Annotated in this window: 43 protein-coding genes (2 of these 43 only partly in view); 21 read left to right on the top strand and 22 right to left on the bottom strand. The window is 70.9% G+C overall.

All coding sequences use genetic code 11. The annotated features are described in order from the left end of the window. Positions 1–102, bottom strand: the beginning of a protein-coding gene (locus ACFC1K_RS04645; protein WP_056371887.1) for a hypothetical protein. The gene continues 204 nt to the left of window position 1, outside the view; only the first 102 of its 306 coding nucleotides appear in the window; it begins with the start codon at positions 100–102; the stop codon falls past the left edge of the window. A 65-nt stretch (positions 103–167) separates the two neighbouring features. Next, the gene (locus tag ACFC1K_RS04650) at positions 168–479 is read right to left on the bottom strand and encodes an ATP-dependent DNA ligase (protein WP_375870640.1); all 312 of its coding nucleotides are present in this window, start codon (positions 477–479) and stop codon (positions 168–170) included. Positions 480–614: 135 nt separating this feature from the next. On the opposite strand from ACFC1K_RS04650, the gene ACFC1K_RS04655 reads away from it, so the two are divergent. Next, positions 615–1,400: an EAL domain-containing protein gene (locus tag ACFC1K_RS04655; protein ID WP_375870641.1), complete on the top strand. Its 786-nt coding sequence runs from the start codon at positions 615–617 to the stop codon at positions 1,398–1,400. A 25-nt stretch (positions 1,401–1,425) separates the two neighbouring features. On the opposite strand, the gene ACFC1K_RS04660 is transcribed toward ACFC1K_RS04655, so the two are convergent. Beyond that, positions 1,426–1,683 (bottom strand): hypothetical protein, encoded by a 258-nt coding sequence (locus ACFC1K_RS04660; protein WP_056371882.1) that lies wholly within the window; start codon positions 1,681–1,683, stop codon positions 1,426–1,428. A gap of 41 nt (positions 1,684–1,724) precedes the next feature. Between ACFC1K_RS04660 and ACFC1K_RS04665 the strand changes: the two genes are divergently transcribed. Continuing rightward, positions 1,725–2,027 (top strand): hypothetical protein, encoded by a 303-nt coding sequence (locus ACFC1K_RS04665; protein WP_056371880.1) that lies wholly within the window; start codon positions 1,725–1,727, stop codon positions 2,025–2,027. Here ACFC1K_RS04665 and ACFC1K_RS04670 read toward each other — a convergent pair. Continuing rightward, positions 2,019–3,971 (bottom strand): diguanylate cyclase domain-containing protein, encoded by a 1,953-nt coding sequence (locus ACFC1K_RS04670; RefSeq protein WP_375870642.1) that lies wholly within the window; start codon positions 3,969–3,971, stop codon positions 2,019–2,021. The genes ACFC1K_RS04665 and ACFC1K_RS04670 overlap by 9 nt on opposite strands. Before the next feature lie 224 nt (positions 3,972–4,195). Here ACFC1K_RS04670 and ACFC1K_RS04675 point away from each other — a divergent pair, with 224 nt between their 5' ends. After that, complete coding sequence (locus ACFC1K_RS04675) at positions 4,196–4,744, top strand: hypothetical protein (RefSeq protein ID WP_375870643.1); 549 nt, start codon at positions 4,196–4,198, stop codon at positions 4,742–4,744. Positions 4,745–4,793: 49 nt separating this feature from the next. Here ACFC1K_RS04675 and ACFC1K_RS04680 read toward each other — a convergent pair whose 3' ends face one another. Continuing rightward, positions 4,794–5,702 (bottom strand): LysR family transcriptional regulator, encoded by a 909-nt coding sequence (locus tag ACFC1K_RS04680; RefSeq protein WP_375870644.1) that lies wholly within the window; start codon positions 5,700–5,702, stop codon positions 4,794–4,796. Positions 5,703–5,866: 164 nt separating this feature from the next. Between ACFC1K_RS04680 and ACFC1K_RS04685 the strand changes: the two genes are divergently transcribed. After that, on the top strand, positions 5,867–9,619 hold the full coding sequence (locus ACFC1K_RS04685; RefSeq protein WP_375870645.1) for a bifunctional proline dehydrogenase/L-glutamate gamma-semialdehyde dehydrogenase: 3,753 nt from the start codon (positions 5,867–5,869) through the stop codon (positions 9,617–9,619). A gap of 288 nt (positions 9,620–9,907) precedes the next feature. On the opposite strand, the gene ACFC1K_RS04690 is transcribed toward ACFC1K_RS04685, so the two are convergent. After that, complete coding sequence (locus ACFC1K_RS04690) at positions 9,908–10,576, bottom strand: DUF4386 domain-containing protein (protein WP_375870646.1); 669 nt, start codon at positions 10,574–10,576, stop codon at positions 9,908–9,910. Positions 10,577–10,675: 99 nt separating this feature from the next. Here ACFC1K_RS04690 and ACFC1K_RS04695 point away from each other — a divergent pair, with 99 nt between their 5' ends. The 5 genes from ACFC1K_RS04695 (at position 10,676) to rocD (ending at position 14,767) form a co-directional block, all read left to right on the top strand. After that, a complete protein-coding gene (locus ACFC1K_RS04695) occupies positions 10,676–11,110 on the top strand; it encodes a hypothetical protein (protein ID WP_375870647.1) in 435 nt (144 codons plus the stop codon). Further along, complete coding sequence (locus ACFC1K_RS04700) at positions 11,110–11,325, top strand: helix-turn-helix transcriptional regulator (protein WP_375870648.1); 216 nt, start codon at positions 11,110–11,112, stop codon at positions 11,323–11,325. Before ACFC1K_RS04695 ends, ACFC1K_RS04700 begins: the two co-directional genes overlap by 1 nt. Before the next feature lies 1 nt (position 11,326). Beyond that, a complete protein-coding gene (locus ACFC1K_RS04705) occupies positions 11,327–12,370 on the top strand; it encodes an NAD(P)-dependent alcohol dehydrogenase (protein WP_375870649.1) in 1,044 nt (347 codons plus the stop codon). Between the two features lie 262 nt (positions 12,371–12,632). Beyond that, a complete protein-coding gene (ddaH, locus tag ACFC1K_RS04710) occupies positions 12,633–13,517 on the top strand; it encodes a dimethylargininase (protein ID WP_375870650.1) in 885 nt (294 codons plus the stop codon). A 23-nt stretch (positions 13,518–13,540) separates the two neighbouring features. Then, on the top strand, positions 13,541–14,767 hold the full coding sequence (gene rocD, locus ACFC1K_RS04715) for an ornithine--oxo-acid transaminase (protein ID WP_375870651.1): 1,227 nt from the start codon (positions 13,541–13,543) through the stop codon (positions 14,765–14,767). Between the two features lie 29 nt (positions 14,768–14,796). On the opposite strand, the gene ACFC1K_RS04720 is transcribed toward rocD, so the two are convergent. Beyond that, entirely contained in the window at positions 14,797–16,476 is a 1,680-nt protein-coding gene (locus ACFC1K_RS04720; protein ID WP_375870652.1) for a molybdopterin-dependent oxidoreductase, read from the bottom strand. An 89-nt stretch (positions 16,477–16,565) separates the two neighbouring features. Here ACFC1K_RS04720 and ACFC1K_RS04725 point away from each other — a divergent pair, with 89 nt between their 5' ends. From ACFC1K_RS04725 to ACFC1K_RS04735, 3 genes are read left to right on the top strand one after another with little or no spacing between them, the layout of a single operon-like run. Next, positions 16,566–18,296, top strand: a complete 1,731-nt coding sequence (locus tag ACFC1K_RS04725; RefSeq protein WP_375870653.1) for a circularly permuted type 2 ATP-grasp protein — start codon at positions 16,566–16,568, stop codon at positions 18,294–18,296. Then, positions 18,290–19,222: an alpha-E domain-containing protein gene (locus ACFC1K_RS04730; RefSeq protein ID WP_310286061.1), complete on the top strand. Its 933-nt coding sequence runs from the start codon at positions 18,290–18,292 to the stop codon at positions 19,220–19,222. The genes ACFC1K_RS04725 and ACFC1K_RS04730 overlap by 7 nt, the downstream gene beginning before the upstream one ends. After that, complete coding sequence (locus tag ACFC1K_RS04735; RefSeq protein WP_375870654.1) at positions 19,219–20,064, top strand: transglutaminase N-terminal domain-containing protein; 846 nt, start codon at positions 19,219–19,221, stop codon at positions 20,062–20,064. The genes ACFC1K_RS04730 and ACFC1K_RS04735 overlap by 4 nt, the downstream gene beginning before the upstream one ends. Positions 20,065–20,175: 111 nt before the next feature. Here ACFC1K_RS04735 and ACFC1K_RS04740 read toward each other — a convergent pair whose 3' ends face one another. Next, positions 20,176–21,783 (bottom strand): MFS transporter, encoded by a 1,608-nt coding sequence (locus tag ACFC1K_RS04740; RefSeq protein WP_375870655.1) that lies wholly within the window; start codon positions 21,781–21,783, stop codon positions 20,176–20,178. A gap of 258 nt (positions 21,784–22,041) precedes the next feature. Here ACFC1K_RS04740 and ACFC1K_RS04745 point away from each other — a divergent pair, with 258 nt between their 5' ends. Both ACFC1K_RS04745 and ACFC1K_RS04750 read left to right on the top strand, forming a co-directional pair. Continuing rightward, positions 22,042–24,561 (top strand): glycoside hydrolase family 3 C-terminal domain-containing protein, encoded by a 2,520-nt coding sequence (locus ACFC1K_RS04745; protein ID WP_375870656.1) that lies wholly within the window; start codon positions 22,042–22,044, stop codon positions 24,559–24,561. Between the two features lie 135 nt (positions 24,562–24,696). Continuing rightward, a complete protein-coding gene (locus tag ACFC1K_RS04750; protein WP_310286053.1) occupies positions 24,697–25,713 on the top strand; it encodes a LacI family DNA-binding transcriptional regulator in 1,017 nt (338 codons plus the stop codon). A gap of 6 nt (positions 25,714–25,719) precedes the next feature. Here ACFC1K_RS04750 and ACFC1K_RS04755 read toward each other — a convergent pair whose 3' ends face one another. From ACFC1K_RS04755 to ACFC1K_RS04780, 6 genes are all read right to left on the bottom strand, one after another. Next, entirely contained in the window at positions 25,720–26,709 is a 990-nt protein-coding gene (locus tag ACFC1K_RS04755) for a serine hydrolase domain-containing protein (RefSeq protein ID WP_375870657.1), read from the bottom strand. Continuing rightward, positions 26,706–28,178 (bottom strand): rhamnulokinase family protein, encoded by a 1,473-nt coding sequence (locus ACFC1K_RS04760; protein WP_375870658.1) that lies wholly within the window; start codon positions 28,176–28,178, stop codon positions 26,706–26,708. The genes ACFC1K_RS04755 and ACFC1K_RS04760 overlap by 4 nt, the downstream gene beginning before the upstream one ends. Further along, the gene (locus ACFC1K_RS04765; RefSeq protein WP_375870659.1) at positions 28,175–30,211 is read right to left on the bottom strand and encodes a bifunctional aldolase/short-chain dehydrogenase; all 2,037 of its coding nucleotides are present in this window, start codon (positions 30,209–30,211) and stop codon (positions 28,175–28,177) included. The genes ACFC1K_RS04760 and ACFC1K_RS04765 overlap by 4 nt, the downstream gene beginning before the upstream one ends. A gap of 98 nt (positions 30,212–30,309) precedes the next feature. Next, a complete protein-coding gene (locus ACFC1K_RS04770; protein WP_375870660.1) occupies positions 30,310–31,221 on the bottom strand; it encodes an alpha/beta hydrolase fold domain-containing protein in 912 nt (303 codons plus the stop codon). Positions 31,222–31,362: 141 nt separating this feature from the next. Continuing rightward, positions 31,363–32,529: an L-rhamnose isomerase gene (gene rhaI, locus ACFC1K_RS04775; protein WP_375870661.1), complete on the bottom strand. Its 1,167-nt coding sequence runs from the start codon at positions 32,527–32,529 to the stop codon at positions 31,363–31,365. Next, complete coding sequence (locus tag ACFC1K_RS04780; RefSeq protein WP_375870662.1) at positions 32,526–32,921, bottom strand: L-rhamnose mutarotase; 396 nt, start codon at positions 32,919–32,921, stop codon at positions 32,526–32,528. Before ACFC1K_RS04780 ends, rhaI begins: the two co-directional genes overlap by 4 nt. Before the next feature lie 182 nt (positions 32,922–33,103). Between ACFC1K_RS04780 and ACFC1K_RS04785 the strand changes: the two genes are divergently transcribed. Further along, positions 33,104–33,886, top strand: coding sequence for a nucleotidyltransferase domain-containing protein (locus ACFC1K_RS04785; RefSeq protein WP_375870663.1), 783 nt, complete (start codon positions 33,104–33,106; stop codon positions 33,884–33,886). A 12-nt stretch (positions 33,887–33,898) separates the two neighbouring features. Here ACFC1K_RS04785 and ACFC1K_RS04790 read toward each other — a convergent pair whose 3' ends face one another. The 3 genes from ACFC1K_RS04790 to ACFC1K_RS04800 form a co-directional block, all read right to left on the bottom strand. Continuing rightward, positions 33,899–34,735 (bottom strand): carbohydrate ABC transporter permease, encoded by an 837-nt coding sequence (locus ACFC1K_RS04790; RefSeq protein ID WP_375871151.1) that lies wholly within the window; start codon positions 34,733–34,735, stop codon positions 33,899–33,901. 77 nt (positions 34,736–34,812) lie between these two features. Then, positions 34,813–35,745, bottom strand: a complete 933-nt coding sequence (locus ACFC1K_RS04795) for a sugar ABC transporter permease (protein WP_310286041.1) — start codon at positions 35,743–35,745, stop codon at positions 34,813–34,815. Positions 35,746–35,828: 83 nt separating this feature from the next. Beyond that, positions 35,829–37,151 (bottom strand): ABC transporter substrate-binding protein, encoded by a 1,323-nt coding sequence (locus ACFC1K_RS04800; protein ID WP_375870664.1) that lies wholly within the window; start codon positions 37,149–37,151, stop codon positions 35,829–35,831. Positions 37,152–37,416: 265 nt separating this feature from the next. Between ACFC1K_RS04800 and ACFC1K_RS04805 the strand changes: the two genes are divergently transcribed. The 3 genes from ACFC1K_RS04805 (at position 37,417) to ACFC1K_RS04815 (ending at position 44,071) form a co-directional block, all read left to right on the top strand. Continuing rightward, positions 37,417–40,104, top strand: a complete 2,688-nt coding sequence (locus ACFC1K_RS04805) for a family 78 glycoside hydrolase catalytic domain (protein WP_375870665.1) — start codon at positions 37,417–37,419, stop codon at positions 40,102–40,104. A gap of 55 nt (positions 40,105–40,159) precedes the next feature. Then, positions 40,160–42,985: a family 78 glycoside hydrolase catalytic domain gene (locus tag ACFC1K_RS04810; protein WP_375870666.1), complete on the top strand. Its 2,826-nt coding sequence runs from the start codon at positions 40,160–40,162 to the stop codon at positions 42,983–42,985. Between the two features lie 78 nt (positions 42,986–43,063). Continuing rightward, on the top strand, positions 43,064–44,071 hold the full coding sequence (locus ACFC1K_RS04815; RefSeq protein WP_375870667.1) for a LacI family DNA-binding transcriptional regulator: 1,008 nt from the start codon (positions 43,064–43,066) through the stop codon (positions 44,069–44,071). Positions 44,072–44,192: 121 nt separating this feature from the next. Here ACFC1K_RS04815 and ACFC1K_RS04820 read toward each other — a convergent pair whose 3' ends face one another. Next, positions 44,193–47,039: an FAD-binding and (Fe-S)-binding domain-containing protein gene (locus ACFC1K_RS04820; RefSeq protein WP_375870668.1), complete on the bottom strand. Its 2,847-nt coding sequence runs from the start codon at positions 47,037–47,039 to the stop codon at positions 44,193–44,195. 62 nt (positions 47,040–47,101) lie between these two features. Between ACFC1K_RS04820 and ACFC1K_RS04825 the strand changes: the two genes are divergently transcribed. Continuing rightward, positions 47,102–50,221, top strand: coding sequence for a glycoside hydrolase family 2 TIM barrel-domain containing protein (locus ACFC1K_RS04825; RefSeq protein ID WP_375870669.1), 3,120 nt, complete (start codon positions 47,102–47,104; stop codon positions 50,219–50,221). 115 nt (positions 50,222–50,336) lie between these two features. On the opposite strand, the gene ACFC1K_RS04830 is transcribed toward ACFC1K_RS04825, so the two are convergent. Then, positions 50,337–50,789, bottom strand: a complete 453-nt coding sequence (locus tag ACFC1K_RS04830; protein ID WP_375870670.1) for an NUDIX domain-containing protein — start codon at positions 50,787–50,789, stop codon at positions 50,337–50,339. A gap of 85 nt (positions 50,790–50,874) precedes the next feature. Here ACFC1K_RS04830 and ACFC1K_RS04835 point away from each other — a divergent pair, with 85 nt between their 5' ends. Beyond that, positions 50,875–52,152 carry a serine hydrolase domain-containing protein gene (locus ACFC1K_RS04835; RefSeq protein ID WP_375870671.1) on the top strand — a complete coding sequence of 426 codons (1,278 nt, stop codon included), beginning with the start codon at positions 50,875–50,877 and terminating at the stop codon, positions 52,150–52,152. A gap of 9 nt (positions 52,153–52,161) precedes the next feature. Here the strand turns inward: ACFC1K_RS04835 and ACFC1K_RS04840 are convergent, their stop codons facing one another. From ACFC1K_RS04840 to ACFC1K_RS04850, 3 genes are read right to left on the bottom strand one after another with little or no spacing between them, the layout of a single operon-like run. Further along, entirely contained in the window at positions 52,162–53,430 is a 1,269-nt protein-coding gene (locus ACFC1K_RS04840; protein WP_375870672.1) for a four-carbon acid sugar kinase family protein, read from the bottom strand. Then, the gene (locus ACFC1K_RS04845; RefSeq protein ID WP_375870673.1) at positions 53,423–54,694 is read right to left on the bottom strand and encodes a RuBisCO large subunit C-terminal-like domain-containing protein; all 1,272 of its coding nucleotides are present in this window, start codon (positions 54,692–54,694) and stop codon (positions 53,423–53,425) included. Before ACFC1K_RS04845 ends, ACFC1K_RS04840 begins: the two co-directional genes overlap by 8 nt. Before the next feature lie 5 nt (positions 54,695–54,699). Further along, a complete protein-coding gene (locus tag ACFC1K_RS04850) occupies positions 54,700–56,691 on the bottom strand; it encodes a glycoside hydrolase family 127 protein (RefSeq protein WP_375870674.1) in 1,992 nt (663 codons plus the stop codon). 243 nt (positions 56,692–56,934) lie between these two features. On the opposite strand from ACFC1K_RS04850, the gene ACFC1K_RS04855 reads away from it, so the two are divergent. After that, positions 56,935–57,671: the 5' portion of an ABC transporter substrate-binding protein gene (locus ACFC1K_RS04855; protein WP_375870675.1), read on the top strand. The gene runs 604 nt beyond the window's last position; only the first 737 of its 1,341 coding nucleotides appear in the window; it begins with the start codon at positions 56,935–56,937; its stop codon lies off the right edge, out of view.

Raw genomic sequence — 57,671 nt, forward strand, 5'->3', positions numbered from 1 at the left:
CACCCCGCCCACCTGGCGTCCGAAGCGGTCAGCGGCCCAGGAGCCGCGCTCGGGGGTGGACCAGTGGATCTCACCAGCCCGGTCTTCGGTGTGCTGTGTCATGCGTCCACGCTAAGCACGCGTCGACGCCGACCCCGGGTCTTGACAGGAACGCCGGCCGCGCCTATTTACGGTGCCGCGGGGTCGTCGGGCTCGGGCACGATCGTGAGGCCCGCGGGTGAGTTCGCCGCTTTGGCGAGGGCGTCCACCCACGCGGGATTGAGGCGAGGCTGGCGGCCGCCGAAGTACTCGAACGCCAGCGAGACGTTCGGGCTCAGCCACACCGAGGTGCGTCCGAGGCCGGCGCGGGTCGGGTCGCTCCACGTGAAAGGGAACGACTCGCCGCGTCGCAGCTTGGCCCAGATGACCGCCTGCAGATGCGCGAGGATCCGATCGTCGATCGACGTCGTGACGCGGGTGTCGTAGGTGAGCGTGCCCATCGGTCCCACCTTAGCCCTCGGGGCATCGTGACGTGTCGGATCGCGTCTCTGGCCGAGAGTGCGCGACATCATACGCCGTTTCGCCGCATTTGTCTGGTGTTGCGCCTCGACGCGAACGTCCTCGACGCTGGTGGCATGCCCCGTCCCCTCCAGCTCACCCGTGACTTGCGCGCCGCGCTCTCGACCGGCGAGCTGTGGATCGCCTTCCAGTCGCAGTACGACCTGGATCCGGCGGGCCCACCCGACGCCCCGGAGCCGACGGACCCCGTCGCCGTCGAAGCGCTCTGTCGCTGGACCCATGCGCACCTCGGCGCGGTCCCGCCCGACACGTTCATCCCCCTCGCGGAGCAGGGGCATTTCCTCGACGAGGTGGATCTGCAGGTGTTCGACCGGGCGGCGGAGCGCGTGATGCGGTGGCGCGGGTCGGGACACCCGCTCGGTCTCGCGGTTAACGCGTCTCCCGCGCACTTCTCCACCCGGTACGCCGACACGGTGGTGGCGCGGCTGGACCGGCTCGGCATCGACCCTGCCGGCATCACGATCGAGATCACCGAGGCTCCGACGCCGCAGCTGCGTCCGGAGATGGTCACCGCGATGCAGACGCTGCGGTCCGTCGGGGTCTCGATCTCGGTCGACGACTACGCCGGCGGTGACACCACCGTGGCGATGCTGGAGGCCCTTCCGATCGACGAGGTGAAGATCGACCGATCACTCACGCAGCGGACGGATGCCGAAGCCGACGACGCGATCGCCGCCGTGGTCGCGAGCAGCGCCGAGCACGGATGGCGGGTGCTGGCGGAAGGCATCGAGACCGTGGCCCACCTCGAGCGCTCCCGCCGTCGCGGCTGCCACCGCGGGCAGGGCTACCTGTGGGGGCTCCCGATGCCGTCCGACGAGATGGACGAGCTGCTCGCGGTCTGACCGGACCGGAGCGCGCGGCCCCGCTTCAGAGCCCGTAGTCGGCGAGGTCCTCGCTCTGCTCGTCGCTGGGCGCCGGCGTGTCGCCGACCTCGAACTGCGACCACGTCACCGGCATGCCGGGGGAGAACAGGATGTCGACTCCCGGGCCCCCGCGCAGCGGCGGGATGTTCACATAGCCGCCCCCCGCCTTGATCGCCTCGAGGATCTTGGTCTTCAGCTCCGACACGGGGTCGGGAAGGAAATAGTCGCGTCCATCCACGGTGAGCCGGTTCACGATCGCCATCGCACCAGCGTACCTGCGCCACCCGCCCGTAGGATCGACGCGTGGGCATACTTCACTACGGCGCACCCCCGGCGTCCTTCACGATCGACGATCGCACCCTCGCTCACCTCGAGCTGGTCATCATGGCGAAGCTGCGGCGTCGGGAGAACCTGTCGTTCGCCCACGTCGACGAGCACACGTCGCTGCGTCAGGCCGTCTGGATCTCGTCGGTGACGCCGCTGCGGTTCGAGTACGAGGGGCCGATGCCCGAGATCAACCGGCTCTGGCTGCAGGATCTGATCGACGCGGCGAACTCGTCGTCCGGGCTCCGGGTCGTCCCCGAGCCCGACCTTCCGTCACGCTGAGACCCGACCGCCACCGTCGCGCTTCGCGCGGTACATCGCCGCGTCCGCGGCATCCAGCAGCCCTCCGGGAGAGATCCCGCGCTCGGCTGCGACGACGCCCGCGGAGGCGCCCACGGCGACCTCGACGCCCCGTACCGTGATCGGCTCGGCGATCGCGGCCAGCGCCCTTCCCGCGATCGCCGCGGCCTCCTCCGGACCTGCGCTGACGCACACGATCACGAACTCGTCGCCGCCCAGCCGTACGACCATGTCGGAGCTGCGGGCCACCCCGCTCAGCCGGCGGCCGATCGCGGCCAGGACGGCGTCGCCCATCTCGTGGCCGTACGTGTCGTTGATGAGCTTGAAGTCGTCGAGGTCGAGGAAGACGACAGCCAGGGCGGCGCCGGAGCCCTGCAGCAGCTCGTTCAGCCGGTCGTCCAGGAAGCGGCGGTTGTGGAGACCCGTGAGTGCATCGCGCAGCGCGAGCTCCGCGAGCTCCGCCTGGGTGCGGGCGACCATGGCCGACCTGATCTCCTCACCGAGGGCCGAAGCGTCCTGGGCGTGTTCACCCCACGGGAGGCTGCGACCCGTGACGCTCTCGCGCCAGGCGGAGAACGACCGGCGAGGGGAGAGCGGCGTGTCGCGGTTCTCCGGTCGCTGGTCGCCGAGCCAGTCGACCGTGCGCGAGACCTCGCTGCGTACGAAGACGAGCGTGTCGCCGTCGCCGCCGAGCGGGACGATGAGAAGGCCGGCGACGCCCGGCACCTCCACCGCGAGGCCCGGCCGTTCGATCGGAAGCGCCTCCCACAGCAGTCGCCCCGGGCCGAGCTCGTCGATCACGGCGAACAAGCGAGCGGGGGGCGGCACGACGCCCACGGTGTGGACCGTCTCGCCCATCCGCAGCAGGGCGCCGTCTGCGGGAACCACGTCGAGCACGGTCCGCTCGCCGCTCATCAGCACGGTGCCGACGTCGCCGCGCCCGTAGAGCGGGGCGATGATGGCGATCCGCCGCTCGCGCGCCTCGAGCTGCCGGCGCAGGCGCCGGATCTGCTCAGCAGCGGCGAGCTGGGTCACGACCTGGGTCGCCATCACCTCGAGGGCCCGGCGCAGCAGCACGGGCAGACGTCGGGGGGTGCGGTGAGCGCACGTGAACATCCCCACGAGGCGGTCCTCGATGACGAGGCCGAACGACACCGTCGCCGCCTGCCCCATGTTGCGCATGAACTGGAGGTGGTGCGGCGACACGGCGCGCAGCTCGCTGCGCCCGAGGTCGAGCGGGGCGTCCTCGGGAAGGAGCGTGTGCAGGGCGAGGCCCGGGTCCTCGGTGTCGGCGATCACCCGTGAGCGCTTCTCGATGTACAGCGCACGCGCCTGCGCCGGGATGTCGGAGCCGGGGAAGTGGAGTCCGAAGTACGCCTCCATGCCGGGTTCGCGCTCGTCGGCCACGACCTGCCCGTGCCCGTCCTCGTGGAACTCGTAGCACATGACCCGGTCGAAGCCCGTGATGTCCTTGATCTCGCGGGCTGCCTGCTGCCGCAGCTCGTCGGGGTCGGTGACCCCCGCCAAGCGCTGGATCGCGCCGACGACTCCGGTGCGGACGTATTCGAGCTCCGGCACCACGGGCTCGAGCTCGACGACGAGCGGGACGGTGCCGCGATGTGCGATGACGTCGTAGACGCCGCCCTCGAACTCCGCGCGCACCGGATCGACGGCCAGTCCCTGGCTGATCGCCCAGGAAAGCGTGTCGCTGCCGGCCTCGCGCAGGTCGCGTCCGAGCCAGTGCTCGACGTTCTCGCTCGCGACGACCACGACTCCGGTCGCCTCATCGATGCCGAAAAGGGCGCCGTGCGCCTGGATGCGTCCGATCGTGCGGATCTGCTCCTGCGAGCATTCCTGGAGGCGGAGCGTCTCTGCTTCATCGCGGGGACGGTCTCCGTCGAAGACGAGGGCGGGCGTGTCGGTCAACGCGGGTCCTTCGGGGGGCGTGGCGGGTGGTGGCGAACTGCGTCGGCGAGAGCACTCATCCTATGCGTGAGGGGGTCCGGAACCTAAGAATCCCCGGTGCAGCGCCGGGCCTAGCGCACGCACTGCCGGTGCGCAACGGGTTTGCCGCTCGCCGGGTGCGGAGGTTGCCTGGCAGTGGTGGCGCCGGCCGAACCCCGCCGGCGTCGGAGGGAGAAGGAGGAGCCGTGGATACGACCACCCTGATCTGGATCATCGTCGGCGTCGTCATCGTGCTCGCGATCGTCGTCGTCGCCCTGCTGCTCACAGCGCGCGGGCGCCGTGAGCGTCGCCGGGAGCACCAGCACGATCGCGCCGAGAAGATGCGCGAAGACGCGCGCGAGACCGAGCTGCAGGCCCGGCAGCACGAGGCCGAGGCGGCACGTGCCCGCGCGGACGCCGCAGCCGCCGCGGCGGCCGCGGAGGACGCCAAGGCGCGGGCGGCCGAAGCATCGATGGAGGCCGAACGCCGCGCGGGACGCGTCGACGACCACCGCGCCGAAGCCGAGGACCTGCGTCAGCAGCACGCAGAGGCGATGCGCAAGGCCGACGACGTCGACCCCTACGTCGACGGCACCGGTGCCCGCAACGCCGCCGCCCCGTCGGCCGCAGCCCACATGGGCGAAACCGCCGGCGACCGGGACACGGTGCTCGAGGGCGCCGAGCGCCGCCGTGCGAACACGGACGAGCGGCCGCCGACTCCGCCGGAAGGGCACGAGCACACCGAGCGCACCTGACCGGGAGGCGGATGCTGCGACCCCGCCACGGCGCGGCCTTCGGGTCCCGCTAAGAGCCTGGGGGCGCAGCATCCGTCCGCCGCAGCGGAAACGCGTCGTGCAGGGCACGCCGAACCTCCAGGATGCCCGCGCGTGCCCGCGACGCGGTGCGCTGCGCGGTGAAGATCTCGCGCGCGGGGCGACCGGGGAGATCGAGCAGCGACACCGGGACCGCCGACCCCTCCCACAGCAGGTCGGGCAGCACGGCGACCGCCTGCCCGGCCGCGACCAGGCGCGCGTGGGCCGACAGGTCGGCCAGCTCGTACCGCACGTCGGGCTCGAAGCCCGCGGCGCGGCACTGCTGCACCGCCCACAGACGCGCGGCGGTGCCGGCGGGCTCCATCACCCACGGGCGACCGCTCAGGTCGTCGAGCGAGTGGGCGGGATCAGTGGATGCCACGGCCAGATGGATCGGGTCGGTGCCGAGCGGGTCGCGCTCGAGACCCGGCGCGTGGGCCCGCGTGTGCCCGGGGTACTGCTCGGCGATCACGAGGTCGACGCCCCGCGCCGTGAGCTCGAAGAGCCCGAGCTCGGGAGGCATCTCGACGAGCTCGACGCGAAGATCGGGCGCGCGTTCGGACAGCAGTCCGAGCGCGGCGGGCACGATGGCGAGCGCGGCGGTCTGCATGACCGCGACGCGCACCGGCGCGAGCCCCGGGTGCAGGGACTCGAGCTCGCCGCGGGCCTGTTCGTCGAGGTCGAGTGCACGCGCGGCGTGTGCCGCCAGGACGCGTCCGTGCTCGGTGAGCCGCACCCGCCGCCCTTCCGGCGCCAGCAGCGCGACGCCGGCCTCCTTCTCGAGCTGCGCGAGCTGCTGCGAGATCGTGGACGGACTGTACGAGAGCGCGTCGGCGACGGCCGCGAGCGTGCCGCGGAGCGCGAGCTCGTGGAGCAGTCTGAGACGACGCAGCTCGAACATCAGCATCCCATCGAGAAATCCGAACGATATCGATCGTAGATGATCGCTTTTCACGAATGAATGGATGCCTCACCCTTGACCTCATGCAGCAGGTGAACCCGATCGCGCACATTGAGGTGCAGGCTGGAACCACGGAGTCCGACGACGTGACAGCTGGAGTGCGAATGCAAGTACGACCCGACGAGCACGTGGCCGGTGAGGCGGTCGCCCTCGCGCAGCGGTGGATCGCCGAGAGCGCCGAGGTCGAGGTCGATCCGGCGGCGGAGCGACTGGCGGGCGTGCTCAAGGACCCGAACGGCCTGCCGTTCACGATCGGGTTCGTGGACGGCGTGATGCGTCCCGAGAGTCTGTCGGCCGCGGCATCCCATCTGCATCGCGTCGCACCTCTCGTGCCGGAGTTCCTGCCCTGGTACCTGCGCGGCGCCGTCCGTGTGGGCGGTGCGGTCGCACCGGTGCTGCCGTCGCCGGTCGTGCCCATCGCACGGCGCGTGCTGCGCGAGATGGTCGGGCATCTCGTCGTCGACGCCCGTCCCGACAAGCTCGGTCCCGCGATCGCCACTCTTCGTAAGAGCGGCGCGCGGCTCAACCTCAACCTCCTGGGCGAGGCAGTGCTCGGCGAGCAGGAGGCGCTGCGCCGGCTCGAGGGCATCCACGAGCTCATCCGCCGCCCCGATGTCGACTACGTCTCGGTCAAGGTCTCGGCGATCGCCAGCCACATCTCGATGTGGGCGTTCGACGAGGTCGTCGAGAAGGTCGTCGCCCGGCTTCGCCCGCTGTACCTCACGGCGGCCTCGCCCACGAGCTCGGTGAACGGACCGACGTTCATCAACCTCGACATGGAGGAGTATCGCGACCTCGATCTCACGATCGCGGTGTTCACGCGCCTCCTCGCCGACCCGCGCCTGCGCCACCTCGAAGCCGGCATCGTGCTCCAGGCCTACCTGCCCGACGCCCTGCCCGCGCTCGAGCGGCTCACCGCGTGGGCGCAGGAGCGCGTCGCGAACGGCGGCGCGCGCATCAAGGTGCGACTCGTGAAGGGCGCGAACCTCGCGATGGAGCGCGTCGACGCGGTCATGCACGACTGGAGTCTCGCCACGTACGGCGAGAAGGTCGACTCCGACGCGAACTACGTGCGGTGCCTCCGGTTCGCACTCCAGAAGGAGCACACCCGCGCGGTGCGGATCGGCGTCGCCGGTCACAACCTCTTCGACATCGCCTATGCCTGGCTGCTCGCGGGCGCCGCGGGAGTCCGGAACGACGTCGAGTTCGAGATGCTGCTCGGGATGGCGCAGGGCCAGGTCGAGGCGGTCACGCGCGAGGTCGGCCATGTGCTGCTGTACGTCCCGGTGGTGCGTCCCGACGAGTTCGACGTGGCGATCAGCTACCTGGTGCGACGCCTCGAGGAGAACGCCTCGAGCGACAACTTCCTGTCGGCCGCCTTCGACCTCGCTGACGACCCGGCGATGTTCGACCGCGAGCGCGACCGGTTCCTCGCCTCCCTCGTCCGCGCCGACGATCCGGCGCTCGCGACCGGCGCGAACCGGTCGCAGGACCGCGCCGCCGAGGCGATCGCGACCGACCCCGACGCGGCCCGCGCCGACTCCCCGCGCGCGCAGGCGCGCCTGCGGCGAGCCGCAGCGGCGTCCGACGAGGCAGGTCTGACCCAGGCCGTGATCGGCATCGCGCGCTCGGCCGTTCCGGGCGACACCGACCCGGTCGAGCGGTCCGTCCCCGAGCAGGTGTTCGGGGCCGAGGCGTTCGTCGAGACGGCGGTGTTCGCGCCCCGCGAGTCCGCAGCCCGCGTCGCGGGCGCACCGGGCTTCCGCAACACCGCCGACAGCGACCCGGCCCTGCCGGCGAACCGCGCCTGGGCGCGCAGCATCCTGTCCCGCATCGAGACCTCGCGCGCCGGCGACGCCACAGTCGAGGCGGCCCGCGTCACCGATGAGCCCGCGCTGCACGGCATCGTGACGCGCGTGCGCGACGCCGCGCGGGCGTGGGGCGCTCTCCCTGCCGCCGAGCGCAGCCTGGTGCTGGCTGCCGCCGCGCGCGCACTCGAAGCCCGTCGCGGCGAGCTCATCGAGGTCGCCGCCTCCGAGACCGGCAAGGTCTTCGCCGAGGCTGATGTCGAGGTCAGCGAGGCGGTCGACTTCGCGAACTACTACGCCGCCACCGCGCGCGAACTCGACCGCGTGAGCGGCGCGGTGTTCGAGCCGGCCCGGCTCACCGTCGTGACTCCGCCGTGGAACTTCCCGATCGCGATCCCCGCGGGCGGTGTGCTGGCGGCGCTCGCCGCGGGCTCCGGCGTCGTCTTCAAGCCCGCGCCGCAGGCACGGCGCTGTGCGGCGGTCGTCGCCGAGGCGCTGTGGGAGGCGGGCGTGCCGCGCGACGTGCTCGCGCTCGTCGACATCGACGAGGGCGGTCTCGGGCAGACGCTGCTGTCGCACCCGGGCGTCGACCGGGTGATCCTCACCGGCGCGTGGGAGACCGCGGCCCTGTTCCGCTCGTGGCGCCCCGACCTCCCGCTCCTCGCCGAGACCAGCGGCAAGAACGCGATGATCGTCATGCCGACAGCGGACCTCGACCTCGCGGCATCCGATCTCATCAAGAGCGCGTTCGGCCATGCCGGCCAGAAGTGCTCCGCCGCGTCGCTCGCGATCCTCGTGGGTCCTGTCGGCCACTCGCAGCGCTTCGCGCGTCAGCTGGTGGATGCTGCGACCTCCCTCCGCGTCGGCGCGCCGTCCGATCCGCTCAGCGAGGTCGGCCCGGTCGTCGAGGTGCCGCGCGGGAAGCTCCAGTGGGCGCTCACCACCCTCGACGAGGGGGAGTCGTGGCTCGTCGAGCCGAAGCGCGTGGACGCCGCTCCCGAGTACGATGGGCGGCTCTGGAGCCCCGGCATCCGCACCGGCGTGCAGCCCGGCTCACGCTTCCACCGCGAGGAGTTCTTCGGACCCGTCCTCGGCATCATGCACGCGTCGTCGCTCGCGCACGCGATCGAGCTGCAGAACGCCGTGGCCTACGGCCTGACCGCGGGGCTCTACACGCAGAATCCCGACGACCTCGCGCTGTGGCTCGACCGCGTCGAGGCGGGAAATCTCTACGTCAACCGCGGCATCACCGGTGCGATCGTGCAGCGCCAGCCGTTCGGCGGGTGGAAGCGCTCGTCGGTCGGCGCCGGCGCCAAGGCGGGCGGGCCCAACTACCTCCTTGGCCTCGGCCGGTGGCGCGCCACCTCCGGCGCCCCGACGTCCGCGACGCTGCACCTGCGTGGTCTCGACACCCGCATCGTCGCCCTCATCGAGGCGGCGCAGCCGTCGCTGGACTACGAGGCGTTCGAGTGGCTCCGTCGCGGCGCCCTGTCGGACGCCATCGCGTGGGACCGCGAGTACGGCCAGGTCAAGGACGTGTCGGGCCTCGGCGTCGAGCGCAACCTCTTCCGCTACCGTCCGATCCCGGCCGTCGCGCTGCGCGCCACGGCAGACGCCTCGTGGCAGGCCGTGCTGCGCGTCGTGATCGCGGGTCTGCGTGCCGGATCGCGACTGACGCTGAGCGCGCCCGTCGGCCTGCCCGCCGCCGTGCGCCGCGTGCTGGCGGAGGAGGATGTCGCCGTCTTCGTCGAGACCGACGAGCAGTGGCTCGAGCGCCTCGCCGCCGTCGACATCGTCGCAGCGGCCGCCGACGCCGACCCCGAGCCGCGGCCCGCGCGCGTGCGACTCATCGGCCAGCCCGACTCGGTCGCGGCGCTGCACAGCGTCGTCGCGCAGGCCATGGGCGGTGACCCCGATCTCGCGGTCTACGACAACGAGGTCACCACCGCCGGCCGGCTCGAGCTGCTGCCGTTCCTCCACGAGCAGTCCGTGACGATCACCGCGCACCGCTTCGGCAACCCCGACCCCTGGAGCGAGTCGGTCATCTGACGCGGATTCCGGATGCTGCGGGCTGCAGCATCCGTCACCGCCACGGGTTTGGGGCGCGCGGCGATCGTTCGGGGCGCGCGGGGTGCGCCCCGAACGTGCGGGACGCGCCCCGAACCCCTGTAGCTGCCGGTTCGCGGTGGCGGCGGCTCGGCGCGGCGAGATCGACCCGGGCTCCCGTGGCTCCCGGCTTGGGGCGCGCGGCGATCGTTCGGGGCGCGCGGGGTGCGCCCCGAACGTGCGGGACACGCCCCGAACCCGAGACGGCGGTGCGCGTATCGCTGGGGTGGGTCACGCGGCGGGTGCCGGCGCGACCAGCGGCTTCGGTCGGGAAGCGGGGGCGCGACGGATGCCGCGGATCAGGAGATACCCGACCATCCACAGCTCGCCGACGGTCGCCGGGATCACGATGAGGTCCGCGGCGACGCCGGCAGTGCCGGGGAGGGCGGCCGACAGCACGGCGTTCACCACGTACCCCGCCCCGCCCGCCACGAGGATCCAGCCGAGGATTCGCGGCATCCGTCCGGTCGTGATCGCGAACCACCCCATCGGAACGAGCCACAGCCCGAAGAACACCGCGCCGACCGTCCAGAACGCATCCGCGACGACGCGCAGCAGGGGCGCGGCATCCGGCGTCGTCGCCGTCGCCGGATCGAGAGAGATCGCGAGAGCCGCCGTGAGCATCGCTGCGCTTCCCAGCACCGCGAGGGCGTTGCCCATGCCGAACGCGGCGACCGCGTAGGCCGCGACGGGCCGGTCTTCGCGGTACAGCGCGAAGAAGCCGACAGCCGCAAGCGACTGGGTGATCACCACGCCGAGTTCGAGGGCGATGCCGAGCTGGGCGTAGCCGAGCGCCTCGGTCGCGAGGGGGCGCACGAGCAGGAAGCCGAGGCCCCCGAGCAGGGCGAGGGCGAGGTAAGCGCCGCCGGTCCAGCGGGCGGTGCGGATGAGCGAGGGCATGTCGATTCCTTCCGAGTGGTGTGTAAAAGATTCTTGACACGCACGGTAGGCCCGCCTATCGTCGGTGTCAAGAATCTTTTACAACCCTCTGGGGGAGTCATGGTCTACGAAGAGCGCAACATCTGGTCGAGCCTCATCGTCAGCGTGATCGGCACGATCGTCTACGTCGTGATCGTGCTGCGGCAGGCCGACGGCGGCCCGCTCACCGACGTGGACTGGGCGCCGATCATGCTGTGGGTGATCGGCGCGAGCATCGTCGGTGCGATCGTGCTGAGCATCGCGTGGGGCATCCTCGCCGGCATGTTCGACCCCGACGGTGTGGGCAAGAGCGACCAGCGCGACCGCGACATCGCGCACATGTCGACGCGCGTCGGCCAGGCGTTCCTCATCATCGCCGGCCTCGGCGTCCTCGTCCTATGCGCGTTCGAGGCCGACTGGTTCTGGATCGCCAACACCATGTACTTCGGCTTCGCGCTGTCGTCGATCGTCGGCGGCATCGCGAGCGTCATCGCCTACCGCCGGGGGCTCGTCTGATGGTGAAGCCCACGAAGGTCACCAACTCGATCCGCGCCGTCCGCGAATCGGCCGGCATGACCCAAGCCGATCTCGCCCGTCGCGTGGGCGTCACGCGGCAGACCCTCATCGCCATCGAGCAGGGGCGGTACTCGCCGACGCTCGAGCTCGCGTTCCAACTGTCCCGCGCCTTCGGCGTCGGGCTCGACGATCTCTTCGACTACCCGGAGGAATGACATGTCCGAGACACGTCACGGATCCGCGTCCCTGCGCACGGACTCGATGCCCGCGTGGACGCAGCACCGATACGGCGATGCCGACACGGTCGCGCTCGAGAACATCGACGTGCCGGCGCCACGCCGCGGCGAGGTGCTGCTGCGCCTGCGCGCGACGGGCCTCAACAACGGCGACATCCGCGTCATGCGCGGCGAGCCTCTCCTCGTGCGCCTCGCGTTCGGCCTGCGCCGCCCGCGCCAGGCGGTGAGGGGGATGGATGCTGCCGCCACCGTCGTCGGGATCGGCGACGGCGTGACGGAGCTCGCGGTCGGGGACGAGGTCGTCGGCGAGCTTCCCGCCGGCGGCGGGCTCGCGATGTACGCGGTGTGCCCGGCGTCGCGCCTCGTCGCCCGACCTGCCCAGCTCGACGCTGCGGTCGCCGCGAGCCTGCCGGTCGCCGGCGGCACGGCGTGGCAGGCGCTGGCACTCGGCCGCGTCGTCGCTCCGCCGGCGGGCGCGCCGCCGCAGCGGGTGCTCGTCATCGGAGCGTCAGGAGGCGTGGGCACGTTCGCCGTGCAGCTCGCGGCGGGGCGCGGCGCCGAGGTCTGGGCGCTGTGCGGGGACCGCAACCGCGCGCTCGTCGAAGGGCTCGGCGCGGCGCGCACCTTCGACTACCGCACGGTGCAGCCGGGATCGGCGGAGCTCGGGGAGGGCCGCTTCGATGCCGTCCTCGACATCGCCGGCACCGCGCCGCTGCGGGCTCTGCGGCGACTGGTGCGCGAAGGCGGTCACGTCGTGCTCGTGTCGGGCGAGGGCGGACGCGTGTTCGGCCCGATCGGGCGCCTCGCCGCGGCAGCCGTCCTGTCGATCGGGTCGAAGCGGGCGCTCCGTCCGCTCGCCGCCGTCGCGAAGCCGGACGTGCTCGCAGAGCTGCTCGAGCTCGCCGCGGCCGGGAGTCTCCGCCCCGTCATCGAAACGCGGTTCCCGTTCGCGGAGGCCGGAACGGCGCTCGCGTGCGTGGCCGACGGCCACGTGGTCGGCAAAGTCGTCGTCGCCGCCGATTGAGGCTCTCGAATCCCTCGCCTCGCCGAGGCAAGGGAATCGCGCCGAGACCGGGGACATCGTCACCGGTGTCGGCGGACATCCTCTGTCTCGGCGGGCAAGGTGGTGGTCCTCGCGGAGTGTGACCGGGGTGCAGCATCCCGCGACCGCATTTCCAGGCCGTGTGCAGCGTCCGTGAGACAATGGACGAGGCGTGCCCGGTTGACGGCTTCCTCAGCTCCGCCGGGCCTCTGGACAGCGTCCGCCGCGCCTCTACAGGAGCAAGATGTCCACGCAGAACACCGCGTCCGCCACCGCCCCGGTCACCGGGTCCGCCTCCGGCCGGATCCAGCAGATCCGGCGCTACCTCATGTGCCGCCCCGAGCACTTCACGGTCAGCTACACCATCAACCCGTGGATGGAGCCGGCCAACCCCACCGACACCGCCCTCGCGGTGCGCCAGTGGCAGGCCCTCTACGACACGTACCTCGCACTCGGCCACGAGGTGCACCTCATCGACCCCATCGAGGGTCTTCCCGACATGGTCTACACGGCGAACGGCGGGTTCGTCATCGACAACGTCGCGTACGGCGCGAAGTTCCGCTTCCAGGAGCGCGTCCCCGAGGGTCCCGCGTTCATGGACTGGTTCCGTGACAACGGCTTCGAGGTCGCGGAGCCCGTCGAGGTCAACGAGGGCGAAGGCGACTTCCTGCTCGTCGGCGACACGATCCTCGCCGGGACCGGCTTCCGCTCGACGGGCGACAGCCACCGTGAACTCGGCGACGTGTTCGGCAAGGAGGTCGTGAGCCTCACTCTCGTCGACCCGCGGTTCTACCACCTCGACACCGCCATCTCGGTGCTCGACCCCGTAGAGGGTCCCGGCGGCGTCGAGAAGGCCAACATCGCGTACCTCGAGCACGCGTTCGACGAGCGCAGCCAGGCGATCCTCGCCGAGCGCTATCCCGACGCGATCCGTGTCGCCGACGCCGACGGTGCCGTGTTCGGTCTCAACTCGGCCAGCGACGGTCTCAACGTGATCATCTCGCCCCGCGCGACAGGTTTCGAGGCGCAGCTGCGCGAACGCGGCTACAACCCGGTGCTCGTCGACCTTTCCGAGCTGCTGCTCGGTGGCGGCGGCATCAAGTGCTGCACGCTCGAGCTGCGACGCTGACCCGCGCGAAAGAGGAGCCCCTGATGACCGCCGCCTCCACCTCATTCGATGCCGCGATGAGCCAGATCATCGCTGCCGAAGAGGAGCACGTCGCCCACAACTACCACCCGCTGCCGGTCGTGATCTCGCGCGGCGAGGGAGCGTGGGTGACGGATGTCGAGGGCAAGCGCTACCTCGACCTGCTCTCGGCCTACTCGGCCCTCAACTTCGGGCACGGGCACCCCGCGATCCTCGCCGCCGCGCAGGAGCAGCTGAACCGACTGACGCTCACGAGCCGCGCGTACCACAACGACCGTCTCGGCCCCTTCGCCGCTGCTCTCGCCGAGCTCTGCGGCAAAGACCTCGTGCTGCCGATGAACACCGGCGCCGAGGCCGTCGAGACCGGCATCAAGGTCGCCCGCGCGTGGGGTTACCGTGTGAAGGGCGTCGCTCCCGACGCTGCGAAGATCGTCGTCGCGCACGGCAACTTCCACGGGCGCACCACGACGATCGTCGGCTTCAGCGACGACCCGCAGGCGCGCGCCGACTTCGGGCCGTTCACGCCCGGCTTCATCTCGGTGCCGTTCGGCGACGCCGCGGTCATCGACGCCGCGATCACCGCCGACACGGTCGCCGTGCTCATCGAGCCGATCCAGGGCGAGGCGGGTGTCATCCTCCCGCCCGACGGCTACCTCAAGAAGGTGCGGGAGATCTGCACCCGCCGCGGTGTGCTGTTCATCGCCGACGAGATCCAGTCCGGCCTCGGCCGTGTGGGCGAGACGTTCGCGTGCGACCGTGAGGGCGTCGTCCCCGACATCTACCTCCTCGGCAAGGCGCTGGGCGGGGGCATCCTCCCGCTGTCGGCGGTCGTCGCCGACCGCGACGTGCTCGGGGTGATCCACCCGGGCGAGCACGGCTCGACGTTCGGCGGCAACCCGCTCGCCGCGGCGGTGGGCCTGCGGGTGGTCGAGATGCTGCAGACCGGCGAGTTCCAGGGCCGCGCGAAGCTCCTCGGCGAGCACCTCGAGGCGAAGCTCCAGGAGCTCGTCGGACACGGCGTCACCGCGGTGCGCGTCGCAGGCCTCTGGGCCGGCGTCGACATCGACCCCGAGGTCGGCACCGGGCGCGAGATCGCCGAGCGCCTCATCGGGCGCGGCGTGCTCGCGAAGGACACCCACGGTCAGACCATCCGCATCGCGCCGCCGCTCGTCGTGCGCGGGACCGAGCTGGACTGGGCGGTCGAGCAGCTGCGCTTCGTGCTCGCGGGCTGAGGGGCGGGAGGTCCGGCTCCGCGGGACGCTCAGGCCACGTCGATGTTGAGCTGCTGCCACCCTGTCGCGCCGTCGGGCGCCGGCCACGCGTCGGTCTCGGTCTGAAGCTCGCCCGCGGTGCTCGTCGCGCGGCAGCGGATCTCGTGAGCGCCGCGCTCGGCGGCCCACGGGATCGACCACTGCACCCACGTGTCGTCCGAGATCGCCGAGGCGAGCGCCGCCTCGCGCCACGGGCCGCCGTCGACCTGCACCTCGACCTTCGCGATGCCGACGTGCTGCTGCCAGGCGACGCCCGCGATCGTCGTCTCGCCCGCGCTCAGACCCTGGCCGCGGCGCGGCAGGTCGATGCGCGACTGCAGCTTGATCGGTCCTTTCGCCGACCACCCGCGTGTCGTCCAGTACGCGGTGGCCTTGTCGAACCGCGTCACCTCGAGCTCTGTCACCCACTTGGTCGCCGAGACGTAGCCGTAGAGCCCCGGGACGACCATGCGCACCGGGAAGCCGTGCTCCGCCGGGAGCGGCTCGCCGTTCATGCCGACGGCGAGGATCGCGGCGCGCGTCTCCTCCTGCAGCACCTCCAGCGGGGTGCTCGCGGTGAAGCCGTCGATCGACCGCGACAGCACCATGTCGGCCTCGGCGGTCGGCCGCGCCCTCTCGAGCAGCAGTCGGATCGGGTATCCGAGCCACTTGGCGTTGCCGATGAGGTCTCCGCCGACGGGGTTGGAGACGCATGCGAGGGTCGTCCAGCTCTCCTCGAGCGGGAGGGCGAGCAGCTCGTCCCACCCGATCTCGACCTCCTTCTCCACGAGCCCGTGGATGCGCAGGCTCCAATCGCTCGGATCCACCTGCGGCACGACGAGTGCGGTGTCGATGCGATAGAAGCTCGCGTTCGGTGTCACGACCGGCGTCATGCCGGTGAGATCCAGCTGCGCGCCGGCGGGCACTGCGGGCGCCGTGACCGCGGGCGCGGGAAGGCGCAGCGCCTGACGCACGGCGGTGACGGTGCGCGCGCCCGCCTGCAGCGCGGTCCCCGCGATGGCCGCGAGGACGCCTGCGGCCGCCGCGGCACCCGTCCAGGCCAGGAACCGGCGGCGGGTCGTGCTGACCGGCATGCGCGGACCCCTGGCCGGTTCCGCGCGGGGCGTCGGCGCATCCGGCGCCATGGGCCCCGGTCCGTCCGCCACGGCGGGCTCGGCGTCGTGTGACGCGCGGGCGTCCTGGCGGATGGGTGAGGAGACAGTCCTCGCCCTCGCGAGCTGGGTCAGCGCGGCGAGCGCGGCGGCCGCGATGAAGCCCGCCGCCAGGGAGGGCAGCCAGGCCAGCGCCACCGGTTCGGGCCGCAGCATCGCCAGCAGTGCGGCACCCGCGCCGAGCGCGGCGAATACGACGACGCCGTACCACGGCCGCCGCAGCTCCAGCACGCCCACGAGTGCCGCCAGGACGAGCAGTACCACGGCGATGCCGATCAGCAGCGCGAGCTTGTCGGCCGTGCCGAACAGCGTGATCGCGGCATCCTTCGCCCACGGCGGCGCGAGGTCGATGAGCGTCCCGCCGATGACGGCGAACGGGCTCGCCGACGGTGCGACGATCGCCGCGATCAGTTCGCCCATGCCGGCACCGAGCACGACTGACGCCACGCCCGCTCCGGCACCGGAGAGCGCCGAGGCCTTCGCGGCGACGCGCGTCGCGGCACCCGCCTGACGAGTCATAGCGGGAGCATACGTCCGATCCGCCCTGTGCGGACCAGGAGAACGGCTCGGAAACACGAGCGCAACGAAGGCCGCATTAGGCTCTTCGCATGGGTGATCTGTTCGACGGCTACGGCTCCACGCTCGCGCCGCGCAAGACGCCCTCGGGGGTACCCGCGTACGACGAGATGTTCGGGAGCCCGGCCCACCCGGGTGCGCCGGCCGAGTCGCGCGAGGCCTATCGAGAGCTCTACCAGGCGCTCGCGCAGATGACCCAGGAGGAGCTGCGCGGCCGCACCGATTCCCTCGCGAGCTCGTACCTCGCGCAGGGCGTGACATTCGACTTCGCGGGCGAGGAACGGCCGTTCCCGCTCGACGCCGTGCCGCGCGTGATCACGTACGACGAGTGGTCGCGCATCGAGGCCGGCGTCAAGCAGCGCGTGCGCGCGCTCGAGGCGTTCCTCGACGACGCGTACGGGCACCAGTTCTGCGTGCGCGACGAGGTGCTGCCCGCCGGACTCATCGCGAGTTCGCAGTACTTCTACCGTCAGGCCGCCGGCATCCACTCCGCCAACGGCGTGCGCATCCAGGTGTCGGGCATCGACCTGATCCGCGACGAGCACGGCGAGATGCGCGTGCTCGAAGACAACGTGCGCGTGCCCTCGGGCGTCAGCTACGTCATCTCGAACCGCCGGGTCATGGCGCAGACGCTGCCCGAGCTGTTCGTGTCGATGCGGGTGCGCCCCGTCGGCGACTACCCCAACAAGCTGCTCGCGGCGCTGCGCGCCTCCGCCCCCGCGGGCATCGAGGACCCGAACGTCGTCGTGCTCACCCCGGGTGTCTACAACTCCGCCTACTTCGAGCACACGCTGCTGGCCCGCCTCATGGGCGTCGAGCTCGTCGAGGGCCGTGACCTGCTGTGCATCGGCGGCAAGGTGTTCATGCGCACGACCCGCGGGCCCAAGCGTGTCGACGTCATCTACCGCCGGGTCGACGACGACTACCTCGACCCGCTGCAGTTCCGCGCCGACTCGATGCTCGGGGCCCCGGGGCTCATGCTCGCCGCGCGCCTCGGCAACGTGACGATCGCCAATGCAGTGGGCAACGGCGTCGCCGACGACAAGCTGCTGTACACGTACGTGCCCGACCTCATCCGCTACTACCTGGCGGAGGAGCCCATCCTCAAGAACGTCGACACGTGGCGCCTCGAAGACCCGAATGCGCTCGAGGAGGTGCTCGACCGCCTCGACGAGCTCGTCGTGAAGCCGGTCGACGGCTCCGGCGGCAAGGGCCTGGTCGTCGGACCGGATGCCTCGCCCGCCGAGCTCGAGAAGCTCCGCAAGAACCTGCTCGCCGATCCGCGGGGCTGGATCGCGCAGCCCGTGGTCATGCTGTCGACGATCCCCACGCTCGTGGAAGACGGGATGCGTCCGCGTCACGCCGACCTCCGCCCCTTCGCGGTCAACGACGGCGAGGACGTCTGGGTGCTCCCGGGCGGCCTGACACGCGTGGCGCTGCCCGAGGGACAGCTCGTGGTGAACTCGTCGCAGGGCGGCGGCTCCAAGGACACCTGGATCGTCGGCGGCTCCGCCCCGGGTCAGGTCGAGTACGGCCTGGGCCGAGGCGTGCCGGAGCTCGTCGCCGACCAGGCCGCGACCGTGACCGAGGCGATCCCGATCATCTACGACCCCCAGACCGAGCCGACGCACTCGCCGCAGGACCGCCCGCGCTCGCGGGTCGAGCAGCAGGAGCAGCAGCAGCAGGCCCGTGCGGTCGCCGAGCCTGTCGAAGCGGCCCTTCGACAAGCTCAGGGACCGACGGGGGGAGGCGCGTCATGCTGAGCCGCATCGCCGAAAGTCTGTTCTGGATCGGGCGCTACATCGAGCGCAGCGACGGCACCGCCCGCATCCTCGACGTGCACCTGCAGCTCCTCCTCGAGGACCCGTGGATCGACGAGGACACCGCGTGCCGGTCGCTCCTCAGCGTCATGGGCTCGCTGCCACCCGAGGGCGTCGACCAGGTGCGCCGCGAGGACGTGCTCTCGCGCCTCGCCGTCGACCGGATGAACCCGTCGAGCATCGCGTACGCGCTCACCGCCGCGCGCGAGAATGCCCGCCGCGCCCGCGAGATCGTGTCGACGGAGCTGTGGGAGACCCTCAACACGACGAACGCGCGCATGCCCCGGCGCCTGCAGAACGACCGCGTCCACGAGTTCTTCCAGTGGGTGCGCGAGCGGGCGGCGCTCGCCGTCGGCATCGTGGACTCGTCGACGAGCCGTGACGAGGCGTGGCAGTTCTTCACCCTCGGGCGCAGCATCGAGCGCACCGACATGACCGCGCGCCTGCTGGCCACGCGCTCGCTGACCGAGGCATCCGGTCCGTCGTGGACGACCATCCTGCGCTCGTGCGGCGCCTACGAGGCGTACCTGCGCACGTACCGGGGCATGCCCAGCGCGCGCAACGCCGCTGAATTCCTGTTGCTGGACCGCCTCTTCCCGCGCTCGATCATCTACTCGATCCAGCGCGCCGAGGAGTGCATGAGCGCCATCGATCCCCGCGCCGATCGCGTGGGCCACTCCAACACCGTGCTGCGGGCGCTCGGCCAGATCCGCAACGACCTCGAGTACCGGCCGATCTCCGAGATCCTCGGCGAGCTGCCGACGCACATGGACCGCGTGCAGACGGTCACGCGCGAGGCATCCGAAGCCATCCGCGGCCGGTTCTTCCCGACGCAGGCCGAGCCCAGCTGGATCGGAGAGATCTCATGAAGCGCCTCCGGATCGAGCACCAGACCGGCTTCAGCTATCAGGGCGACGTGACCGCGTCGTACAACGAGGCGCGCATGCTGCCGGGTTCCACCGACAGCCAGTTCGTGCTCAACTCGTCGCTCGACATCGAGCCCTCGACCTCGGTGAACCAGTACGTCGACTACTTCGGCACACGGGTCGCGGCGTTCGACGTGCTGTCGCCCCACTCGTCGCTCACGATCACCGCGCGTTCGCTGGTCGAGGTGCGTCCGCGGCCGCTCGAGCACATCGACGTGACGTGGGAGGGGCTCGCCCGCGAGGCAGCCCGCTCGCTCGAGACCGTCGAGCAGATGACGCAGACCCGGCGCACCCGGCCGCACGAGGAGGTCGCCGAGCTCGCACGGTCGATCGCCGCGCAGCACGACCACCCCGGCCGCGCCGCGCACGCGATCGCCGTCGCCATCGGCGACGCCGTCGAGTACATGCACGGCATCACCGGCGTGCACTCGACCGCGGCCGAGGCGTGGGAGGCGCGCAAGGGCGTCTGCCAGGACATGGCCCACATCGCACTCGGCGCGCTGCGCGAGGTCGGCATCCCTGCGCGCTACGTGTCGGGCTACCTGCACCCGCGGCCGTCGGCCGAGGTCGGCGTCGCGGTCACGGGCGAGTCTCACGCGTGGATCGAGTGGTTCGCGGGGGAGTGGCAGGGCTTCGACCCCACGAACAACATCGAGATCGGCGACCGCCACGTGCTCGTCGGCCGCGGCCGCGACTACGGCGACGTGCCGCCGCTGCGCGGCGTGTACGCCGGCCCGTTCAAGAGCAACCTGCACGTCAAGGTGACGATCACGCGGGAGGCGTAGCCCACGGCGTCACCCCCGCAAGGATCGGAGATCTGGGGCGAATCGGATGCCTCGTGCCGAGGCATCCGATTTCCGCTGGTTCTCCGAGATTCGGGCGACGGATGCTGCAGCTCAGGCCGGTTCGGCGGCTTCGACCTCGACGCGCTCCTCGTCGCGCGGCCTGCCGCCCCCGAGCGAGAGCGTGGCCAGCAGGCCCACCGCGAGGAAGCCCGCGGCGGCGAAGCTGGCGTACTTCGTGCCTTCCGAGAACGCCGCCTTCGCGTCGTCGGCGAGCTGCTCGGTCTGAGGCGATCCGGCGAGGCCTGCGATCGCGCCGCCGGCGCTGTCGACCACGGCGGAGACGACCTGGTCGCGCTGTTCGGCGGGGATCCCGCGGTCGTCGAGCTTCGCCGTGAGCACCGCGGAGGTCGTGGAGAAGAGGATCGTGCCGAGGATGGCGATGCCGAGCGCCGCACCGAGCTGGCGCGCCGTCGACTGGGTTCCCGATGCCTGACCGCCCTCGGCGGTCGGCACGTCGGCGAGCACCACGCCGGTGAGCTGCGCAGTCGCGAGCCCGACGCCGAATCCGTACACGAAGAGTGCGGGGATCAGCGGCACCCAGGAGGCGTCCGGGGCGATGACGATGCCGACCGCTGCGATGCCGATGATCTCGGCCACGATGCCGACGCGCACGATCCACACCGGTGCCACGCGTCCGCTCAGAGCCCCCGCCAGTCCGCTCGCGGCGAAGGAGCCGATCGCGAGGGCGAGGAGGATCAGGCCCGTCTGGACGGCTTCGAACCCGAGCACGAACTGCAGCCAGAGCGGGAGGGCGAGGATCAGGCCGAATTCGCCGAGCGAGACCACCATCGCGGCGATGTTGCCGTTGCGGAAAGACGGGATGCGGAAGAGCCCGAACGCGATCACTGTCGGCTTGCCGGCCCGGCGGCGATGGAACCCCCACCAGATGAACGACACGACGCCCAGGGCCGCGATGGCGAAGGCCACGGCGACGGGTGAGACGTCCCACGGCCAGGTCCATCCGCCGATCGTCACATCCTTCTCGGCAATGAGCCAGCCGTACGTTCGTCCTTCGATCAGCCCGAAGACGAGGGCTCCGACGGTGATCACCGACAACAGCGCGCCGAAGAGGTCGATCGACACGGCATCGCCGCGCGATTCGTCCACGGTGAGCAGCACCCCGACCACGATGGCGATCCCGAGCGGCACGTTGATGAGGAACGCCCAGTGCCAGGAGAACTCGGTCGTCAGCCAGCCGCCGAGCAGCGGGCCGACCGCGGCCATACCGCCGATCGTCGAGCCCCAGACTGCGAAGGCGACGGCGCGCTCGCGCCCCCGGAACGTCGCGTTGAGCAGCGACAGCGTCGTGGGGAGCATCATGGCGCCGCCGATGCCCTGGATGAAGCGCGCGCCGATGAGGAGTCCGCCCGTCGTCGCGAGCGCGGCCCCGACGGAGGCGAGAGTGAAGATGACCACGCCGATGAGCAGCATCCGTCGTCGTCCCCATCGGTCGGCGAGGGCGCCGAAGACGAGCAGCAGCGACGCGAAGACGAGGGTGTACGCCTCCTGCACCCACTGCACCTCGCTGGACGTGATGCCCAGGTCGTCGACGATCGCCGGGATCGCGACGTTGACGATGGTGGAGTCGACGATGATGAGCGCCACGGCGACGCTGATGAACACCAGCCCCGCCCAGCGGCGTCGCGAACTCGAGATCATATCGCTAGCTTATCTAGCGATATCGCCTCGATCCAGGTGCCCTCGCCCTCAGGCGGGAGGGTTGTCCGGATCCAGCGCCTCGAGCGGTCACGCCAGCGCGGGACGGATGCTGCCGCCCGGGGCTCGACGAGGTCACGACGCAACTTCGGAATCTGCTGAAAGTTTCCTTGACGTTCGATGATGAAACGTGTCACCGTAGAGCGGTCTACAAAACGTAGAGCGATCTACGGATCGACCTCAAGGGAGAGGAAAAGCACGATGATGTCGCCTCAATCCACCAACCTCACGCGAAATCCGCGCGCGCGCCGGCGTACGACGGCGCTCCTGCTGGGCGCCGCATTGATCGCCGCGGGCGGAACTGTCGCGTTCGCGGCACCCGCTGCGGCCGCCGACTGCGCCACCGTCCCCTGGATGGACACCTCGAAGTCGGCCGACCAGCGGGCTGAGGCCCTGCTCGCCGCCAGCTCGCAGCACCAGAAGTACCGCTGGCTCGTGGAGCAGCCCGCGAACAGCCCGCAGCAGACGACCTGGTCGGGCGGCGTCGTCTACCCCGTGCAGGTGGACTGCACACCCACCGTCATCTACTCGAACGGCGCCGAGGGTGCGCACGGCAAGGCGGGCACGACCGCATGGCCGGGGCCCATCGCCGTCGCGGCCTCCTGGAACCTCGAGCTGGGAGAGCAGAAGGGCGCGATCCACGCCGACGAGGCGTTCGACAACCGCAGCAACGTCATCCTCGGCCCGGGTGTCGCGAGCGGCCGCACCCCGCTCTCCGGCCGCAACGCGGAGTACTTCGGCGAGGACGCGCTGCTCTCCGGCCTCATGGGTGCCGCGAACGTCCGCGGCATCGAGGACGGCAGCAGCCCCGACAAGCCGGTCATCGCCAACCTCAAGCACTACGTCGCGAACGAGCAGGAGCTCGACCGCAACAACAGCTCGTCCAACATCGACGAGCGCACGTTCCGGCAGGTGTACGACCTGCCGTACGAGATCGCGATCAAGGAGAGCGACCCCGACAGCCTGATGTGCTCGTACAACCAGATCAACGGCATCTGGTCGTGCGAGAACGACACCCTCACGACGAGCCTGCGCGACAAGATGGGCTTCGACGGCTACGTCATGAGCGACTTCGGCTCGGTCCACTCGACGGGTCCGTCGCTCATGGCCGGCCTCGACCAGGAGCTCAACCGGCCGATCTGGTTCACGCCGGTTCGTCTGGACGCTGCCCTGGCGGCGGGGGAGATCACCCAGCAGCGCATCGACGAGGCCGCATTCCGAGTCGTGCGCACCTACATCAAGGAGGGGCTGTTCGACCACCCGCTCCCCGCGACCTCGACGCCCGTCACCGCGACGGACGAGTCCCGCGCGCTGGCGCGCGAGCTCGCCGAGGAGAGTGCCGTGCTGCTGAAGAACGACGACGGCATCCTGCCCCTCGACGACGGACCGCTGACGGTCGCGGTCGTCGGCCCGACCGCCTCGAAGACGCCGACGGGCGGCATCAGCTCCGCGCAGGCGTGCTCGGCCGGCGGCTTCGGCGCAGGTGGCGTGCTCAACTGCGCCAATGTCGTCGACCCGCTCACCGCGATCACCGAGCGGGTTCAGGCCGCGGGCGGAAGCGTCGTCTACAACAACGGCTCCGACCTCGCCTCGGTCGCCGCGACCGCTGCCCAAGCTGACGTCGCCATCGTGTTCGGCTACATCCGCACGGGTGAGTTCGCCGACACGGCAGACCTCCGCCTCGACTCGAACGGTGACGCGCTCGTGCAGGCTGTCGCTGCGGCGAACGACGACACCGTGGTGGTTCTGAACAGTGGAACCGCGGTCGAGATGCCGTGGATCGACGACGTCGACGCGGTGTTCAGCAACTGGTTCGCCGGTGAGCAGATGGGCCCCGCGCTAGCCGCTCTTCTCTGGGGTGACGTCAACCCGTCGGGCAAGCTGCCGATGACCTTCCCGAAGTCGGTGGCTGACACGCCGACCGGAAGCGACCCGGCGCGCTACCCCGGCATCTTCTCCAACGGATCGACGACCCGGCCCGCAGGGTCGACGGAGGCGCGCCAGGTGAACTACACCGAGGGTCTCCAGGTCGGCTACAAGTGGTACGACGCGCAGGGCATCGATCCGCTGTTCGACTTCGGGCACGGCCTGTCGTACACGTCCTTCGCGTACAGCGACCTGGCGGTCGACCACGCGGACGATCCGGCGACCGGCGACGTGCTGTCGAAGGTGTCGTTCACGGTGACCAACACCGGCGCCCGCGCCGGCGCGGAGATCCCGCAGGTCTACCTGACGCTGCCCGACGCGGCCGAGGAGCCCGGCAAGCGACTCGTGGGCTTCGACCGCGTCGAGCTCGCGGCGGGTGCGAGCACCCGGGTCGAGGTCGTCGTCGACTCGACGGCGAGCAACCAGCCCTTCTCCATCTGGGATGTGGACGCCGACAAGTGGACCGTCCTGGACGGCGAGTACACCTTCGCCGTCGGGTCGTCGTCACGCGACCTGCCGCTCACGCAGGACGTGTTCGTCGACCGTGTCGCGCCGAAGATCACCTCGATCACGGTCAACGGCAGCCAGAAGGTCGTGGTCGCCGCGGCCGACGAGCTGAGCGGCGTCGCGCTGATCGAGTACTCGACCCAGAAGAACAAGCAGGATGCCTCGGCATGGGCTCCGTACACGGGTCCGCTGCAGGTCGACGCGAAGAGCACCGTCTCGTTCCGCGTCACCGACCACAGCGGGAACGTCAGCGAGGTCGTCCAGGTGAACCGCAAGGACCTGCGCTGAGACCCCGGGGGCGGCACTCCCTGGGTCGCCCCCGGACCATCTGTCCGCCCCGTGGCGCAGCCACGGGGCGGACGACGCTTTCCCGGGCGCGCCGGGGTACGTTTGCCCTGCAGGTCTGCACCGACGAGGAGAAGAATGACGGATGCCCCCTCACCGCGCCACGCGACGATCGAGGACGTCGCGCGGACGGCCGGCGTCTCTCGTGCCGCCGTGTCGAAGGTGCTGCGCAACGCCTACGGTGTGAGCGACGGGATGCGCGAGCGGGTGACGGCCGCGATGACCGAGCTGAACTACCGTCCGCGGATCGCGGCACGGGCGATGCGCGGACGCACGTACACGCTCGGCATCGAGCTTCCGGATCTGGCCAACCACTTCTTCGCGCGGATCGCACGCGGTGCCACGAGCGCCCTCGAAGGAACGCCGTACCAGCTCATCATCGCCCCGGCCGAAGCCGGGTCGCGCGAGGGCCTGCGGGCGCTCGAGGCGCTGGTGGACCGTCAGGTGGACGGCGTCATCGCGGTGTCGCCGCGCGTCGACGAAGCGGGGCTGGAACGGATCTCCGGTTCCGTCCCCGTCGTCATGTTCGGGCGTCACGACACCTCCGACCGGTATGACGTGGTCGCGGGCGACGACGCCGCGGGGGCCCGTGCGGCGATGCGGCACCTGCTCGACCTCGGCCACCGCCGGATCGCGCACCTCACCCTGCACGAATCCGGCGCCTTCGAGCCGTTCCCGCACGGCGTGCGCCTGCGCGAGTACGAGGCGGCCATGGCGGCCGCCGGGCTCGGCGCGCACGCCGCGGTCTGGCGCACCGACGAGGGCGAGGGTCCGTCCTCGGACGTCGTTCGCCGCATGCTCGCGGACGGGACGACGGCCACCGCCGTGTTCGCGGCCCACGACGAACTCGCCTTCGGTGCGATGCGCGCCGCGAAGGAGGCGGGGGTGCCGCTCGCCGTGGTCGGGTACGACGACGTCCCCATGGCCTCTCACCCCGCGCTCGGGCTCACGACCGTGCACCAGCCCGGTGAAGCGATGGGCGCGCGTGCCGTCGAGATGCTGCTGGAGCGCATCGCCGGGCGCACGGAAGCGATGCACGAGATCTTCGAGATCGAGCTGAAGGTGCGCACCTCCACGCGCGCTCCTTCGAGCTGAGAGGGATCAGCGCGCCGCGACCACCGCGTTGTCGAGCTCGTCGAGATCGACGCCCGGCCGCTCGGCCTGGTTGGTGAGCAGCACGAAGGCGACGCCCGCGCTCGGATGCACCCAGAACTCGGTGCCTGCCCATCCGCCGTGGCCGTACACATCGCGGTCGATGAGGCCCAGGGCGCGCGTGCGCAGGTTCCACGTGAAGCCCCAGTCCTGCCCGCGCTCGGCGGGATACGGCTCGAGGCGCGGGATGTCTCCGGTGAGCGGGCGGCGCATCATCGCGAGGGTCGCCGGCTGCACGACGCCGCCGGCCTCGCCCTGCCCGATGCGCAGCAGCGCCGAGCCGAGCGCCAGGAGATCGCCCGCCGTGCCGATCATGCCTGCGCCGGGGTTGCGGTGGCTCGCGAATCCGCGCATGTCCAGGCCCAGACGCTCTGCGTCGACCACCGTGTGCGGCTCGACGGCCGGGTCGAGCGTGAACCCGGTCGCGCCGAGCGCGGCAGCCCACTCCGTGACGTCGGCATCCCATGTCCGTCCGGTGGCGTGGCGCACGAGCTCGGCGATGCCGTCGAAGGCCACCGTCGAGTACCGCGAGGCGGTGCCGGCGGCGAAGTCGCGGCCCGGCGCGAGCAGCGCGGCGCGCAGCCCCTCGGCGGGGTCGAGCGTGGGTTCGCGGATACCGGAGGTGTGGCTCGCGAGGTGGCGCAGGCGCACGACGTCGTCGCGGCCGGCTCCGAACGCGGGAAGCGCCGCGCTGAGCAGGGTCTCGGTGGTGAGCAGGCCCCGCTCGATCGCGCGTGCGGCAGTGAGGCCGGTGAGCACCTTGGTGATCGAGAACAGCCAGTACGGATCCTCGACCTGTGCGGCCCGTCCGCCCGTCGCGCCGAACGCGTCGAGCGCCACGACCCCGTCGGCGGTCGCGACGCCCAGCACCGCGCTGGGCAGGCGCCCCGCCTCCACATGCCGTCGCGCCCAGTCGAACGCTGCCCCGTAGCCGGTCACGAGCGGGGCTCGTACCGCTCGGGAGACACGGATGCCGCCACCACGCGCCGCAGGTCCTCGAGCGAAGCGTCGGGGCCGAACCAGCCGTGCGCGCGCGCCTGCACGAGCACGTTGCCGAGCGCGGTCGCCTCGACCGGGCCGGCGAGTACGGGAAGGCCCGAGCGGTCGGCGGTCGCCTGGCACAGCAGCCGGTTGAGCGCGCCGCCGCCGACGATGTGGATCACGTCGATGTTCCGGCCCGAGAGCCGGGCCGCCGTCGCGAGCGCGTCCGCGAACGCCTGCGCGATGCTCTCGACGATCGTGCGAGCGAACGCCGCGCGGGTCGTCGGCACCGACGCACCCCTCTCACCGAGCACCGCCGCGATGCGCGCGGGCATGTCGCCGGGAGCCGACAGTCGCGGGTCGTTGGCGTCGAACAGTGCGATGTCACCGGACACGGATGCCGCGGCATCCAGCAATTCCGGAAGGTCGATCGCCGCGCCGTCCTCGGCCTCCCAGGTGCGCACGGCCTCGCTCAGCAGCCAGAGGCCGGTGACGTTGTGGAGGAAGCGCACGCGTCCGTCCACGCCGCCCTCGTTCGTGAAGTTCGCCTCGCGGGCCGCCTCGCTGACGACGGGCTCGTCGAGCTCCACGCCGACCAGGCCCCACGTGCCGCACGAGATGTACGCGGCGTCGGGGGTGCTGAGCGGCACCGCGACGACGGCGGAGGCGGTGTCGTGGGAGCCGACCGCGATCACTTCCAGGGCCGCGCCCACGCGCTCGCGCGCCTCGCCGTGGAGGGTGCCGAGGGGGGCACCGGGATCGACGAGCGCGGGAAGCACGGATGCCGGAATGCCCAGCTTCGCGGCGAGTTCGAGGTCCCACGCGCCGGTGTTCACGTCGACCAGCCCGGTCGTCGACGCGTTGGTGCGCTCGGCGACGCGCGCGCCGGTCAGCAGGAACGCGACGAGATCGGGGACGAGCAGCGCAGAGCTCGCGTCCTGCAGCGCGGTCTCGACGACGTACTGGTAGAGCGTGTTGAACGGCAGGAACTGCAGCCCGTTGCGGCGGTAGAGCTCGTCGAACGGCACGCGTGCGTGCACCATCTCGACGCCGCGCGCGGTGCGCTCATCGCGATAGTGGAACGGCTCGCCGAGCAGCTCCTCGCCGTTGACCAGGCCGTAGTCGACGGCCCACGAGTCGATGCCGATGCTCGCGATGCCGGGCTCACGGCGCAGCGCCTCGGCGAGGCCGTCGACGATGTGGCGGTACAGCGCCGAGAAGTCCCAGTGCAGGGAGTTATCGGCCCCGGGCACCGGACCGTTCGGGAACCGCGAGACCTGCTCGAGCCGCAGCATCCCGTCGTCCACGTAGCCGAGCATCACGCGCCCGCTGGTCGCGCCGAGATCGACGGCCGCGACGACGCCGCCGCGGACCGGGGCGGCGTCTGCCGCAGCCCCGGTCGCTGAGCCCGTCGAAGCGTCGGTCATCGCAGGAACGCGGCGGCGACGCCGGAGTCGACGGGGATGTGGAGGCCCGTGGTGCGGCTCAGCTCGGGGCCGGTGAGGACGTACACCGCGTCGGCGACGTTCTCGGGCACGACCTCGCGCTTGAGGATCGTGCGGTTGGCGTAGAACTGGCCGAGGTCCTCTTCCTTGACGCCGTACGTCGCGGCGCGGTTGGCGCCCCAGCCGGCCGCGAAGATGCCCGAGCCGCGCACGACGCCGTCGGGGTTGATGCCGTTGACGCGGACGCCGTGCTCGCCGAGCTCGACCGCGAGCAGGCGCACCTGGTGGGCCTGGTCGGCCTTGGTGGCCGAGTACGCGATGTTGTTCGGGCCGGCGAAGACGGAGTTCTTCGACGAGATGTAGATGACGTCGCCACCGAGCTTCTGCTCGATGAGGATCTTCGCGGCGGCCTTCGAGACCAGGAACGAGCCCTTGGCCATGACGTCGTGCTGCAGGTCCCAGTCCTTCTCGGTGGTCTCCAGGAGCGGCTTCGACAGCGACAGGCCGGCGTTGTTGACGACGAGGTCGACACCGCCGAACGCGAGCACCGCGGCGTCGAACGCGGCCTGGATCGCGTCGGCGTCGGCGACGTTCGCGGCCACGCCGATCGCGACGTCCGTGCTTCCGAGCTCGGCCGCGGCGGCCTGCGCCTTCTCGAGGTCGAGGTCGGCGACGATCACGCACGCGCCCTCGGCGGCGAGGCGGACGGCGATGGCCTTGCCGATGCCGGATGCTGCGCCCGTGACGAGCGCGATGCGGCCCTGGTGGGTCTTGGGCTTGGGCATGCGCTGGAGCTTGGCCTCTTCGAGGGCCCAGTACTCGATGCGGAACTTCTCGGCGTCGGAGATGGGCGAGTAGGTCGACAGCGCCTCGGCGCCGCGCATGACGTTGATCGCGTTGACGTAGAACTCGCCGGCGACGCGCGCGGTCTGCTTGTTCGCACCGTACGAGAACATGCCCACACCGGGGATCAGGACGATGAGCGGGTCGGCGCCGCGGATCGCGGGGGACTCGGCCGTCGCGTGCGCGTCGTAGTACGCCTGGTAGTCGGCGCGGTACTCCTCGTGCAGCTCCTTCAGGCGCGCGATGGAGTCCTCGGCCGACGCGTCGGCGGGCAGGTCGAGGATGAGCGGCTTGACCTTGGTGCGCAGGAAGTGGTCGGGGCAGCTGGTGCCGAGCGCGGCGAGCTCGGGCGCGCGCTCCGAGGCGAGGAAGTCGGTGACGACCGCGGCGTCGGTGAAGTGGCCGACCATCGGCTTGTCGGTCGACGCGATGCCGCGGATCGTCGCGGCGAGCGCGGCGGCCTTGGCACGACGCTCGGTCTCGGGGAGAGCCTCGAAGCCGGCACGCACGCCGCCGAAAGGCTCGGCCTTGCCGTTGGCGTCGATGTACGCCTGCGCGGTCTCGATGATCCAGAGCGAGTTCTGCTCGGCCTCCTCGGAGGTGTCGCCCCACGCGGTGATGCCGTGGCCGCCGAGGATCGTGCCGATCGCCTGCGGGTTCTTGTCCTTGATGGCGGCGATGTCCATGCCCAGCTGGAAGCCGGGGCGGCGCCACGGCACCCACACGACCGTGTCGCCGAAGATCTTGGCGGTCAGCTCCTCGCCGTCCGCGGCAGTCGCGATCGCGATGCCCGAGTCGGGGTGCAGGTGGTCCACGTGGTTCGCGTCGACGAGACCGTGCATGGCCGTGTCGATCGAGGGGGCGGCGCCGCCCTTGCCGTGCAGGCAGTAGTCGAACGCGGCGACCATCTCGTCCTCGCGGTCCACACCCGGGTAGACGTTCACGAGCGAGCGGAAGCGGTCCAGGCGCAGCACCGCGAGGCCCGACTCCTTGAGCGTGCCGAGGTCGCCGCCCGAGCCCTTGACCCACAGCAGCTCGACGGGCTCACCGGTGACCGGGTCGGTCTCGGTGCCCTTCGCCGACGTGTTGCCGCCGGCGTAGTTCGTGTTCTTCGGGTCGGCGCCGAGGCGGTTCGACCGGGAGATGAGGTCGGAGACGGCCGGGTTGGTCATTTCGAGTTTCCTTCGGTGTGAGGTCTGTTCGCCTGCCACGATGTGCCGTCTGCGTCGGCCATTCGGGACAGGTGAGCGGAAGAGCTTCGGCTCACCTGTCACAATCTGCCGGGCGCGCCGGCAAGTTGTGACAGGGGAGCAGGGGAGGAGGGGGTCGACGGGGCGGGCGGCGAGGTGGTCAGGGCGGCGAGGCGGGTCGCGAAGCGCTCGATGGTGACGGATGCTGCGGCCTCGTGCGGACGGTTCAGATGGCCGTGCTCGGTGCCGGGCTCGGTCACGACATCGATCGGACGGCCGGCGGCGCGCAGGGATGCGGCGAACGCCTCGCCCGAGACGCGGAGCTCGTCGACGTCGCCGTTGACGATGAGGGTCGGCGGGAACTGCACCAGGTCGACGGGGCGCGCGAGGCCGGGGATGGCGCCGAGCGGGGCACGCTCGACGGAGCCGCCGAGGTAGTTCTCGTACATGGCGCGCACCAGGTCGGCGCCGAAGCGGTCGGCCTCGGGCTGAGCATCGAGCGCGGCGCGCAGCGCGGCGTCGGGCGCCGGCTGCGCGGCCAGCAGGGTCGGGTACGCGAGCAGCACGAGCGCGGGGAGCGCCGCGCGCCGTTCGATGAGGCGCAGTGTCGCACCCGCGGCGAGGTTGCCGCCGGCGCTCGTACCGCCGATGGCGATGCGGTCGCGATCGACGCGCAGGCGGCCGGCATTCTCGGCGAGCCACGACCAGGCCGTGAGGACGTCGTCGGATGCCGCGGGGTAGTGGTGTCCGCCGGGGGACCGGCCCGCAGCATCCGTCGTCCATCCGTCCGGAACGGGGGCGAGGCGATAGTCGACCGACACGACCGTCGTGCCCCGCGCGGCGAGCTGAGACGCCACCCAGTCGGACTCGGGCATGTCGAGGTCGCCGAAGGCGAAGGCGCCGCCGTGCGCCCACACGAGTCCGGTGCCGTTCGGCTCGCGCGCGGGGTAGACGCGCACGAGTCCGTCGGCGGCGGAGTAGGGCTCGCTCATGTCGGTCCTTCACTTCGATGCTCCGCAGTCACTTTCTGCGGGTTCGGGTCATGCGAGTTCGCAGTTTCTGACTGCGGAGCTGCTGATTGGGTGGTGCACCGGGGGCGCGGGGATCGGCATCCCACGCCCCCGGTGGGCTTGTTACGCGCCCCAGCCGGCCTGCGTGCCGCCGACGCGGTCCGCGGCGATCTTCTGCTGGTAGCCGGATGCCGCGTAGGCCGCCATCGGGTCGGCGGCGAGTCCGCGCGACTCGCGCCATTCGGCGAGCGCCGGACGCACGTCGGTGTAGAACGCGTCCATGAAGACGGCGTTCGCGGCGAGCACGTCGTTCGCCTGCTGCGCGGCGGCGAGCGCGTCGCGGTCGACGAGGAGCGCGCGGGCGGTCATCTCCTGGACGTTGAGCACCGAGCGGATCTGCCCGGGGATCTTGTCCTCGACGTTGTGGCACTGGTCGAGCATGAACGCCACGTCGGGGTTGTTCAGGCCGCCGCCGCGCACCACCTCGAAGATGATGCGGAACAGCTGGAACGGGTCGGCCGCGCCGACGATGAGGTCGTCGTCGGCGTAGAAGCGCGAGTTGAAGTCGAACGAGCCGAGCTTTCCGAGGCGCAGCAGCTGCATGACGATGAACTCGATGTTCGTGCCGGGCGCGTGGTGGCCGGTGTCGAGGCAGACCATCGCCTTGTCGCCGAGCGACGCGACCTGGGCGTAGGACGTACCCCAGTCCGGAACGTCGGTGTGGTAGAACGCCGGCTCGAAGAACTTGTACTCGAGCACGAGGCGCTGCTCGTCCGACACGCGGTCGTAGATCTTCTGCAGCGAGTCCTGCAGGCGGTCCTGGCGGGCGCGGATGTCGGCCTGCCCCGGGTAGTTCGAGCCCTCCGCGAGCCAGATCTTGAGGTCGCGCGAGCCGGTGGCATCCATGATGTCGATGCACTCGAGGTGGTGGTCGATCGCCTTGTTGCGGATGCGGTCGTCGTGGTGCGTGAGCGCCCCGAACTTGTAGTCCTCGTCCTGGAAGGTGTTCGAGTTGATGGTGCCGAGCTCGACGCCGAGGTCCTCCGCGTGGCGGCGCAGGTCGGAGTAGTCGTCGACCTTGTCCCACGGGATGTGCAGGGCAACGCTCGGCGCGAGCTTCGTGTAGGCGTTGACCTGCGCGGCATCCGCGATCTTCTCGTACGGGTCGCGCGGGGTGCCGGGCGTGGTGAACACGCGGAACCGGGTGCCGGAGTTGCCGAACGCCCAGCTGGGCAGCTCGATGCCCTGGCCTTCGAGCGTGGACTGGATGACGGGTGACAGCGTCGTCATGATGCGTTGCCTTCTTCGGTGGTGTCGGTCGCCGCGGCCCGGGCGGCGGCGAGTTGGTCGTGGAGATTGAAGACTTCGGTGAGGGGCGTCGCCGCCTGGTCGGGGCGCCCCTCCAGGCCGACGAAGAAGCGGCCCATCTCGGCCTCCCAGCGCGCGGCGACCTCGGAACCGGCGAGGTAGGCCTGTGCGGCCTCGTCGTCGTCGGTCTCGTAGTAGCCGATCAGGCGCCCGCCTTCGCCGAGGAAGAGCGAGTAGTTGCGGCGGCCGGAGGCGGCGATCTCGGCCAGCATCTCGGGCCAGACCGGCGTGTGTCGGGCGATGTACTCGTCGAGCAGCTCGGGTCGCACCGTGAGCTGGAAGCAGACGCGCTTCGTCGCGGTCGCGCTGGTCATGGGTGGGACGCCTCTCGGGTGGGCGGCGATGTCGGCTGCGACACCACCGATGCGATGAATCGTTTCAACGATAAACGGCTAGTGTGCTTTCCGCAAGTGGGAGAGCGCTTTCCGTCGAATCGTACGCCGTGGGCGACGATGTGTCGATAGCGTGAGAGCCGATTCGACGCGAGGGAGCACGGATGGAGCATCAGGAGCGGGCGCTGGCCGCCTATGTGGAGTCGGTGCGGGAGCAGCCCGGGGCTCTGGGAGTGGTCCTCGTCGGATCGGTCGCCCAGGGCAGGGAACGCGAGGACTCCGACGTCGACGTGTATCTCGTCGTCGACGAGGAGCGCTTCGCGGACGAGACCGCGCAGGGGCGCTTCGCCTGGGTCGAACGCCGCGACCTGGACTACCCGGGGTCGTACATCGACATCAAGCTCGTGAGCCCGTCGTATCTGGCCACGGCCGTCGAGAAGGCCGACGACCCGACGCGGGCGTCCTTTCTCGGTGCGCGGGTGGCCTGGGGCGTGCTCCCTGGGCTCGACGAGACGATCGCCCGCATCGTCGAGCTTCCGGACGAGGTGTGGGACGACCGCGTGCGCTCGTTCGTCGCGCAGGCCCACCTGTACGGCGGCTACTTCCTGCGCCAGGCGGTCGAGCGTGGCGACGGATTCCTCCGCCGCCACGCCGGGCTCCACCTCGCCCTGGCCGCGGCCCGGGCGGCGCTGGCGGCGAACCGGGTGATGCTCCCCGGTCCCAAGTACGTCTCGAAGCTGGTGAGCTCCGTGCCCACGCCCGCGGGCTTCATCGAGGCCTGGAGCCGGGTCGTGGACGACCCCGACGCCGAATCCGGCGCCGAGCTCATCCGCATCCTCGACGAGTGGGTCGGTGGTGGCCTCACCCCCGACGAGGCGCTGTCGACGTTCATCCGCGACAACGAACTCGCCTGGCTCCGGGGCACCGTACCCGCGGAGTTCTGGTGAAGCCACCGTCCCTCACCCCTTGACCGCTCCGCTGGTCATGCCCGCGACGATCTGCCGGTTGAAGAAGATGTACATGATCAGCGGCGGAATGGTCGTCAGCAGGATATACATGAACAGCAGGTTGAACTGGCTCACGGTCTGGCTCTGGAAGTTGTAGAGACCGAGCTGCACCGTGGGATAGTCGTTGCCGGGCAGGAAGTACAGCGGGTTCTGGAAGTCGCTGAAGACGAAGACCGCCTGCACCACGATCACGGTGACGATGACCGGCTTGAGCAGCGGGAGCACGACCGCGAAGAACAGCCGCATGGGTCCCGCGCCGTCGATGATGGCAGCCTCGTCCAGCTCCTTGGGGATCGTGGCGACGAACGCCCGGAACAGCAGGACGCAGAACGCGAGCCCGAACGTGGCCTCGATCAGGATCATGCCCGGGATCGTCTTGAACAGCCCGACACCCTGGAGCACCCAGATCGTGGGCACGACGGCCGGCGGCACGATGAGCGCGGCGAGCACCATGAAGTTGATGACCGGGTTCCACCGGCTGCGCTTGCGCTGCAGCACGTAGCCGACCATTGCGGCGAACACCACCATGATGGCGCAGCTGAAGACCGTGATGACGGTGGTCCACAGGAACGCCCACAGCACCTGGTAGTCGTTCTTCTGCAGCACCTCGACGAGGTTGTCCCAGAACATCCACTCGGTCGGCAGGCTGAACTCGACGAGTCCGGCTTCCTGCGAGGTCTTCGAGGACTGCAGGAACACGAACACGAAGGGCAGGATGAAGACCACGACCGACACGATGATCGCGATGATCCCGACGAGGTACTTCCGTATCCAGCGGCGGACCGTCATCGGGCGGCGGTCCTCCTTGGGACGGCGGCCGCCGCGGAGCTTGCGGGCGTCGGCGGTGGTGATTCTCTCGGTGACGGTCACAGCTCCGCCTCCCTTCTGTTCAGGAACCAGGACACCGGCACCATGACGGCGGTGACCACCAGGAAGAGGATGACGTTGCCTGCGGTGGACAGGCCGAAGAAGCCGGCCTGGTACTGCTTGTAGATGACCGACGCGATCACGTCGCTCGAGAAGCCGGGTCCGCCCTTGGTCATCGCCCAGATCATGGCGAACTCGCGGAGGCCGCCGATGAGGGAAAGGATGATCACGGTCGCGGTCGCGGGGCGGACCAGCGGCAGGGTGATGTTGCGGAAGATCGACCACGCTCCGGCGCCGTCCATGCGCGCCGCCTCGAAGTACTCGTGCGGGATGGCGACGATGCCGGCCATGAAGATGAGGGTGGCGATGCCGACGCCCTTCCAGATGTCGACGCCGGCGACGGTGAGCAGAGCGAGGTTCGGGTCGGTGTACCAGCCGGGCTCGGGCAGGTTGAAGAAGCCGAGAATGTTGTTCACGACGCCGTGGAACGGGTCGAGCAGCGCTTTGAAGGTGAGGCCGACGCCGATGGTGGAGACCAGCACCGGGAAGAACACCACGGCGCGGAGGTAGCCGCGGCCGAGGATCGGGCCGGTCAGCAGCAGCGCCAGCGCGAGACCCAGTACGACCTTCGCGGCCGAGGTGACGAAGCCGTAGATGAAGGTGTTGATGAAGCCCTGGACGAGCTGGGGCTCCTGGAAGAACTGCACGAAGTTGTCGAAGCCGATGAACTGGACGTCGAACAGCGTCCAGCGCGTCAGTGAGAAGTAGAACGACGCGAATGTCGGCACCGCGAAGAAGATGATGAACAGCACGGCGGCGGGAATGTAGAACCAGCTCGGGTAGGGGCTGCGGATGCCCTTGCGCTTCGGCTCGTTCTTGCCCGATCTGGTGGCGGGCGGGGCCGCGCCGGTCGGTGCTACTGCGGTCGTCATTGATCACTCCTTTGTGAAGAGGGGCCGGCGGCGTGCCGCCGCCGGCCCCTGTGTTACCTGATCTCAGCGGATCCGGTGGTGGTTCACCAGCCCTCGAGTCCGAGCTGCTGAGCCTGCTTCTTCACGTCCTCGTCGTACTGCGCGGCACCGTCCTCGGCACCGGTGATGCCGGAGCCGACGGCGACGGTGATGTTCTCGAGGTTCGGTCCCTTGATGGGCGAGAGGAACTCGAGGGCGGAGCCGGTCTTGCCGGAGTCGAAGTACGCCTGGATGTCGTTCACCAGGTCGGGCACGTCGTCGGGCAGGGTGCAGGCGCTGGTGACGTAGGGCCCCGCGATGGAGCCGCCTTCGTTCTGCACCTGGCAGCCTTCGTCGGAGTTGGCGAACGCGACGAACTTCTTGGCGGCGTCGAGCTTGTCGCCCTCGGTGGACTTCGCGATGTAGATCGCGTTCGGCTGCCACATCGTGATCGACGTGTCGGCGGCGTCGGCGGCCGGCAGCGCGAACACGCCGATGTCGTTGACGTTGTCGGGGTAGTCCTGCTGCACCGCCGAGATCGTCGCCGACAGCATCGGGTACTGCGCTCCGGCGCCGGTCGCCAGCGCGGCCATCGCCTGGGCGTTCGTCATCGACGGGAAGTCCTCGTTGAGGAGGCCCTTCTCGAAGACCTCGGCGCCGTGCGTGAATCCGGCGAGCGCCGGCTCCTCGACGTACTTGGCCTTCGGGTCGTTGGCGGTGTACTCCTCGGCCCAGTCGGGGTTGACCGCCGACACGTTCGCGAAGTCGCCGAGCACGAACAGCTGGCTGGTCCAGGTGTCGCCGAAGGACTGCAGGATGGGGGCGATGCCGCCGCCGTCGGCCTTGATCTTCTCGCTGTTGGCGATGAACTCGTCCCACGTGGTCGGGACCTCGAGGCCGAGCTGCTCGTAGACCTTCTTGTTGTAGAGCACCGCGCCGGCGAACGACGTGCCCCACGGGGCGCCGTAGAGTCCGTTGTCGGTCGAGACGACGGCCTTGAAGTCGTCGGTCAGATCCTTCGCCCAGTCCTGGTCGCTGAGGTTCACCAGCGTCTGGTCGGGGTTGAGCGCCTGCAGCAGTGAGCCCGAGTTGTAGTGGAAGACGTCGTTCATCGAGTCCGTCGACAGCTTCGTCTTCATGAGGTTGTCGCCCTCGGTGCCGCCGGGCTGGGTCTCGAGCTTGACGGTGATGTCGGGGTTGGCCTTCTCGAAGGCAGCGATGAGCGCCTTGGCCTGGTTGGTGTTGGCGTCGTCGCTCTGGGTGAGATAGCTGATCTCGACCTTGCCGTCGTTGGAACCGCCACCACCGCTGCACGCGGCTAGCGGCATGGCGAGTGCCACGACTCCTGCGGTTGCGAGGAGCACTCTCCGGGTGGAAGAGCTCTTCATCTTTACCTCCTTGTAAAGCCGAGCGGATGGTCCGCCCACGCTGCCGGATTCCCTGGTGCTGCGTTGATCGACTCGCTGCCCGGGTGGCATTGAAACCATTCAACCCTCGTAAGGTACGTCCGTTCCGGCGCGGGGTCAACAGTGCGATCCGAACTGATCCGTCACGATCGTGTAACGGTCTACACTTCGATTGACAACGAGCGTGAATCGTTTCACGATTGTCGAGCGGGTCGGCGACGCGGCCGACCGCCGAAAGGACTCAGCCATGACGGCTCTTCCCTCTCCCACCGCAGTTGATGCCACGGTGCGGGCGCTCGGACTGCGCTCCCAGCACGGCACCGGACTGCTCGGCGTGCCGCGCACCGGCCTCCGCCTCAGCTGGCGTGCCGAGAGCGACCATTCGGATGCCCGTCTCGTCGGCTATCAGGTGGCCGAAGGCGCGGAGGGAGCCGAGCTCATGCCTGCGGAGCCGGTCGCCGACCCCCGGACGGTCGGCATCGCGGTTCCGGGAGAGCTCGCCCCCCGCGAGCGTCGCGCCTTCTCCGTGCGCGTCGCCACCCCGCGCGGCTGGAGCGCGTGGAGCGAGCCGCTGGTCGTCGAAGCCGGCGTCGACGGACCGGAGCTCGAGGCATCCGTCATCGGCGCCGACACCCTCGCCGACGGACCAGTCCCGGTGCTCCGGACCGAGTTCGTCCTCGACGAGGTGCCGACGGCCGCCCGGCTGCGCCTGACCGCGCTCGGTCTCGTCGATGCGTGGATCAACGGCGTCCGCGCGACCGACGCCCTCCTCACACCGGGGTGGACGTCGTACCAGGAGCGCATCCTCGTCGACACGCTCGACGTCACGTCCCTTCTGCGCGCGGGCGCGAACGTCATCGTCCTCGCCGTCGCGGACGGGTGGTACCGAGGCAGCTTCGGGTTCGCGCGGCGTCAGGGGATCTACGGCGACCGCACCGGGGCACTCGCGCAGCTGGAGGCCGACGGCGCGATCGTGGCGAAGACGGATGCCTCGTGGCAGGCCGGATCCGGACCGCTCCGCAGTGCCAGCATCTACGACGGCACCGTGACCGATCTGCGCCTCGACGAGCCCGCTGTGCACGAGCGCGGGTTCGCGGGCGACGGCTGGGTCGCAGCATCCGTCGTCGATTTCGACTCCGCGCGATTCGAACCCCGCTCGGCACCGCCGGTGCGCGTGGTGGCGGAGCTGCCGATGGCGCCCACACCGCACGACGGACGCACGCGCCTGGACGGCGGGCAGAACCTGTCGGGATGGGTGCGCCTGGTGGTGCGCGGCCGCGCGGGCGATGTCGTCACGGTCCGCCACGCCGAGGTGCTCGAGCCGTCGGGCGACCTGCACGTCAAGGCGCTGCGGTCGGCGAAGGCCACCGACGTCTACACGCTCGACCGCGACGGCGAGCACACGCTGGAGCCCGCGTTCACCTTCCACGGCTTCCGCTACGCCGACGTCGAGGGCGCCGAGGTCGTCTCGGCGACGGCGGTCGCGATCTCGAGCGACCTCGCGCCCCGCAGCACCTTCTCGTCGTCGCACGAGGTGCTCGACCGGTTCCACTCGAACGTCTTCTGGTCGCAGCGCGACAACTTCGTGTCGGTGCCCACCGACTGCCCGCAGCGCGACGAGCGTCTCGGCTGGACCGGCGACGCGCAGGCGTTCGCGGCGACGGCGAACACGCTCATGGACACCGAGTCGTTCTGGATGTCGTGGCTGCGCGATCTCGAGATCGACCAGACCGACTCCGGCGGCGTGCCCGCGGTCGTGCCCGACATCATCCGCCCGCAGGACATGCTCATGGGCGGCGTGCCCACCGAGAACATGGGCCGGGCCGGATGGGCGGATGCCGCCACCATCGTGCCGCTCGCGGTCTACGAGTCGTACGGCTCGACGGAGGTGCTCGCGCGTCAGCGCAGCAGCATGCGGCGCTGGGTGGAGCACCTGCGCCGCCGCGCCGGCGACGGCGTCGTGCTGCCGGGCGGCGACTTCCAGTTCGGTGACTGGCTCGACCCCGACGCCCCCGGTGAGCGGCCCTGGGAGGCCAAGGTCTCGAGCGACTTCGTGTCGAACGCGTTCTACTCGTGGTCGGCGCGCCTGCTGGCCCGGGCCGAGCGCATCCTCGGCGACACCGAAAGCGCGGACGACTACGAGGCCCTCGCCGACCGCGTCGGAGCCGCGACGTTCGAACGCTGGGGCGAGGACGCGATCCGCACGCAGAGCGGCGCGGCGATCGCCCTCGAGTTCGCCCTGGCGCCCGCCGAGCGCCGCACCGAGATCGCGGACGCACTCGCCGAGAACGTGCGCCGCGAGAACGGCCGCATCGCGACCGGCTTCCTCGGCACGCCCCTCGTGCTCTTCGCGCTGTCGAACTCGGGGCACCTCGACGAGGCGTACCTCATGCTGCTGCGCCGTGACGCCCCGTCGTGGCTCTACCAGGTCGACCGCGGTGCGACGACGGTGTGGGAGCGGTGGGACGCCATCCTCCCCGACGGCAGCATCCACTCCGGCGCGATGGACGCGCTCCCCACCGAGGACGCCTCGGAAGAGGACACCGGCATGCTGTCGTTCAACCACTACGCGTACGGCGCGATGATCGACTGGGTCTACCGCACGGTGGCCGGCCTCGCTCCGGATCCCGAAGACCCCGGGTACCGCACGGTGCACGTGGCTCCGCGCCCGGCCGTGGGGCTCGAGCACGCCTCGGCGTCGATCCAGACCCCGCAGGGGCGTCTCGCGATCGACTGGCGCGTCGACGGCGACGTCTTCGACGCCACCCTCGAGGTGCCCTTCGGCTCCCGCGCCGTGCTCGACCTCCCGGTCACCGCGGGCTCGGCAGCGACCGTCGACGGCGCGCCTGCCCCTGCCGAGCTCGGCCACGGCACACATCGCATCACGGTCACCGCGCCTGCCGTCGCGACGCCCGGCGCCGTCGTCCCGGCCTGATCGCGGCATCCGTCAGCCCTTTCCCCACCCGCAGACCACACACCCGAGGAGTGCCATGAGCGGCCCCGTTCCCCACATCGTCATCGACGCGCCGTACCGCAGCGACGTCGTCGCCTCACCCACCCCCGAGATCGGCTGGCGCACCGAGACCGACATCCCCGGCTGGCTGCAGGCCGGGGCCGAGGTCGAGGTCACTCGGGCCGGCGAGGTGTCGTCGCACCGCGTCGACGGCCGTGTCTCGACGCGGCTCGCATGGCCGTTCGCCCCGCTCTCCGCGCGCGAGGAGACCTCGCTGCGCGTGCGGGTCACCGGCGTCGACGGCGTCGAGGGCGACTGGAGCGAGCCGCAGCGCGTCGTCGCCGGGTTCCTCGCCGAGGGAGAGTGGCAGGCCGTGACCATCGGCCTCGCCGCGCCCGCAGCGAACGCGCAGCCCGCGTACCTGCGGACGGAGTTCGACGTGACCGGTCCGGTGGCGCGCGCCACGCTCTACGCGACGGCGCTCGGCGTGTACCAGGTGGCGATCGACGGCGTCGACGTCGACGACCAGGTGATGAAGCCCGGCTGGACGCCGTATGCGCACCGCACCATCCACGAGACCACCGATGTGACCCGTCTCGTCGCGGAGGGCCGCAACGCCATCGGCGTGCGCCTGGCCGGCGCGTGGGCGACGGAGAGCTTCGGGTTTCGCGAGAACGCGCGTCCCCTCTACGCCGACCAGCCGCGCTTCGCGGGTCAGCTGCTCATCGAGTACGCCGACGGGTCGAGCGAATGGATCGTCACGGATGCCTCGTGGCAGGCTTCCACCGGACCCATCACGGCGAGCGGGCTCTATGCGGGCGAGGACCACGACGCCCGGCTCACCCTCGTCGACCGCGACGGCCGGGGCTTCGCCGAGGCGGGGTACGCCGCCGACGGTTGGGCGCCCGTCGCCGAGCTCGACGCCCTGCGCGCGCCCGAGGCTCGGGTGTCGCCGTTCGTGCGACGCATCGAAGACCTCGCGGTGCGCGAGGTCATCACCACCCCGGGCGGCAAGACCGTCCTCGACTTCGGCCAGAACCTGGTCGGGCGCCTCCGGATCCGGGTGTCGGGTCCTGCGGGCACCGTCATCACGCTGCGGCACGCCGAGGTGCTCGAGCACGGCGAGCTCGGCACGCGGCCGCTGCGCGCGGCCGCCGCGACCGACCACTACACGCTGTCGGGCCAGGGCGCCGAGGAGTGGGAGCCCGAGTTCACGTTCCACGGCTTCCGCTACGCCGAGATCGACGGATGGCCGGGCGAGTTCGACCCGTCCGCCGTCACCGCGGTCGTCATCCACAGCGACATGGAGCGCACGGGCTGGTTCGAGGCATCCCATCCGCTCGTCAACCAGCTGCACGAGAACATCGTGTGGGGCCTGCGCGGCAACTTCCTGTACCTCCCGACCGACTGCCCTCAGCGCGACGAGCGCCTCGGCTGGACGGGTGACATCCAGGTGTTCGCGCCGACCGCGTCGTTCCTCTACGACGTGCGCGGATTCCTCGACTCGTGGCTGCGCGACCTCGCGCTCGAGCAGGTCGACGGGGTGGTGCCGTTCGTCGTGCCGAACGCGCTCGGCGTCGCCCGCCCCGCCGCGGCGTGGGGCGATGCCGCCACGATCGTGCCGTGGGTGCTCCACGAGCGCTACGCCGACGTCGCCACCGTCGAGCGCCAGTACCCGAGCATGAAGGGCTGGGCGGACGTGCTCATCCGGCTGGCCGGCCCGCGCCGGCTGTGGGAGGGGATGTTCCAGTTCGGCGACTGGCTCGACCCCGACGCGCCGCCGCACCTGCCCGCCGACGCGAAGACGGACGCCGACATCGTGGCGTCGGCGTACCTGTTCCGGTCTGCGGACGCCGTGGCTCGTGCCGCCGCGCTCCTCGGCAAGGACGACGAAGCCCGGGAGTACGCGCAGATCGCGGAGGAGGTGCGCGCCGCGTTCCTCGCGGAGTACGTGACGCCCGCCGGGCGCATGATGTCGGACGCGCAGACCGCCTACGCGATGGCGATCGTCTTCGACATCGTCCCCGCCGAACAGCAGGAGGTGCTCGGCGCACGGCTCGCCGAGCTCACGCGCCTGTCGGGCTACCGCATCAGCACCGGCTTCGTCGGCACGCCGATCATCCAGGACGCCCTCACGCGCACCGGCAACCTCGAGACCGCGCGCCGCCTCCTGGTGCAGACCGAGAACCCGTCGTGGCTGTACCCCGTCACCATGGGGGCGACCACCATCTGGGAGCGGTGGGACTCGATGCTCCCCGACGGATCGATCAACCCGGGCGAGATGACGTCGTTCAACCACTACGCGCTCGGCGCCGTCGGCGACTGGCTGCATCGCGTCGTCGCGGGTCTCGCACCGGACGCGCCCGGATACGAGCGCATCCGCATCCAGCCGCGCCCGCTGGCCGAGTTCGACCACGCGTGGGCCGAGCACCTCACGCCGTACGGCACCGCACGTGCGGGCTGGTCGCGCCAGGACGGCGTCATCCGCGTCGAGGCGACGGTGCCGCCGAACACGACCGCCGTCGTCGTGCTGCCCGACGGGCGGGAGTTCGAGGTCGGCTCGGGAGCCCACGAGTGGGAGGTCGCCGACACCGCGCCGGCGGCCGCTGCGTCGCGCATCGGCCTGGACTCGACCCTCGCCGCCGTCATCGACGACCTCGAGGCCTACGAGGCCATCGGCAAGGTGCTCGAGGCGTCGAGTCCCGAGGCCGCACACGGCTTCCGCACCCACACGAAGTGGTCGGACGCCCGCGAACTCGGCGAGGCGCTGTTCATGCACGCCGGCCCCGAGACGCAGCAGGAGATCGCCGCACGGCTCGCCGAGCTGTCGGCGGAACGCGAGGGGGCGACTGCGGATGCCTGAGGACAGACGGGGCGCGGGGGAGACCGCTTGCCCCGTGCCCTACACTCGCGGGAAGCAGATCTGAACACTGGGGGTGTCATGGTGGTGAGCGTGCGCGATGTCGCGGCTGCGGCATCCGTTTCCGTCGGCACGGTCTCGAACGTGCTCAATCGACCCGAGAAGGTGTCGCCCGCGACCGTTGAGCGTGTCACGCAGGCGATCGAGGAGCTGGGCTTCGTGCGCAACGACGCCGCACGGCAGCTCAGAGCCGGCCGCAGCCGCAGCATCGCGCTGATCGTGCTCGACGCCGGCAACCCGTTCTTCGCCGAGGTCGCCCGGGGCGCGGAGGACCGGGCCGCCGAGGCCGGGATGAGCGTGCTGCTCGGCAACAGCGACGAGCGCTCCGACCGCGAGGACGCCTACCTCGATCTCTTCCGCGAGCAGCGGGTCAACGGCGTGCTCGTCACGCCTGTCGACGGCGACCTCGCCGGACTCGCGCGGCTGCACGCCGGCGGGATGCCCGTGGTGCTCGTCGACCACGAGGACTCCGAGCGGGCGTTCGGATCGGTCTCGGTCGACGACGTCGAGGGCGGTTACCTCGCGGTCTCGCACCTGCTGTCGACCGGGCGCCGGCGCATCGCCTTCATCGGCGGGCCTCGCACGATCCGTCAGGTGGCGGACCGGCTCGAGGGCGCGCGTCGCGCCGTCGCCGAGGTGGACGGAGCGACCCTCGAGGTCGTCGAGATGTCGGCGCTGTCGGTGCTGCAGGGGCGTGAGGCGGGAGAGCTCCTCCGCGGGCGCGCCGCGGCCGACCGGCCCGATGCCGTGTTCGCCGCGAACGACCTGCTCGCCGTCGGCGCGCTGCAGGCGTTCACGCTGATGGCCGACCTGCAGGTGCCGCGCGACATCGCACTCATCGGCTACGACGACATCGACTTCGCGTCGGCGACCGTCGTGCCGCTGAGCTCGATCCGCCAGCCGGCGCACCTCATCGGGTACACCGCCGTCGACCTGCTCCTCAAGGACCTCGAAGAGCCCGACGGCGACCACGCGCGCACCGTGCGGTTCCAGCCCGAGCTCGTCGTGCGGGAGTCCACCGCCGGCTGACCCTACGGGGTCGGTGCCGCGCCCCGGAGGCTAGCGAAACGGGGGATTCCTCACGAGACCGAGGGCGGCGTCCCCGGTTTCGCCGGAAACTCCTTGTCTCGGCGCTAGGAGGGGCGACCGGCTACGGCCGGGTGGCCTCCTCGAGCAGCTCGAGCACGTGGCGGTAGTCGGCTCCGGTCGCGCGCGTCATCCCCAGCTCGCACGTGCGGTTGCACGACGCATGCGCGTCGGCGCCCAGATCCCGGACCTCGGCGGCCTCGGCGGCGGTGGCGGAAGCGGTCAGCTCGGGATGCAGCATCCCGCGGTCTCCGGCGAAGCCGCAGCACGACCATGCGTCCGGCACGACCACCTCGGTGGCGACGGCTTCGGCCACGCGGCGCAGGGCGGCGTCCAGGCCGAGCTGCGTCGACGAGCAGGTGGGGTGCAGCGCCAGGGAGCCGACGAGCGGCGACACCTCGCCCAGGCGGGGGAGCAGCACGCGCTCGGCGAAGGCGACGGCGTCTTCGACACGGGCGTCCACGCCGGCATCGGCGAGCAGGTGGATGAAGCCCTCCGTGCAGCTCGAGGCATCCGTCACGATCGTGAGCTCGCCGCCGCGCGACGCGTCGGTGATCGACGCGGCCACCCGCCGGGCCATCACCTCGCGCCCGCCCGCGTGGCCCTTCGAGGTCCAGGGGGTGCTGCAGCACAGCGCGTCGACGCCGTCCGGCACCGCGAGCCGGACGCCCGCGCGTTCGACGAGCCGGCGGAACGCCTCGGTCACCCCGACCCCGTCGCCCGCGGCGCCGAACATCGCGTTGACGCAGGCGGGGAGGAAGACCGCGACCGGCGCTCCATCGCCTGTGCCCACGCTCGCGCCGAGGCGCGAGCGCGCGCGTCCGCCGCGGGGCAGGTCGTCCGAGTAGCGCGGCACGGTGTCGGCGCCCAGCACGGCGCGGCCGAGGTCGGTGGCGACGGTGACGGCCTTCGCCGGGAGTCGATCGGCCACCGTGAGGCCGAGGCTCGCGACCCGGGTCGCCCCGCCCCACGCCTGCGCGGCGCCCTTCCACACCGCGTTCGACACCGAGCCGGCGTCCTCGCGGCGCAGGCGCTTCACGAGGGTGCCCGTGTTGATGAGCACAGGGCAGGCGGTCTGGCACATGCCGTCGACGGCGCACGTGTCGACGCCGGCGTAGTCGTAGTCGTGTTCCAGCTCGCGCACGAGCGCGTGATCGCCGGATGCCTCGGCCCGGGCGATCGCGCGCCGCGTCACGATCCGCTGGCGCGGCGTGAGGGTGAGGTCGCGGCTCGGGCACACCGGCTCGCAGTAGCCGCATTCGACGCAGCGGTCGGCCTCCGGCTCGATCGGGTCGGCCAGCTTGATGTTGCGCAGATGCGCCTCGGGGTCGTCGTCGATGATGACGCCCGGATTGAGGATCCCGGCCGGGTCGCAGAGTCGCTTCAGGTCGCGCATGACGTCGTAGAGCTCGTCGCCGTACTGCCGGCGAACATACGGTGCCATGACGCGGCCGGTGCCGTGCTCGGCTTTGAGGTTGCCGCCGGCGTCGAGCACGAGCTCGACCATGTCTTCCGTGAACGCGCGGTAGCGGGCGAGCTGATCGGCCGACTCGAAGCGGTCGGTCAGCATGAAGTGGATGTTGCCGTCCTTCGCGTGGCCGAAGATGACGCTGTCGTCGTAGGCGTAGCGCTCGAACAGCGCCTGCAGCGTCGCACACGTCGGGGCGAGGCGGTCGACGGGCACGACGACGTCCTCGAGCAGCGCCGTCGTTCCGCTCGGGCGCGCACCGGCGACCGAGGCGTAGAGGCCCTTGCGCAGCTTCCACGCGGCGGCGCGCGCCACCGGATCGGACGAGAAGGATGCTGCGGCCTCGAGCGGCTGCACGGCGAGCGTCTGCGCGCCCCGCGCGACGAGGTCCGCGAGCTCGTCGTCGTCGTGCGCGTGGAACTCGACGAGGAGCGCCGCCTGGTCGCGCACCGTGAGCCCCGTGATCTCGCGCGGAGCTCCGGCCAGCGACTGCCCGACCCGGAGCGACGTCGCATCCATGAGCTCGAGCGTCGCCGCCCCCGTCGCGACGAGCTCGGGGAGGGCGCGCGTCGCGGCCGCGAGGTCGGGGAAGACCGTCAGCGCCGTCGCCATGCGCGGCAGGATCGGCACCGTGCGGTAGGTCGCCTCGGCGACGAACGCCAGCGTCCCCTCGCTGCCGACCACGAGGTGCGCGAGCAGCTCTGCCGGAGTGTCGAAGTCGAGGAACGCGTTGACGGCGTACCCCATCGTGTTCTTCATCGCGAACTGCCGGCGGATGATCTCGACCGACCTCGGGTTCGACACCACCCGTTCGCGCAATCGCATCAGGCCGTCGACGAGATCTGGCTCGGCGGCCCGGAGCGCCGCGTCGGCATCGGGCGCGCCCGAGTCGACGACCGTGCCCGACGGCAGCACGAACACGAGCGACTCGAGCGTCTGGTACGTGTTCTCGGTGATGCCGCAGGCCATGCCGCTGGAGTTGTTGTTGACGACCCCGCCGATCGTGCAGGCGAGCTCGCTCGCCGGGTCGGGGCCGAGCCGGAAGCCGTGGCGGGCAAGCCGCGCATTGACCTGCCGCACCGTCGCGCCGGGCTGCACGCGCACGCGGCGCCCGCCGTCGAGCACGTCGATGCGGCGGAACCGCTGCCGCACGTCGACGAGCAGTCCGTCGGTGGATGCCTGGCCCGAGAGGCTCGTGCCGCCCGAGCGGAACGTGAGCCGCGCCCCGCTGCGGCCGGCCGCGCGCATCACGCGGCCGACCTCGGCCGCATCGGCGGCGACGAGCACGGCCTCGGGGGTGAGCAGGAAGTGGGAGGCGTCGCTCGCGTACGCGACGCGGTCGATGGCGCGGGTCTTGAGGCGCGATGCCTCGCCGACGGCGTGCGCGACACCGTCCGGAACAGCGGCGGCGGGCAGGGTCGCGGGGGCGGCGCTTCTTGCCATGGGGACTCCTCGCTGAGCTAGACTGCAATCACATTCAAGAGAGAATGGATATGCAAGCTCCTATGGACATGCAGACTAGCGGATGGTCCACCGTGATCTCCACTGAGCCCGACCTCTCCCGCGATGGCGTCGAGCGGTACTGGGAGAGCACCGCTCCGGGAGCGGGACGACGGATGCCGCGGGCCGACGCCGTCAGCGATGCCCCGACGGTCGACCTCAACGGGGTGTGGCGCTTCCGGCTCTCGCCGACGGCGGCGGGCACGGGGTCGGCATGGATCGCCGACGACTTCGACGACGCGGGGTGGGACGCGATGCCGGTGCCGTCGCACTGGGTGCTCGAGGAGTTCACGCCGCTCGCGGGCGGCCCCGCGCGCCGCATGCTCGGCACCGACGAGGGGCCGCTCTATACGAACACGGCCTACCCGATCCCGCTCGATCCGCCTCGCGTCTCGACCGAGAACCCGACGGGCGACTACCGGCTCGTCTTCGGCGTCCCCGAGACCTTCGGCCCGGCGGTGCTGCGCTTCGAGGGCGTCGACTCGTGCGCGAAGGTCTGGCTGAACGGCGAGGAGCTCGGCTGGTCGACCGGCAGCCGCCTGCCGTTCGAGTTCGACGCACGGGTGCGGCCGGGACGCAACGTGCTGTGCGTGCGCGTGCACCGCTGGTCCGCAGGCACGTACCTCGAAGACCAGGACATGTGGTGGCTCCCGGGCATCTTCCGCGACGTGCAGCTGCTCGCGCGCCCGGCGGGTGCCATCGACGACCACTTCGTGCACGCCGACTACGACGCCGCGACCGGCATCGGCACGCTGCGGGTGGATGCCTCGACCGAGGCGGTCGTCGAGATCCCCGAGCTCGGCATCCGTGTCGCGGCCGGAGAGACCGTGACGATTCCCGTCGACCCGTGGAGCGCGGAGCGGCCGCGGCTGTATCGCGGGACCCTCCGCTCGAGCGGCGAGACGGTGGAGCTCGCCGTCGGGTTCCGGCGCGTCGAGGTCGTCGACGGCGTGTTCACGCTGAACGGGCGGCCCGTCACGTTCCGCGGCGTCAATCGCCACGAGCACCACCCCGACACCGGTCGCACGCTCGACCGCGACACGATGATCCACGACATCGTGCTCATGAAGCGCGCGAACGTCGACGCCGTGCGCACCAGCCACTACCCGCCGCATCCGGAGTTCCTGCGCCTGTGCGACGAGTACGGGCTGTGGGTGGTCGTCGAGGCAGACCTCGAGACGCACGGGTTCATCTACGAGGGATGGGCGCACAACCCGCCGGCGCTGCCCGAGTGGCGTGACGCGATAATGGACCGCCTCGTCCGCACCGTCGAGCCGCACAAGAACCACCCGAGCATCGTCGTGTGGTCGCTCGCCAACGAGAGCATGACGGGCGACGGCTTCGCCGAGATGCGCCGCTGGCTCGACGAACGCGATCCATCCCGCGCCGTGATCTACGAGCGCGACCCGAGCTACCGGGACTCCGACTTCTACTCGCTCATGTACCCGTCGCTCGAGCTGCTCGACCAGATCGGCCGTCGCGAGGAGCCCCGCGGCGGGCGGCTGAGCATGCACGGCATGGTTTTCAACGAATCCGGTGGCGTCGCGCCGCTGCCGGAGGGCGTCACCGAGGCCGACGAGGAGCGCCGGCGCGCCCTCCCCTTCCTCCTCGTCGAGTACGCCCACGCGCAGGGCAACGGCCCCGGATCCCTGCAGGACTACTGGCGCATCATCCGCGCCCACGACCGCCTCTGCGGCGCGTTCGTGTGGGAATGGATCGACCACGGGTTGAACGCCGTGACCGACGACGGGGTGCCGTTCGTCATGCACGGCGACGACGTCGACTACGAGCCGCGCGGCGGCCGGTTCGGCCTCCACGGGCTGGTGTTCAGCGACCGCACGCCGACCCCGGGCCTCGTCGAGCTCGCGAAGGCGCACGAGACGATCGGGATCACGGTCGGCGACGACACCGTGCGCATCGTGAACGATCGCCACAGCGCCGACACGGCCGACCTCGCATTTCCGTGGTCCGTCGAGGCCGACGGCGAGGTCGCCGCGAGCGGGCTGCTGTCCGTTCCCGCCCTCGCGCCGGGGGAGTCGGTGGAGGTCTCGATTCCGGATGCTGCCGCCACCGCGGTCGCGTCGGGCAGACGCGACACCGTGCTCACCGTCGAGGCGGCGCTCGCCGCGGACGAGCTGTGGGCGCCGGCCGGGCACGTCGTGGCGTGGGGGCAGCGGGTGCTCGCGCCCGCGCCCGCGGACGCAGGCACCGAGGCCGAGAAGCCGCAGACCGATCGAGACACCGCGCGTGCCGCGGTTTCCCCGCAGCTTCGGGATGTCTCGCGCACCGCCGGCGAGATCCGGCTCGGATCGGCCACATTCGGCGCGACGACGGGCCGGCTGCTGCGACTCGGCGATCTCGTGCTCGACGGTCCGGTGCTCGACCTGTACCGCGCGCCCACCGAGAACGACCACGGTCAGGGCGAGACCAACAACATCGCCGGCGTGTGGCGCAAGACGATGCTGCACCGGCTGCTGCACCGCGTCGACGAGGTCGACGCGGGCGACGGACGGCTCCGGGTGAGCGGGCGTACGGCGCCGCGCACGCACCCGCACGGCGTCGCCTGGACGATGATGTGGACCGCCGACGGCGACGGACTCGTGCTCGAGGTCGACGCCGACTTCGTCGGGCCGTGGACCGACACCCCGTACATGCAACGCGACATCCTCGTGCCGCGCCTCGGGCTGCTGTTCGGGCTCCCTGGCGCTGCCGAGCGGGTGACGTGGTTCGGCCGCGGTCCGGGTGAGACCTACGTCGACTCGTTCGAGGCCTCACGCGTCGGGCGCCACGGCCGGTCGATCGACGACCTCCAGGTGCCGTACCCCGTGCCGCAGGAGAACGGCAACCACGTGCAGACGGGGTGGCTCGAGGTCGCGGGCGCCGGCATCCCGTCCCTGCGGGTCGAGGGTCGTCCCGAGTTCGACTTCACCGCCCGCCGCTGGACGTCGCACGACCTCGATCGTGCCGCCAAGCCCCACGACCTCGTCGATTCGGGCCGGGTGTGGCTCAACATCGATCACGCGCAGCAGGGTGTGGGCTCAGCATCCGTGGGTCCTGCTCTTCCGGAGAAGTACCGGATCCCGCGTGAGCGTACGACGTGGAGCGTGCGGCTCGAGGCGTTCTGAATCCTCCGCCGGCGAATACGCCGCGCGCGAATCTCGGAGATCCGGCGAGAATCGGACGGATCCGGGCCCAAGCATCCGAAACTCGCGGGATCCCCGATTCTCGCGGGTCGTCGCGTCAGAAGCCGTGGCTGAGCAGGGTCGCCCCTGCGCCCGCTCGCAGCGCGCCGAGAGCCTCGCGCTCGTACTCGGGCATGCGGTCGGGGAGGACGTCGAGGGCGAACCAGGCGAGCTCGGCGCACTTGCGCGGCTCGAGGATCTCTGGCTCGCCCTCCCACTCGTCGCACACGAAGAACCAGTCGACGCGCTGCTCGATCGGGTTGTCGGTGCCGTCCGTGCGCTGCATGACCGCGACCGGCGTCAGCGTCGCGGCGGCGAGCGTCAGCCCGAGCTCTTCGCGGACCTCGCGGATCGCGGCGTCCACGGCGGTCTCGCCGAGCTCGACGTGTCCGGCGGCGCCGGCGGCCCAGCATCCGTCCATGTAACCGGTGTTCTGACGCAGCTGCAGCAGCACCGCCCCGCCGCGGCGGAGATAGACGTACGACGAGGGGACGACGGAGAAGCGGGCCACGGCGACCCAACCTACCGGGCGCCGCCATCGCCCGACGCCGGATCGATGCTTGTCGCACGACGGATCGGCAGGCCACACTTCGATCATGACCACGTCGCGACGCGCCCTCCTCTCGCTGGCGGCACTCGCCGCGATCGTGTCCATCGCCACCGGCTGCACGGTGGGCGTCCCCTCCGCGGGGTCGGCCACCCCTTCGATGACGCCGACTCCGACGCCGACCTCGTCGGCGCCGAGCAGCGTCGAGGCCGACGCGATCATGCAGATCGTCGAGGACTACATGGACGAGGCTCACCTGCGAGCGGTGATCCTGCGCGTCTCGGTCGACGGTGAAGACGTCGTCCGCGACGCCGTCGGCGAATCCATCACGGGCGTGCCGGCCACGGTCGACATGCACTTCCGAAACGGCGCCGTCGCGATCTCGTACATGTCCACGCTCATGCTCCAGCTGGTCGACGAGGGAAGGATGGGCCTCGACGACCGAGTGTCGCAGTACCTGCCCGATCTCCCGCACGCGGACGAGGTGACCGTCCAGCAGCTCGCCCAGATGACCAGCGGCTACCACGACTACGTGCTGGGCAACGACGAGTTCGTGCAGATCGCGTACGCCGATCCGTACAAGATGTGGACCACCGAGGAGCAGCTCGCGCTCGCCGTCGACGATCCGCTGTGGTTCGAGCCGGGCACCAACTGGGCCTACGCGCATACGAACTACGTCATCCTGGGCCTGGTGCTGGAGGAGGTCACAGGGATGCCCCTCCAGGATGCGCTGCAGGAGAAGGTGCTCGACCCGCTCGGCCTCGATGAGACGACGCCCTCTCTGACGGGTGCGATCCCGGAGCCGGCCCTCCACGCATTCACCTCCGAGCGTCGCGGATACTTCGAGCTGCCGGCCGACGCGCGGTTCTACGAGGAGTCGACCTACTGGAACCCGTCCTGGACGATCGCCCAGGGCGCCATCCAGACGAGCACCATCGACGACGTGCACGACAGCGCGATCGCGATCGGGACGGGCGCGCTGCTGTCGGACGAGTCGTACGAGCGCATGACCTCGACCGACCTGCGCGGCAAGACGACGGCGATCGAGGGATGCGTCAACTGCCGCCCCCTCGACGAGTTCGCGACCTACGGCCTGGGCCTGTGGATCACGGGCGACTGGTACCTCCAGAATCCGCTGTTCTCCGGCTACGCCGCTGTCAACGCCTACCTGCCGTCCGAGAAGGTGGCCATCGCGGTCGCCGTCACCTACGAGGAGGACGCCTTCGAGGCCGACGGCGGCTACCCCAACGGCGGTGACGAACTGTTCCGCCGCATCGGCGCCTACCTCGCGCCCGACGATGCGCCGCCCGTGCGTCCGGCACCGTGAGCCGAAAGTTCAGGAGCCGAGTGCGGCGACGTCGGTGAACAGGGCGTCGGCCCCCACCTGCCCGCCCTTGAGCAGCAGCTCGAGTCCGTCGACAGCGGGGTCCGCGGCATGCGCCCGCAGCAGCACGACGTTGCCCCACGGGTTCGCGGCGATCGAGAGCGACTCCACGCCGAGCAGGCGCGTGACGCGGCTCGACGTGTCGCCACCGCACACGATCACGCGGCGTGCCGCTGCGTCGTCGGCGACGGCGGAGATGACGGATGCTGCCGCCTCGGCGATCGCCTCGAGCACGGGGCGGTTTCCGGCAGAGGTCGCGTCGGCGTCGTCGGAGGTGAGCACGACGCCGCGTCCGGCGCGCAGCGCGGCGATCACGTCGGGCACGACGGCGTCGCGTGCAGGCCCGCCGAGCGGCAGCGGCTGCACCAGCCAGCCCGCGGCGGCGGCGGCATCCGCCTGCCGGCGCGTCTGCGCCGAGCGGCTGCCCGATACGACGAGCACCGGCCCGGCCGCGGGGCTCGATGCCGGGATGGTGGGCCCGCTCCGCGGGTGCGCGGCGGCGATGCCGTGGGAGAGACCGCCCGAGCCGATCGCGAACACCGGAGCGGGAAGCGCCGCGACGGCCTCGCCGACGGTCACGAGGTGCTCGTCGGTGAGGGCGTCGAGCACCAGCGCCGACTCGGCGGCGCCGCGCAGCAGCGCCTCGAGATCGTCGAAGGCGACGAGCGGGATGGAGCCGACGGGCAGGTCCGTCTGGCGGCCGATGTGGACCGCGAGGTCTGCCTCGGTCATCGGCGTCGAGGGGTGGTGCGACATCGTCGGCTGGCGGTCGAGCCGGTAAACGGTGCCCCGCTCAGCGGCGAAGTGCTGGCCGAACAGTGTGTACCGCCCGAAGTCGGGCTGCGCGAACAGCATCGGCACCGGGCGCTCGCCGAACGATTCGCGCGCGAGCTCGACGACGCGGCCGAGACTGCCCACGCCCGGCGCGGAGTCGGCCGTGGAGCACGCCTTGTACTGCACGATCGCCGGCTCGAGCGCGGCGAAGGCGGCGAAGACCGGCCGCAGCTCGGCGTCCATCTCGTCGGGCGCGAGCGAACGCGAGATGCCGGCCACGCCGACCACGTCGACCTCGTCGGCCGCGCGGCGGAGGGCGGCAGCATCCGGGAGTCCCGTGAAGAGCCGCCCCGTCCAGCCGCGCCGCGCGAACTGCAGCAGCGCGTCGACGCTGCCGGTGAAGTCGTCGCCGTAGAACAGGGCGGCGCCGCGAGCGGCTCTAGGCACGGACCGGACCGAAGAGCTCGGCGGCCCGGCGGAGGGCGGAAGAGCTCTCGTAGGCGTCGTCGATGCTCTCGCCGCGCGCCGCCGAGGCCCACGCGTCGCGCATGCTCGCGACGCCGGCCGCCGCGCCGTCGGGATGACCGTGGATGCCGCCGCCGGCGAGCACGAGGAGGTCGGTCGTGCCGACGGCGGCATAGGTGGCGTGCGCGAGCCCGCCCCACTGTCCCGACGACAGCACGGGGAGCGTCGGCGTCAGGCCGAGGAGGGGCTCACGCACTGCGGCGATGGAGTCGAGCACCTGTTCGTCCGTCTCGTAGAACTTGTTGCTGATGCCATTCGTGTGCAGGTGGTCGGCGCCGGCGAGGCGCGCGAGCTTCTGCCACGCACGGAACCCTATCCCGACCTGCTCGGAGCGCCCGAATGAGCCGAACATCGCACGGTGTCCGTGGATCGGCACGCTGCTGTGGCTGCGGAGGAACTCGAGGCCCGGCAGCCCGATCAGGTTGATGCACGCCATCACGCACGTGCCGCCGGCGGCCACCACCAGGTCGTGGTTGGCCTCCAGCCGCCCGATGTCGTCGGTGATGTTGAACGCGTACATGGGCTTGCGGCCAGTGCGGTCGGCGTAGCGCTCGAGCACCGGCATGACCGCGGCGACCCGGTCGGCCAGCGGTGCGCTCGGCCCGTTGCCCTGCAGCTCGTCGTCCTTGATGAAGTCGATGCCCGACTCGGCGAGCTGACCGACGACCTCGGCGAGGTCGGCGGGGGACAGGCCGATGCTGGGCTTGACGATCGTGCCGATGAGCGCGCCCTCGGGCCGGCCGACCAGCCGGCGCGTGCCCTCGACCCCGAACGCGGGGCCGGGGTAGCGCTCGGCGAACGCCGGCGGCAGCTCGAGGTCGACCAGGCGGATGGCCGCCAGCTCCTTGATCTCGAAGAGGTTGCCGGCGACGGCGGCGAGCAGGTTCGGAAGCGACGGACCGAAGTTGTCGAGCGGGAACCGCAGCCGCATCCGTGCACGCCGCCGGAGGGCCGGGTCGCCGACGGCGCCCGGCAGGGGCGAGGCCCCGGTGAGAGGCAGCTCGTCGATGGACTCGACCTGGGCGGCGAAGCGCGCGCGCAGGTCGTCGGACTCGCGCTCGACGCGAACGAACGTGCCCGTGGACTGCTCGCCGGCGAGGACCTCGGCGGCCTGCCGCAGGGGCAGCGAAGTCTCGATGATGTACGTCGCGACGACGTGCTGGGACGTGAAGGATGACGAGGACATGCGCGTCACCAGACCAGCGGGAGCCAGACCGACATCTCGCCGGCGCCGCGATTGCCCCACGCGAAGTAGGGGATCAATCGCACCGGTGCCGTCGCGAGCGCGGTGTCTGCGAGGTCGTCGTACAGCGCGTCCTCGTCCGACCCGGGAAGGATGACCGCCTCCGTGTCGAGGGCGATCACACGGTGGCCCGCGACCTCGGCTTCGACCGGCGTCAACGCCGTGCCTCGACGGAGCGCGACCTGCTCGAGCACGGCGCCCTCGGGAAGATCGGCGGTCTCGACGCAGTACACGACCGGTCCGCGGCGCACGGCGACCTGGTTGGTCGCCTCCTCAGCGAGTCGGTGGGCGCGGAGCACCCGCACCGGCATGGGAAGCGTCAGCTCGACGACGTCGCCGGGCCGCCACTCGCGCTCGAGACGCGTGTACGTGCCGGGCTCGGTCACGGCGACGGGTGTGCCGTTCACGGTGAGCGTCGCGCCCGACGACCAGCCGGGAATACGGAGGTGGAGCGCAAGACCCCCGGCGGCAGCATCCGTCACGGTGAACGTGATCTGCTCGCTCCAGGGGTAGTCGCCGTCTTCTCGCAGGGCGAGACGGCGCCCGTCGTCGGTCGTCACGTCGAGCGTGCTGCCGCCGTAGAGGTGGACGAACAGGCCTTCGTCGCCGATCGACGCCGCGCGCTCGTGGAACCGCGCGAGCGTGCGCGCGATGTTGGGCGGGCAGCAGAAGCAGCTGAGGTACGACTCGCGCAGGCGCTCGTCCGACGGCGGGGGCACCGGCACCGGGTGGATCGCGGTGTCGCCCGGACGGCGAAGCGGGTAGGGGAGGTCCCGCACCTGGCGCAGCGCGTTGGTGTAGAAGTACTCGGAGCCGGCGAGGCTGATACTCGACAGGAGGCTGTTGAAGGCCACCTGCTCGATGACGTCGGCGTAGGTCGCGTCGCCCGTGAGCGCCAGCATCCGTTCGCCCCACAGGATCAGGCCGATGTTCGCACACGACTCGTTGTGCGCGGTCGTGTGCGGCAGCTGGAAGGCGCGGCCGTACGCCTGGTGCACGCGGCTGATCTGGTTCTGCCACGGCGAGCCGTCGGGGGAGGCTCCGTCGTAGAGGGCTCCGGCGCCACCGGTGATGTACAGCTTCGTGTCGACGACGTCGCGCCACAGGTTCTCGAGGACCGCCTCGAGCTCCTCGTCGCCCGTCTCGGCGACGAGGTCGGCGAGACCCGCATAGAGGTAGTTGGCCCGCACGGCGTGCCCGGCGACGACCGTCTGCTCGCGGACGGGGACGCGGTCCTGGTTGTCGTCGCCGCCTTCGAAGTCGTCGCGGACGCGGATGAACGCCTCCGACAGGCGCAGGTATTGCTCGTCGCCGGTCGCGCGGTAGAGGTCGATGACCGCCATGTAGTGGGACGGGCAGATGGCGCTGCGCGCGAGCTCGAGCGGCTTGTTGGTCGCGAGATCCTCGAGGAAGGCCGCTGCTTTGCGGGCGGCGTCCAGCAGTGTCGTCGATCCCGTCACTTCGTAATGGCGGACGCCGGCAGTGATGAGGTGGCCGAGGTTGTACGTCTCGAAGTTGAAGCGGTCGGCGAGGGCGAGGGCGTCCTCGTGGTTGCGCGTCGAGATGAGGGTCGGCGTGTGGAGGTAGCCGTCTTCGCGCTGCACCGAGGCGATGAGTCGCGCGATCTCTTCGATCCGGGCCGCGAGCTCCGGGTCGGGGTCCGTCTCGAGGCGCGCGATGGCCGCCTCGAGCCACTTGTAGAAGTCGCCGTCCATGAACGGCGGACCGGCGTGCGCGCCCTCCTCGAGTCCCGCGGCGATGCGGAAGTTCGTGAGCCCGGCGCTGACGGCCGGGTCGCTCAGGGAGGACCAGATCTGGGGGATGGTGACGTCGCGCGTGCGATCGTGGACGTCTCCCCAGAAGCCGCTCGCCCAGCGCGCGCTGTCGGCGCCGAGGGGTCGCAGCCGGGCATGAGCCCGCGTCGCGGTCGTGGCGGTCATTGCTGTTCCTTCCGAGTGGCGTTCAGTCTCGTGCTCGTCGTCGTGTTGCGGCAAGCGCGGGCCGATACAGGTCAGAGGAGGCGGCGCTGAAAGTTCTCGCAACGCTGCATCGAAATGCAGTGTAACCCCTGAATCGTCTCAAAGTGAATAGAATTTCAGTACTGACTGTTGACACACGTCGAAATCGTGCCTACTGTCGTGGTCGTACCTTTCACCCGCATGGTCGTCGTCAAGGAGGACGCTATGAACACCCGCAGCAACCGTCGCCGCATCGCAGCGCTGGGAATCGCCCTGGCCGCGGTGCTGCCGCTGGCCGCCTGTGCCGGCAGCGGCACGCCCGAGCCCGGTTCATCGGAGGCGGGCGGCGGTGCCGGCGGCACCGATCCCGAAACCTTCACCGTCATGACGGCGAACGAGAACCCGGTGCTCGAGGAGCAGCTCACCGCACTGTCGGAGGGCGCCTGCAAGGCCGAGAACGAGGCCCTGCCGATCGAGCACCAGAAGGTGGCACAGGCCGACACCGTCCAAAAGGTGACGCTGCTCGCCAGCCAGGGTGCACTGCCGACGCACACGATCGCGGGCACCGCGCTCATCCGTCCCGACGGCGACCTCAACGCCGCCGGCCTGGTCGGCGACCTGAAGGCGGCGCTCGAGGGCTCGGGCGCCTGGGATAACGTGCTCCCGGCCGCCGCGTCCACCGTCGAGCAGGTCTACGGCGGCATGTACTCGATGCCGTACCAGTACAACGTCGAGGGCATCTTCTACAACAAGGAGATCTTCGCGGACAACGGCATCGAAGAGCCCCAGACGTGGGACGACCTCCTGGACGCCTCCGCCACGCTCCAGGACGCGGGCATCACCCCCATGACCGAAGCCGGTGCCGCCGGATGGCCGCTCACGCGCATCCTCGGCATGTACGTCTTCCGCAACGTCGGCCCTGATGCGATGGTCGCGATCCGCGACGGCAAGGCGAAGCTGAC

The organism is Microbacterium sp. NPDC056057 (genome assembly GCF_042266945.1).
In the GTDB taxonomy this organism is placed as follows: Bacteria; Actinomycetota; Actinomycetes; order Actinomycetales; family Microbacteriaceae; genus Microbacterium; species Microbacterium trichothecenolyticum_C.

Excerpts from the sequence above, each read along its gene's own strand:
- ACFC1K_RS04650 (WP_375870640.1), bottom strand. The coding sequence starts at position 479 with ATGGGCACGCTCACCTACGACACCCGCGTCACGACGTCGATCGACGAT.
- ACFC1K_RS04655 (WP_375870641.1), top strand. The coding sequence starts at position 615 with ATGCCCCGTCCCCTCCAGCTCACCCGTGACTTGCGCGCCGCGCTCTCG.
- ACFC1K_RS04660 (WP_056371882.1), bottom strand. The coding sequence starts at position 1,683 with ATGGCGATCGTGAACCGGCTCACCGTGGATGGACGCGACTATTTCCTT.
- ACFC1K_RS04680 (WP_375870644.1), bottom strand. The coding sequence starts at position 5,702 with ATGTTCGAGCTGCGTCGTCTCAGACTGCTCCACGAGCTCGCGCTCCGC.
- ACFC1K_RS04685 (WP_375870645.1), top strand. The coding sequence starts at position 5,867 with ATGCAAGTACGACCCGACGAGCACGTGGCCGGTGAGGCGGTCGCCCTC.
- ACFC1K_RS04690 (WP_375870646.1), bottom strand. The coding sequence starts at position 10,576 with ATGCCCTCGCTCATCCGCACCGCCCGCTGGACCGGCGGCGCTTACCTC.
- ACFC1K_RS04695 (WP_375870647.1), top strand. The coding sequence starts at position 10,676 with ATGGTCTACGAAGAGCGCAACATCTGGTCGAGCCTCATCGTCAGCGTG.
- ACFC1K_RS04700 (WP_375870648.1), top strand. The coding sequence starts at position 11,110 with ATGGTGAAGCCCACGAAGGTCACCAACTCGATCCGCGCCGTCCGCGAA.
- ACFC1K_RS04705 (WP_375870649.1), top strand. The coding sequence starts at position 11,327 with ATGTCCGAGACACGTCACGGATCCGCGTCCCTGCGCACGGACTCGATG.
- ddaH (WP_375870650.1), top strand. The coding sequence starts at position 12,633 with ATGTCCACGCAGAACACCGCGTCCGCCACCGCCCCGGTCACCGGGTCC.
- rocD (WP_375870651.1), top strand. The coding sequence starts at position 13,541 with ATGACCGCCGCCTCCACCTCATTCGATGCCGCGATGAGCCAGATCATC.
- ACFC1K_RS04720 (WP_375870652.1), bottom strand. The coding sequence starts at position 16,476 with ATGACTCGTCAGGCGGGTGCCGCGACGCGCGTCGCCGCGAAGGCCTCG.
- ACFC1K_RS04725 (WP_375870653.1), top strand. The coding sequence starts at position 16,566 with ATGGGTGATCTGTTCGACGGCTACGGCTCCACGCTCGCGCCGCGCAAG.
- ACFC1K_RS04730 (WP_310286061.1), top strand. The coding sequence starts at position 18,290 with ATGCTGAGCCGCATCGCCGAAAGTCTGTTCTGGATCGGGCGCTACATC.
- ACFC1K_RS04735 (WP_375870654.1), top strand. The coding sequence starts at position 19,219 with ATGAAGCGCCTCCGGATCGAGCACCAGACCGGCTTCAGCTATCAGGGC.
- ACFC1K_RS04740 (WP_375870655.1), bottom strand. The coding sequence starts at position 21,783 with ATGATCTCGAGTTCGCGACGCCGCTGGGCGGGGCTGGTGTTCATCAGC.
- ACFC1K_RS04745 (WP_375870656.1), top strand. The coding sequence starts at position 22,042 with ATGATGTCGCCTCAATCCACCAACCTCACGCGAAATCCGCGCGCGCGC.
- ACFC1K_RS04750 (WP_310286053.1), top strand. The coding sequence starts at position 24,697 with ATGACGGATGCCCCCTCACCGCGCCACGCGACGATCGAGGACGTCGCG.
- ACFC1K_RS04760 (WP_375870658.1), bottom strand. The coding sequence starts at position 28,178 with ATGACCGACGCTTCGACGGGCTCAGCGACCGGGGCTGCGGCAGACGCC.
- ACFC1K_RS04765 (WP_375870659.1), bottom strand. The coding sequence starts at position 30,211 with ATGACCAACCCGGCCGTCTCCGACCTCATCTCCCGGTCGAACCGCCTC.
- ACFC1K_RS04770 (WP_375870660.1), bottom strand. The coding sequence starts at position 31,221 with ATGAGCGAGCCCTACTCCGCCGCCGACGGACTCGTGCGCGTCTACCCC.
- rhaI (WP_375870661.1), bottom strand. The coding sequence starts at position 32,529 with ATGACGACGCTGTCACCCGTCATCCAGTCCACGCTCGAAGGCCAGGGC.
- ACFC1K_RS04780 (WP_375870662.1), bottom strand. The coding sequence starts at position 32,921 with ATGACCAGCGCGACCGCGACGAAGCGCGTCTGCTTCCAGCTCACGGTG.
- ACFC1K_RS04785 (WP_375870663.1), top strand. The coding sequence starts at position 33,104 with ATGGAGCATCAGGAGCGGGCGCTGGCCGCCTATGTGGAGTCGGTGCGG.
- ACFC1K_RS04790 (WP_375871151.1), bottom strand. The coding sequence starts at position 34,735 with ATGACGGTCCGCCGCTGGATACGGAAGTACCTCGTCGGGATCATCGCG.
- ACFC1K_RS04795 (WP_310286041.1), bottom strand. The coding sequence starts at position 35,745 with ATGACGACCGCAGTAGCACCGACCGGCGCGGCCCCGCCCGCCACCAGA.
- ACFC1K_RS04800 (WP_375870664.1), bottom strand. The coding sequence starts at position 37,151 with ATGAAGAGCTCTTCCACCCGGAGAGTGCTCCTCGCAACCGCAGGAGTC.
- ACFC1K_RS04805 (WP_375870665.1), top strand. The coding sequence starts at position 37,417 with ATGACGGCTCTTCCCTCTCCCACCGCAGTTGATGCCACGGTGCGGGCG.
- ACFC1K_RS04810 (WP_375870666.1), top strand. The coding sequence starts at position 40,160 with ATGAGCGGCCCCGTTCCCCACATCGTCATCGACGCGCCGTACCGCAGC.
- ACFC1K_RS04815 (WP_375870667.1), top strand. The coding sequence starts at position 43,064 with ATGGTGGTGAGCGTGCGCGATGTCGCGGCTGCGGCATCCGTTTCCGTC.
- ACFC1K_RS04820 (WP_375870668.1), bottom strand. The coding sequence starts at position 47,039 with ATGGCAAGAAGCGCCGCCCCCGCGACCCTGCCCGCCGCCGCTGTTCCG.
- ACFC1K_RS04825 (WP_375870669.1), top strand. The coding sequence starts at position 47,102 with ATGGACATGCAGACTAGCGGATGGTCCACCGTGATCTCCACTGAGCCC.
- ACFC1K_RS04835 (WP_375870671.1), top strand. The coding sequence starts at position 50,875 with ATGACCACGTCGCGACGCGCCCTCCTCTCGCTGGCGGCACTCGCCGCG.
- ACFC1K_RS04845 (WP_375870673.1), bottom strand. The coding sequence starts at position 54,694 with ATGTCCTCGTCATCCTTCACGTCCCAGCACGTCGTCGCGACGTACATC.
- ACFC1K_RS04850 (WP_375870674.1), bottom strand. The coding sequence starts at position 56,691 with ATGACCGCCACGACCGCGACGCGGGCTCATGCCCGGCTGCGACCCCTC.